We start from the raw sequence: 57551 nt of genomic DNA on the forward strand, positions 1-57551 counted from the left end.
CGGCCTCCCTGATCGAAGAGCGGCTCGCCGCCGGGACGCTGCCGCTGGACGATGTCGCGGCGGCCATCGCACACCTGCGCGACGCCGCCTATCTCCGGCGCGCACACCGACTCCGCGACTATGTCGGCGGCACCGATGACACGGCGATGGAGCGGCGTTTCGACGCCCTCGCCCAGGCCGTGATCAATGTGACGCAGGATGCCCCCAACCTGTCGTTCGATGCCGCCCGCGCGCGTCTGGAACTGACCCGCTACGCCGCCGTCTTTACCGCCCATCCGGTCTTCGCGCTGGCCAACCCGGTGTATGAGCGCCTGGCCGCCCTGGCCAGCCGCGCCGACACGCCGGACTGGCCTGCCTTCGCCACACACCGGCGGGCTGCCCCGCCGACCCTGGAAGAAGAATTCCGACTCGCGTCCGAGGCCATTCTGCGGGCGCGCTCGGCGCTTGACCGCCTCAACACCGCCATCCTTGAAAAGGCCCGCGCCCGCTGGCCCTCGCAATGGGACCAGTTGACCCCACGCCCGATCATCGTGACCAGCTGGGTCGGCTACGACACGGACGGCCGCACGGACATCCACTGGTGGGACACGCTGCGCATGCGGCTGCGCATGAAGCTGATGCATCTGGAGCGCCTTCTGGCCCAGATCGGCGACCGTCACGGGATCGACCACCTGCGCAGCCAGATCGAGAGCGCGATCACCGCGGTCCGCACGCAGATCGACGCCTGCCCCGACCGTGCCGATCCGACGGCTGTCGCCGCCTTCGCCGCGACCCTGATCGACCTGCGCGATCAGGCGATTCCCAGTGTCGACTGTCTGCGCTCGGCCTTCGGCACGGCCATCGAGGCCGCCGAGGATAGCGCGAAGATGGGGCTGCTGGTCGCCCGGGCCGGTTTCGTGGCCCACGGCATGGCCGCCGCGCACACGCATGTCCGCCTGAACGCGACGCAGCTTCACAATGTCGCGCGCCAGCGTCTGGCCATCACCGACAATCCGGCCGACCAGTCGCGCCGGCGCGGGCTGCTGAGCGCCATCAACGCCGCACTGGACGAAGTCGCGCCCGTGCCGGTGGATTTCGGCATGCTGCTGGGCGAGCAGGCGACCGCCGCCCGCCTGATGATGACTGTCGCGCAGATCACCAAGCACGTCGACACCACCACGCCGCTCCGGTTCCTGATCGCCGAGACCGAGAGCGGGTTCACCCTGCTCTGCGCGCTCTGGCTCGCCCGCCTGTTCGGCATCGCTGACCACCAGATCGAGATCTCACCCCTGTTCGAGACGCCCGAGGCGCTGGAGCATGGGGAACGCCTGATCGAGGAAGCCCTCCACTCCCCGCACTGGCGGGCCTATCTGCGGCGCACGGGCAAGCTGTGCCTGCAGTTCGGCTATTCGGATTCCGGCCGCTATGTCGGGCAGCTCGCGGCCACCAACCTGGTCGAACGGCTGCGGCTGAAGACGCGCGACCTCTTGCGCAAGCACGGCATGGCCGCCGTCCAGGTGATCCTGTTCGACACCCACGGCGAGAGCATCGGGCGCGGGGCGCACCCATTCAGCCTCGCCGATCGCCTCGACTATCTCAGCCCCCAGCGCCCGCGCGCCCTGTTCGCACAGTCGGGCATCGCCATCCGCGAGGAAAGCGCGTTTCAGGGCGGCGACGGCTACCTGCTGTTCGGCACCCAGAAACTGGCCGACGCCACCATCGCCACCATCGCCGAACACGTCTTTTCGACCTCGGTCGCCGACACCGACCCCGTGTATGACGAGCCCGATTTTTCCGCCGATTTCTTTGCCACCATCGCCATGGGAATGACCGGGCTGGTCGCCGATCCGGGCTACGCCGCCCTGCTCGGCGCGTTCGGCCCCTCCCTGATCGACAAGTCCGGCTCGCGCCCCTCGGCGCGGCAGAGCGACTTTGGCGGCCCTGTGCGGATCACCCACCCCAGCCAGTTGCGCGCCATCCCCAACAACGCGATCCTGCACCAGCTCGGCTGGTGCGCGAATACGCTGCAAGGGCTGGGCGCTGCGGTCGAACGGCATCCCGACACGTTCGAGAGCTTCCGCAGCAGTAGTGCGCGCTTCCGCCATGCGCTGGATTTCGCCACCCATGCGGTTTCGCACTCCGACCCGGCGGTCCTGCGGGCGATGATCAGTCTGCTCGATCCGAACATGTGGCTCGACCGCGCGTCGGCCGAGGCCTCCCCGGCCCGACGCGACGCTCGCCTGCAGATCATGAACGGTGTCGAACGGATCGGCTTTGCCGCCTCGACCCAGTCGATGTTCCGCCGCGTGCAGGCCGACCATCTCGCCCTGCGCACGGCATGGCCCGATGCCCCCCACATGGCGGAGGACGAGATCATTCTCCATGCCCTGCGTCTGGGCCTGATCGAGCGTATCTGGATGCTCGCAGCCGAAATCCCCTACTTCACGCCGCGCGGTTCACTGACCCGCGACATTCTGATGACAACCATCCTGTGCCTGGACCTGCCGACGGCGCTGGCCGATGTGGATCAGATCTTCCCCGATGCGGCATTCAGCGAACTGGATATCGATTTCCACGAGCCACACGGCCCCCGCCAGAGCGGGCGCGCCTACGCGCGGGAGCATGAGACCCTGTTCCAGCCGATGGCCCGCATGTTCGCCCTGGTGCGCGAGATCAGCACCGGCGTCATGCATGCCGTCGGCGCCTTTGGCTGACCACACGACGTTCTTTTGCCCGGAGTACCCCGTTTGACGCGCTTTTCGCTGTTCTGCACGGCTGCCGTTCTTGCCAGCAGCCTGTCCCTGTCCCTGTCCCCGTCCCGCGCCGACACCCCGGGCGCCGCCTCCGACACCGACCGCAGCAGCACAAGCGGCACCGTCACGGTCGGCGGCGACGCCATTCCCTACGAGGCCGTGGCCGGCACACTGCTGATCCACGCCGGCGACTGGGACGATTCGGCCGACGTCCTGCATGGGCGTACGCCCGGACAGTTCACGCTGCCCAAGAAGCCCGATGACGCGCAGCCCGACGCCGCGGCCAGCATGTTCTACGTCGCCTACTTTAAGAAGGGCGCTCGCCCCGAGAACCGGCCGATCACGTTCGTCTATAACGGCGGTCCCGGCTCCTCGACCGTATGGCTGCACATGGGCGCGTTCGGGCCCCGTCGCGTGCTGACCAACAACGACACGCACACGCCGCCTGCGCCGTATCGTCTGGTCAACAACGCCCAGAGCCTGCTCGACGTGACCGATCTGGTGTTTATCGACGCGCCGGGCACGGGCTTCGGGCGCATCGCCGGCAAGGACGCGCAGAAACAATTCTGGGGCGTGGATGCAGACGGGCATGCCTTCGCGCGGTTCATCACACGGTTCCTCGCGGAGAACGGGCGTTTCAACTCGCCCAAATATTTGTTCGGCGAGAGCTACGGCACGACGCGTTCGGCCGTGCTGGCCAACGACCTGGAAAACGACGAGAACGTGGATCTCAACGGCGTGATCCTGCTGTCGCAGATTCTCAGCTATGACAACAACGCCGACACGCCCCAGTACAACCCCGGCAACGACCAGCCCTACGTGCTGTCGCTGCCGACCTATGCCGCCACGGCCTGGTACCACCACAAGCTGCCCGAACAGCCGCCGGCCCTGCGCCCGTTCCTCGACGAGGTCGAGCACTTCGCCGCCACCGACTATCTGCTTGCGCTTCAGCAAGGTGCCTCGCTGCCGTCGGCGCAGCGCGAGGCCATCGCGCAGAAACTGCACGCCTATACGGGCCTGCCGGTCGCCTACATCCTTCGCGCGGACCTGCGCATCAATGGCGGGGAATTCACCGGCCATCTGGAAGAGGACGGCGCCCTGACGACGGGGCGCCTCGATACCCGGTTCTCCGGCCCGACGCTCGACCCGTTGGCCAAGGAAGCGGAATACGACCCGCAATCCTCCGCCATGAGCTCAGCCTATGTGTCGGTGTTCAACGACTATGTGCGCGCGACGCTGAAATATGGTGTCGGGCAGACCTACCGCGCCGAAACCGACGCGGAGGAACATTGGGATTTCCGCCACCAGCAACCCGGCCAGTCCCGTGCCGAGGACGCGGCCGTCAACGTGATGCCCGATCTCGCCATGGCGATGAAGACCAATCCGACGCTGCATGTGATGCTCAACGCCGGGTATTTCGACCTCGCCACGCCCTATTACGAGGGCCTGTACGAGATGAAACACCTGCCGATCCCGGCCGCGCTGCAATCGAACATCGCGTTCAAACAGTACGAATCCGGCCACATGGTCTACGCCAACGAAGCTGCGCTGGCGCAACTGCATGACAATGTGGCCGCGTTCATTCGCAGCACCAGCAGCGCGCCATCACCCTCGCCTTGACACCCCGCCGCCTCAGCCGGCCGGCTCGACCTCGAAAGTCGAGACATCGAGTGTGAAGCTGCCATCCGACTCGATGGCCAGCGCCTGCGTCACCTCCGCCGGTGCCTGCCGCTGGAGCGAGCGGATCGCCGCGACCCGCTCCTCCGGCGTGCGGGTCCGGGCGACCCAGTTTTCGAACGCCATACGGAGTCGCGCGGCTTTCGGGGGGCGAATCGCAAAGCCGGAACGGGTCAGCGCCCCCGTCCACTCCGCGACGCTGTAATCGCGCACATGCGCGATGTCGCGCAGCAGTTCGAGCGTCTGGAGCCAACTGTCGGCCATCGCGCTGGCCGGGGCCGTCACATCCACGAACACGCCAATCCCGCCGGGCGCGAGCACACGTCGGGCCTCACGCAGACCGGCCTCGAGGTCCGTCCAGTGGTGGGTTGAGAAGCGGCAGAACACGCCATCGAACATGCCGTCGGAAAAAGGCAGACGCTCCGCCGGGGCTTCGCTCGTCGCGATGTTCGTCAGGCCCCGCTGTGCCGCCTCGTGCTCGACGGCGCGCAGCATCGGCGGCGTCACGTCGCAGGCCACGACCTGCGTGACATGGGGCGCAAGCCGGTAACTGACATGGCCACCACCGCAGCCAAGGTCCAAGACCCGGCCAAGCCCGCGCCCGGCGGCCAGCGCCTCGATCCGATCAAGATCGGCGCCCTGCGCATGGACCGCGCTCGTCACATAGTCGGCGGCGCGTTCCCCATACTGACTGGCCATAAAGACGGTACTCACATCTGGTCTCCCCTGCTGATGACGGCACAGGATGACCGGGCGCCAAGCACGGTATAAGACTGAAATTTATACGGGTATAATAACCACCATGACGAAGCGGACACCTGAGCAAAGCCGGGCGATCGGCGACTTCCTGCGGGCCCGGCGTACCGTTCTCTCACCACAGGACATGGGAATATTCGGCACGCTGTCCCGCCGCCGCACGCCCGGCCTGCGCCGCGAAGAGGCCGCAGCGCTCTGCGGCATCAGCACCACCTGGTACACCTGGCTGGAACAGGGACGAGACGTTGCCTGTTCCGCCGCGACTCTGGCCAGGATCGCATCGGTGTTCCGTTTCACACCCGCCGAACGCACGTATCTGTTCGCGCTCGCCGCGCTCAAAGACCCGTTCGCCGCGCGTCCGCGAACCGCCGCGCTGCCGGACAGCGCCCGCGCGCTCCCGCTGCTGGTTCAGGCGCCCTGCTACATCCTTGATGATCTGTGGACAGTGTGCGCGGCCAACGATGCGGCCCGGCACTTGTTCGGGCCATGGCTCGACGGTCGCGACCCGAACCTCTTGCGCTTTGTCTTTCTGGCTCCGGAGGCGCGTGACTTCGTGGAGCACTGGGACAGTACCGCGTGGCGGGTTCTGGCCGAGTTCCGTGCCGACAGCGTCCGCGCCGACGCCCGGCAGGTCGAGGCCCTGGTGGCCGAACTCTGCGCGCACAGTCCGGCGTTCGCCGGCCTGTGGCAAAGGCAGTCCGTCCTGACGCGCGAAGGCGGACCGCGACGGTTTCGCCATCCGACGGACGGCCCGTTGGCGTTCGAACAGACGACGCTGCGTTTTTCAGCGTGGCCCGACTATCGCCTCGTCACGCTGACGCCCATCACCGTCACCGACGGCCGAGCGCCATAAAAAAAGCCGGTCCCCGCGAGGGGGACCGGCCTTTCCGTCGACACCATGTCGCCCGATCAGGCGGACTTGGTCATGATCTCCTCGGCCACGTTACGCGGCACCGGATCGTAGTGATGGAACTGCATCGTGAAGGACGCACGGCCCTTCGTGATCGAACGCAGATGCGAGATGTAGCCGAACATTTCCTTCAGCGGGACCTGTGCACGCACCATCACGGTCGAGCCCGAGGTTTCCTGGTTCTGGATCATGCCGCGACGACGGTTAAGGTCGCCCACCACGTCGCCGACGTGATCGTTCGGGGTCGTGATCTCGACGTCCATGATCGGCTCGAGGATCACCGGGCCGGCGTTCTTCATACCTTCACGGAAGCAGGCCTTGGCAGCGATTTCGAAGGCCAGAGCCGACGAGTCGACGTCATGGTACTTGCCGTCGAGCAGCGTGAACTTGAAGTCCACCGTCGGGAAGCCGGCCAGAACGCCCGTGCTGGACTGCATCCGGATGCCTTTTTCGACCGCCGGGATGTATTCCTTCGGCACCGTGCCGCCGACGACCTTGTTTTCGAACTGAATGCCGTCGTTACGCTCCTGCGGGGCGAACTCGATCTTCACTTCGGCGAACTGACCCGAACCACCCGACTGCTTCTTGTGGGTATAGGTCTCGACATGCGGCTTGCTGATCGTCTCACGATAGGCCACCTGCGGCGCGCCGACGTTCGCCTCGACACCGTATTCACGGCGCAGACGGTCAATGATGATGTCCAGATGCAGTTCGCCCATACCCGAAAGAATGGTCTGGCCGGTTTCCTGATCCGTCTTCAGACGCAGCGAGGGATCCTCGCCCGCCAGCTTCTGCAGCGCCAGCGTCATCTTCTCGATGCCGTCCTTGGTCTTCGGCTCGACCGAGATGTCGATAACCGGAACCGGGAACGTCATGCGCTCCAGAACCACGGGATCGGCGGCATCGGCCAGCGTGTCACCGGTCTGGGTGTCCTTCAGGCCCACGAACGCCGCGATGTCGCCCGCGTGGACTTCCTTGACTTCCTGACGCTTGTCGGCGTGCATCTGGAAGATGCGGCCGATACGCTCCTTGTGGCCCTTCGTGGTGTTCAGGACCGAATCACCCGACTTCAGAACACCACGATAGACGCGCACGAAGGTCAGCGTGCCGTACTTGTCGTTGATGATCTTGAACGCGAGGCCGGCGAACTTGCCGTCCGGGTCGACCGGGATGATCGGCAGCGTGTTCTCGTCGACTTCCTCGTCCTCGGGCGGGGCAATGCGGATGCCCTCGACGTCGTTCGGGGCGGGCAGATAGTCGATGACCGCGTCGAGCAGCGGCTGGACGCCCTTGTTCTTGAAGGCCGTGCCGCACAGGACCGGGCGGAACTCACCCGAGATCGCACCCTTCTTGATGCAGCGCTTGAGCGTGGCGACGTCGACGTCACCCTTCTCGAAATACTCTTCCATCGCGACGGTATCGACGGCCAGCGCCGTGTCGAGAAGGGCTTCGCGCGCCTCGGCGGCCTTGTCCTTCAGATCGGCCGGGATCTCTTCGTAATGGAACTTCGCGCCCAGCTCGCCGCCTTCCCAGATGATCGCGCGCATCTCGACCAGATCGACGACGCCGAGGAAGTTTTCCTCCGTGCCGATCGGGAGCTGCAGCGGAATCGCGACGATGTCGAGCTTCTCCTTCAGCGTGTCGAACGCGCGGTAGAAGTCCGCGCCGGTGCGGTCGAGCTTGTTGATGAAGATGATGCGCGGCACGTTGTAACGGTCGGCCAGACGCCAGTTCGTCTCGGACTGCGGCTGAACGCCGGCCACGCCCTCAATGATGAAGATCGCGCCGTCGAGCACGCGCAGCGAGCGGTTGACTTCGATGTTGAAGTCGATGTGGCCCGGGGTGTCGATGATGTTGATGCGGTGGTTTTCCCACTCGCACGTCACAGCCGCCGAAGTGATCGTGATGCCGCGCTCACGCTCCTGCGCCATGTAGTCGGTCGTGGTGTTGCCGTCGTGCACCTCGCCGATCTTGTGCGAAACACCCGTGTAATACAGGATGCGCTCGGTCGTGGTGGTCTTGCCCGCGTCGATATGCGCGGTAATGCCGATATTGCGGATTTTCGACAGGTCGTCGGACACGGGGAACCTCCAGAAAACAAGTCAGGCGCGAAAGGATCGCTCCATCGCGCCCGCCCGAGCCGGGACCCGCCGCAAACGGCAGGTCGGCCCATTGACGTCAGGCGCTGACATGCGACAGCACCCGGAATTTTGCAACCCCGCAGAGCACCCGGATCAGTGATCCAGGCGCCCCACAGGGTCGATGCCCGCCGAAGCGGGGCCGCCTTACGCCGGAGCGTCGGCCTTCTTTTCCTGCGCCTTCAGGATGCGGCGCTTGATGGTCTGCGCCTCGAGCGGCAGCTTGCGGTTCGGCGTCGACAGCAGGAACGCGTCCAGACCGCCGTTATGCTCAACGGTGCGGATCCCGTTGGTGCTGACGCGCATGCGCACGGACGAACCCAGCGTCTCGGACAGCAGCGAGATTTCCTGCAGGTTGGGCAGGAAACGGCGGCGGGACTTGTTGTTGGCGTGGCTGACGTTGTTTCCGGTCAGCACGCCCTTGCCGGTGATCTGGCAGCGACGCGACATCTTTTCGTTCCTCGGTATCATTAGAGCCGAGGCGCAATGCCCGGCAAACCATCGTCGAGATAAGGGGCGGCTTATGCAGAAGCCGGGCACCGCCGTCAAGTCCGAAGCGCCGATTCCCCGATCCGCGCGCCGGCTTCGCGCCTAACTCGTGCGCGCGGGCACGTCCGCATGCGGGTCGAGCCCCCCCTCGCGCACATTGCGCGCGGCATTATCCAGCAGCCGCAACATCGCGTCGCGGTCCATCGTGCGCGCCAGCAGCCCGAGCGCACCGCCCAGAAGGGCCGAGGCGATGGCGAATGGCGGCATCTCCTCGTTCAGCAGGTGGGCGATCATCCGATCGACCATCTCGCCACACTGGCTCAGTTCGGGGGGCAACTGCCCGTCAGGGGCGTGGGCGTCATGCATGGATCTCGTCTCCTTGTGTCGTGTTCAACGGGCCGCCCTGGGCGCGGTCAGACCGGCTGAACCTCCGCGTCGATACGGTCGCGGGATGTGTCTCCACCCCGATCCGGGTCATTCTCGTGCGACTGGCTGGCCCACATGCGGGCGTACAAACCGCCAGCAGCCAGAAGACGGGCGTGGGGTCCGCGCTCCACGATCCGGCCGTCCGCCATCACGAGGATCTCGTCCGCGTCGATCACGGTCGACAGGCGATGGGCGATCACGATGGTCGTGCGATGACGCGACACAGTCCGCAGCGCGGACTGGATGTCACGCTCGGTCTGGGTATCGAGCGCGCTGGTGGCCTCGTCCAGCAGCAGAACGCGCGGATTCTTCAGGATCGTCCGCGCGATCGCGACGCGCTGCTTTTCGCCGCCGGACAGTTTCAGGCCGCGCTCGCCGACCGTCGTGTCATACCCCTCCGGCAGACTGATGATGAAATCATGGATCTGGGCCAGCCGGGCGGCATTCTCGACCTCCTCCCGGCTGGCGCCGATTCGCCCGTAGGCGATGTTGTAGCCGATGGTGTCGTTGAACAGTACCGTGTCCTGCGGCACGACGCCGATCGCCGCCCTCAGATCGGCTTGGGTGTAGTCCCGCACATCATGACCATCGACCAGCACGCGCCCGGAGGTCACGTCGTAAAACCGGAACAGCAGCCGCGAGAGCGTCGATTTCCCCGCCCCCGTCGCGCCGACCACGGCCACATGGCCCCCGGTCGGCACCGAGAAACTGACCCCGTGCAGGATCTCGCGCGATGGGCGGTAGCCGAAGCGGACGTCCTCGAACCGGACCGAGGCCGCTGGCGCCTGGTCCAGCCGGGCGGCCAGCGGGCGAGGCCGCGCCGGGTCGGTCACCTCGGCGGCTTCGTTCATCAGGGCGAACATGTGTTCCATATCCACGAACGACGTCCGTAACGCGGCATAGACCGAGCCCAGGAAATTGAGCGGCAGGTACAGCTGCATCAAATAGGTGTTGACCAGCACAAAGCGGCCGACCCCGTACCGCCCGGCTTCCACGTCATGGGCGGCCATCAGCATGACAGCCGTCAGGGCGACCGCGATGATCACCGCCTGGCCGATGTTCAGGCCGTTCAACGACAGCTGGGTGCTGACGGCGGCACGTTCGTAGCGCGCCTGTGCCTCGTCATAGCGCCGCTCCTCGTGCCGCTCATTGCCGAAATACTTGACCGTCTCGTAATTCAGCAGCGAATCGAGCGCCTTGTTGCTGGCCTCGGCATTGATGTCGTTCATTCGCCGCCGGATGCGCATGCGCCACGACGTGAACAGCAGCGTGAAGCCGACATAGGCCGCGACCGCCATGACCATCAGCGCGGCATAGGACAGGCCGAACAGATGCCAGATGACGCCGATGACCATCGCCGCCTCCAGCAACGTCGGCACGATGCTGAACACCCCCACGCGCAGCAGCGTCTCGATTCCCTCGGTGCCGCGGTCGATCGCACGCGTGACCGCGCCCGTCTGGCGGTCAAGATGAAAGCGTAGCGAGAGTTGGTGCATGTGGCGGAAACTCTGCATCGCGATCACACGGCTGACGCGAAAGCGCACCGGCGCGAACAGAATGTCACGAAGCTCCCCGAACGCCGCCGACGCGACCCGCAGAGCCCCATAGGCCAGCACCAGCGCCACCGGCGTCAGCACCGGGGCCAGGGTCTGCCATCCCGACAGGGCGTCCACCGCCCGGCTGAAGACATAGGGCACATACAGTGTCGCGACTTTGGCCGCGACCAGCAGGACCACGGCCAGGACCACGCGCGCGCGCAGGGCAACGCTGTCACGCGGCCAGAGATAGGGAAGCAGATCGCCGATCGTGGCCCACACGGAACGAGGTGAAGCCGCCGGTATGCCGGGCTCCGGGACGCCGGCACGATCGGCAAGCTTTTGCGTGGGTCTCATGCGGGGAATGTGACACGCGCGGAGGCGATTGCAACCGCGCGGGCGTGAAAACCGCCCTGCACCGACAGCGCGGGGATTGTCAGCGCCACGACCACGGCCCTATCCCTGACGCCACGCCAAAGGCCGTAAGGACACCCAGACCCATGCCCGATGCGCTCGACGGGTACGCCCGACATATCACGGCCGCGAACACCGCGCGGCTGCCGGGCGACCGCACGCCCTTCCTTGTCGCGGGCCGTACCATCGGGTGGATCGCACCCGGACTGGCTCCCGCGCTGGAACGTCGGGGACTCGGCCGCGCGGGAGAGTCCTTTGCGATCCCGTCCGGCGAGGGCCTGGAAGCACTGGGCGCCGCACTCGCCGACGAGGGGCTCTATCGCACGCATGCCGAGTTGTTCGACGTGATCGCCTCCCCGGGCGCGCCTCCGCTGGGGCGCATCGACCGAGGCGCGTTGCCGCTGTTCGGCCTGCTGGCCCAGGGCGTGCACATGAACGGGCTGGTCGAACGCGCCGACGGTCCGTGGCTGTGGATCGGGCGGCGCGCCATGAACAAGCGTCTGGATCCCGGCAAGCTCGATCATCTGGTGGCGGGCGGCATTCCCGCTGGACTGGACGCGCGCGGCGCCCTGACGAAGGAAGCGGCCGAGGAAGCCAGCATTCCGGCCGATCTGGCGGAAACGGCCACGCCGGTCGGCACCATCACCTACACCATGGACCGGCCCGAAGGACTGCGGCGCGACATCCTGTCCTGCTACGATCTGGTCCTGCCCGAAGATTTTCAGCCCGTTCCCGCCGACGGCGAGGTGGTCGCGTTCGAGCTGATCCCCTTGCCCGAAGCCGCCCGGCTGGTGCGCGACACCGATCAGTTCAAGTTCAACGTGACGCTGGTCCTGATCGATCTGTTTCTGCGGCGCGGCCTGATCGACCCGCGTGGTCCGGCCGGTCAGGCGCTCGCCCGGGGCTTGCGGGGGCCGCTTGCATGATCCGCACGGTCATCAGCGGCCTTCGCCGGGGGACATTCGGGGCCGCCATGGTGCTTGCGCCCGTGCTGGCGGACTGCGCGGCGCCGGACGAGGCCGCGATGACCTGCACGCGCTTCGGCACGCACGAACAGATGACCGCGACCCTGATGTTCGGGCTTTCCCGCCCCGACGGGCGACCCGTCACCGATGACGACTGGGCCGGGTTTCTCGCCCGCTCCGTGACCCCGCGTTTCCCGGACGGGCTGAGCATCCTCGCCGCCCATGGACAATGGCGCGACCGGACGAGCGGACTGGTTACCGGCGAGGAATCCCGGCTGGTGCAGATCGTCACCGAACCCACGCCCGAGGTGGCCGCACGTCTGGCGGCCATCCGCGCCGAGTATCGCGCCCGGTTCGACCAGCAATCGGTCGGGCTGGTCATAACGCCAGGCTGCGCCTCGTTCTGAGGGAGCATGACCCGCGCCCTTCAGGCGTGGGCGACGTTGCCGCTGAGCGCGCCCTGATCGCCGTGGGCCGCACGGTCCTCGAAACGATGCAGCACATCCTCGATCGGACCGTCGGCCACGATCCGCCCTTCCTTGAGCCAGATCGCACGATTGCAGTACTGCCGCAGCGTCGCCAGATCGTGCGAGGCCAGAACGAAGATCCGCGCGGCCGAGAGCATGGTCTCGAGACGCGCCCGCGCCTTGACCGCGAACTCCGCGTCCCCGACCGAGATCATCTCGTCCATCAGGATGATGTCGGGCTGGATCGCCGTCGACACACCGAACGCCAGCCGCAGCACCATGCCGCTGCTGTAGGTGCGCATCGGCAGATCGAGGTAATCGCCCAGCTCGGAAAAGGCCGCGATCTCGGGCACCAGCTTGCGTGCCTCGGCCCGCTTCATGCCGAGGAACACGGCGCGCAGGATGACGTTCTGCCGGCCCGTCATCTCGAAATCCATGCCCATCGACAGGTCCAGCAGCGTCGCCACGGAGCCCGTGATATCCGCCGCGCCGCCGGACGGTTCGTAAACGCCGCTCAGCAGCCGCAGCATGGTCGACTTGCCCGCGCCGTTATGGCCCAGCAACGCCACGCGGTCGCCCGGCCGCAGGCTCAACGTAATATGATCGAGCGCGCGGATGCAGACGTGATCGCCGCTTGCCCCCTCGATCCGGCCGCCGACCCGCTGCATCAGGCTGTTGCGCAACGAACGGCCGCGCGCGTTGTAGATCTTGAATTCGACGGAGGCGTCTCTGAGGTCGATGGAAGCCATGAACGCTCTCCTACAGCCAGTAGACGATGCGGGCGCGGAACCGTGCGAACAACGCCAGCGCCAGTGCGCCCAGCACGACCAACGTGGCGCACGCCAGCCCGACGGTGCGCCAGCCCGGCACGTCGCCCAGCAGCGGTTCGGACACCAGACGCATCATCGCCGCGAACGGATTGAGATGCACCAGCCACGCCGCGGCGCCGTGCAGCGTGCTCGACGGCCACATCACTGGCGTCACGAAAAACACGATCTGCACCAAATTCTGGACGATCTGCGGCAGGTCGCGAAAACGCGTGCACAACACGCCCAGCAGATAGCCGCTGAACAATCCGCCCGCCATGACCACCAGCAGACCCAACGGCGCCAGCAGCACCGTCCAGTGCACGCCATGGCGCATGACCAGAAACACCGCCGGGACGATCAGGATGTTGTGGGCGAAGTTCATCAGATGCCGTACCAGCATCCGCATGACAAACACCGTCTTGGGCAGCGGCTCATGCCGCAGATAGGTCTCGGACTGGGTGAAGACCGTTGACGAGTCGGTGATCAAGCCGGCGATCAGCGCCCACGTGACATAGTTGCACGCGACATACGGCAGGAACTGATGCAGGTCCTGGTGGAACAGGAACCCGTAGACCGTGCCGATGCTGACGACGAAAATCGCCATGCTGAGCGTGATCCAGAACTGCCCGAAACGCGACCGCGCATAGCGCTGGCGGATGTCGCCAATGCCCAATGCCCAGTAGATCCGCCAGCTTGCCAGGCCCTCGACAATATCCTTGCGCGCCCGTGGCCAGTAACGAGTTTTACCCATCGGTCCTTCCACCGGCCGACCCCGGACACGGGGCCACCTTCGCTTGTCCGTCGGCGTGATAGCCCGCCCCGCATACCGCTGCAAACGGCAAGCGGGTTCACGCCGCGCGGATTGGCTGGTTCAATGCCCCCCTCAGGGCACGCCGCCCCTCCTCCTGCTTTCGGATCCAGACCATGACGGTGCCTCCCCGCCCCCGCCGCGACGACCACACGATCGAACAGCTTGGCCGCGTGCGCGCCGATCCCTATCACTGGATGAAGGACGATAACTGGCAGGCCGTGCTGCGCGACCCGTCGCTGCTGCGCCCCGACATCGCCGACCATCTGAAAGCCGAGAACGCCTACACCGACGCCATGCTGATCCCCACCCGCGCGCTGCAGGCGCAGATCGTGGCGGAGATGAAGGGACGGCTGAGCCCCTCGGAGAGCTACCCGGCCCTGCCGCATGGCCCGTGGGCGTACTACGTGCGCTACCCGGAAGGGGCGCAGCACCCGGTCTATGCGCGCCATCCGAAGGACACCCCCGACGCCGAGCAGATTCTGCTCGACGCCGACGCGCTGGCTGCGGCACGCAAGGCGGCCGGACAGACCTATTTCGCCCTGGCCGGCACCGCGCACAGTCCCGACCATCGCCTGTTCGCCTACGCCCTCGATTCACAGGGGTCGGAACTCTATCGTGTCCACATCATCGATCTGGACACCGGATGCGAACAGGCGGAGGTCATCGACAACTGTTCGGGCGATTTCGCGTTCTCGCCCGACAGCCGCCACCTGTTCTGGACATGGCGCGACGATCACGGACGTCCGACACGCATCTATCGCCGGCGCCTCGGAACGCATGACGACGTTCTGGTCTATGCCGAGCCGGATCCGGGATTTTTCATCGGCGTGTCTTCCGCCCGCTCCGGCCGCTGGATCGTCGTGACCAGCAACGACCACGATACCTCTGAAGCCTGGCTCATTCCCGGCGATCAGCCTGAGGCGGAGCCCGTGTGCGTCGCCCCGCGCGAGAAGGGCGTGTTCTACGACCTGACCCACTGGGGCGACCGCTTCGTGATCCGCACAAACGTCGACGGCGCCGTCGATTTCAAGCTGATGGAGATGCCCGACTCGGCACCCTCGCGCGCGCACTGGCGCGACCTCGTGCCGCATCGGCCGGGCCACTACGTGACCGGCGCCATCACCTTTGCCGATCATCTCGCGTGGCTGGAGTGGCACGACGCCAACCTGCGGATCGTCGTGCGCGATCGCGGCGGCGACACGCATGCGATCACGGCGGCAGACCCGGCCTATGCCCTTTCGCTCGACGGCGCGTACGCGTTCGACACCACCGAACTGCGCTACAGCTATCAGTCTCCCACCACGCCACGACAGTGGTTCGCCTACGACATGCGCACCCGGACGCGCACGGTGCTCAAAAGCCAGAGCGTCCCGTCGGGCCATGATCCCGCGCGCTATCGGTGCGAGCGACTGTTCGCGACCGCCCCCGATGGCGCTCTGGTACCAATCACGGTGCTGATGCGCGCCGATGTCGTACCCGACGGGTCGGCGCCGCTGCTGCTGTACGGCTACGGGTCGTATGGCATCGCGATCGAGCCCACATTCTCGACGCGCGATCTCAGCCTCGTGGACCGGGGATGGATCTATGCCGTGGCGCATGTCCGCGGCGGATCCGAAAAGGGGTGGAACTGGTTCCTCGACGGACGCGCCACGCACAAGCGCAACACGTTCACGGACTTCATCGCCTGCGCCGATCACCTGACCGCGCATGGATACGGCCGCGCGGGCCGTATCGTGGCCGATGGACGGTCGGCCGGCGGCATGCTGATGGGCGCCATCACCAACATGCGCCCGGAGCTGTTCGCGGGCATCGTCTCGGTCGTGCCCTTCGTCGACGTGCTCAACACCATGTCGGACACCTCGCTGCCGCTCACGCCGCCCGAATGGCCGGAATGGGGCAACCCGATCGAGGACGAGGCCGCCTACGACTTGATCGCGAGCTATTCGCCCTACGACAACATCGCCGACCACGCCTATCCGGCCGTACTGGCGATCGGCGGCCTGACCGACCCCCGCGTCACCTATTGGGAGCCGGCGAAATGGATCGCGCGTCTGCGTGACCACACACGCTCCGACCGGCCGCTGCTGCTGCGCATCAACATGGACGCCGGCCACAAGGGCGCGCGTGGTCGTTTCGAAGCCTTGGACGAGGCCGCCTTGATCCATGCCTTCGCCATATGGGCCATCGAGGGTGCCGATCAGGCGTCGTCCCCGCCGCCAACCTGAACGACCGGCGACGCCCGCGCACTGGTCAGCGGCGGCGGGCCATGCGATCACAGAACGATGCGCCCGGCACGCGCAGCACCAGGACGGACGGCGCAGGAGAGAAATCGAGCGATGGCCTATCAAGCACCCACGATCACGGCCGAACCGCAGACAACGACCTACAGCCTCGCCTCCCTGGGCGAGCCGCACCGTTCGCAGCGCATCGCCCGCGCGCTGCTGGGCCTGTTTTTCATCGTGCTTGGCCTGTACACGGTGCACGGCTTTATCGTTTCGCTGGTGTGGGGGTGCGTGTTCGCGATCTCCTCCTGGCCGCTCTATGCCCGGATGCAAAGGCGCCTGACCGGTCGCGTCTGGGAAATGCTGCTGCCGTTCCTGTTCACCGCCGCGATCGCCCTGATCTTCCTCGTCCCCCTGACCACCATCGGGCTGGAGGCCGCGCGCGAGGCACAGGGCGTCCTGGGCTGGATGCAGACGGCACGCCATGACGGGGTGCCGCTGCCGTCGTGGGTCGGACGGCTGCCCTACGGCCGGGCACAGGTCACCAACTGGTGGCAGGAGAACATGGCCGATCCGCAGGCTGTGTCCGACCTGCTGCATTCCGTGGACGCGGGCCACAGCGTCGCCATGACCCAGCGCGTCGGCACGCAGCTTGCCCATCGCGGGATGCTGTTCGTGATGTCCATCGTCACGCTTTTCTTCGTCTTCAAGGACGGCAATGCCATCATTCGCCAGTCACTGACGGCCTCGCGGCGCGTGTTTGGCAAGCGTGGCGAATCGATCGCGCAGCAGATCATCGCCTCCATCCACGGCACGCTAGCCGGCCTGGTGCTGGTCGGCATTGCCGAGGGAATCCTGCTCGGCATTGCCTACGTGATCGGCGGCGCGCCCCAGCCCCTGCTGTTCGGCGTCGTCACGGCGATCGCCGCGATGATCCCGTTTCTCGCGATCCCGACCGTCGGGCTGGCCTGCGCGCTGATCCTGGTCAAGGGCGCGACAATCACCGCGATCGTGGTGTTCTGCTTCGGCGTGGTCGTGAACTTCGTCTCCGACCACTTCATCCGCCCCTACCTGATCGGCGGCAGCACGCAGATGCCCTTCCTGTGGGTTCTGCTTGGCATCCTCGGCGGGGTCGAGACATGGGGGCTGCTGGGGCTGTTTCTCGGGCCGGCAGCGTTGTCCGTCGTGCATCTTCTGTGGCGCACCATCGCGCGCGAACGTGCGACGGATCCCGGCCTCGATCTCGACTGATCGGGGCCACACGTTTAAAGATTTTAAGAAGAGAAGACCGCAGGGCGGGAATATCGGGCAGGCGGGATTCGAACCCACGACCCCCAGTCCCCCAGACTGATGCGCTACCAGGCTGCGCTACTGCCCGTCCGACCCTGCGGTGACACGGGGTGTAGCAGCGACCGTGCCACCCCGCAAGCCGCCGCGATCGGGTTTTTGCGCTCTCACCTTAACGGCTCTATAAAACCGGATCCCTAGACGGGCAGGTGCTCGCGCAGAAGCTGCAACTCTTCCATCACCATGCGCAGGCCCTCCCGCAGAGCCCCGTTTTCGCGGGCAAGCCGCTCGACACGGGACTCGAGTTCAGCCGCATGACCGTCCGGTTCAGGCACGACGTGCGCGTCGACGGGCTGCTCGGCCCATGGCTCAGGGGCGCTGACAGGCTCAGCGTCATTGTCCCCGTCATCCATTATCGGCCAGAGTTCCGAGGGCGGAGGGGCGACCTGATCCACCTGGCCTTGGCCACCGTTCTGCGGGTGGTCGGTGCCTTCGGGAAACCAGTCGGCAGGCGACGGAGGGTAGGCCGAAGACGGCGCTGTAAACTCGTCCGTCAGCGTCTGCGCCGGAACGAACGTCGTGTCACCCGGGGCTGCATCTGGACGTGCAACGCGGTCGTCCGCGTGCTCCGGCGCACCCTCCCCTTCACGCAGAACCCGCTGCACGCCCTTGATGGTATATCCCTGCACATACAGCAGATCAGAAATACGGCGCAGAAGCTCGACGTCGTCCGGTCGGTAATACCGCCGTCCCCCGCCGCGTTTAAGCGGGCGAACCTCGGCGAAGCGCGTCTCCCAGAAGCGAAGCACATGCTGCGGCACATGCAGTTCGTCGGCGACTTCGCTGATGGTCCGAAACGCGGTCGGCGCCTTGCGCAACCGCCCCGCACCCGTTTCGTCCGCGCTGTCGGCGGGCTCGAACGCGTCGGAACCGCTGCCCATGGATGATGTCGCGTTCATTCGGCGTCATCCTCGCCGGGGGCTTCGCCGTTGACCTTGCCCTTGAGGATCTGGCTGGGCCGAAACACCAGAACCGAGCGCGGCAGAATCGGCACTTCCACGCCCGTCTTGGGATTGCGCCCGGTGCGGCGGCCTTTCTGGCGAATCGAAAACGTCCCGAACCCGCTCAGCTTGACCGAGTCGCCCGATTCCAGCGCCAGCGAGATGCGTTCCAGGACCGCTTCAAGCAGGTCAGCGGATTCATGCCGGGAGAGCCCGACCTGACTGTAAATACTCTCGGCAAGATTTGCGCGTGTGACCGTACTCATCATTTGAGCGTAGCACGCCCTGATTCGCCGTCAATTCAATGCTGTGACCACCCTGTAAATTTACGCTGACGGTCAAAGACGAACCAGCGCCGACCCCCAGGTCAGACCACCCCCCAGTGCTTCCAGCAGGACCAGCGCCCCCGGCAGGATGCGCCCGTCGCGCACGGCCTCATTGAGGGCCAACGGGATTGAGGCCGCGGACGTGTTGGCGTGACGGTCGACCGTGACCACCACGCGTTCCGCAGGTAGCCCAAGTTTGCGGCCGACTCCGTCGATGATGCGCTGGTTGGCCTGATGCGGCACCAGCCAGTCGATGTCGGCATAGCCCAGACCGTTGGCCTGCAACGCCTCATCGACAGCTTCGGACAGATGGGCCACGGCGTGGCGGAACACGTCCCGGCCGTTCATCCGCAGATGGCCGCTCATCTCCCGACGGCCGACAGCGCCATCGACATACAGTAGGTCACCGGTACGGCCGTCGGAATGCAGATGCGTCGACAAAATCCCCGCCTCCGGCCGCTCGGACGGTTCCGCCGCGCGGATCACCACCGCACCGGCCCCGTCGCCGAACAGAACGCAGGTCGCACGATCCTCCCAGTCGACGATACGGGAGTAGACCTCACTGCCGATCACGAGAACACAGCGCGCCTGTCCGCTGCGAATCAGGGAATCCCCCATAGACAGGGCGTAAATGAAACCGGAGCACGCGGCAGCCAGGTCAAACCCGAACCCCCGTTCCATCCCCAGCGCGGCCTGAACACGCGTCGCGGTCGAGGGGAACGCCTGGTCGGGCGTGCTGGTGGCCACCAGGACGGCATCCACATCCGCAGCCCCTATGCCAGCGTAGGCCAACGCGCGTTCGGCGGCCTGGGTGGCCATGGTCACGGCCGTGTCGTCGGGTCCGGCGATGTGACGCTGGTGAATGCCCGTGCGCGTGCGAATCCAGTCGTCCGATGTGTCGACCCGCGCGGCGAGTTCGGCGTTCGTGACGATACGATCTGGCAGATAACCGCCAAATCCGACAAGCAGCGACCTCGGCGACATCGTCTCACTTTCCGTCTGGGGCCAGCGTGCCGGCCTCTGCGGCCCCGTTACGGAACCTGTTCCACCACGTCGCGCGACGCATCAGGCTCGCCACGCGTTACGGGCGCCGTCAAAGACCCCATACGCGCCAGTCGCGCGCGGATCGTCTCGTTGAAGCCATGCGCCACCATGTCCACCGCCACATCCACCGCCGATGCAAAGCCTTCCGCGTCCGTGCCGCCGTGGGACTTCACGACCACGCCGTTCAGACCCACGAAGACCGCGCCGTTATACCGGCGCGGGTCGAGCCATTCGCGCATGCGCTCCAGACCCGGCCGCACCAGAAGATAGCCGATCTTGGCAATCCAGCTCGACGTGAACACGCGCCGTAAAAGGTCGAACGCCAGTTTCAGCGCGCCCTCGCCCGTCTTCAGCGCCACATTGCCTGTAAAGCCATCGGTCACGACGACGTCGGTCGTACCGGCCGTGATGTCGTGTCCTTCGACGAAGCCATGGAACTGGGCGGCAAGCGGGCTGTCGCGCAGCACATCGGCGGCCTGACGCAGGCGCTCGTCACCCTTCAATTCTTCGGAACCGACATTCAGAAGCCCGATGGTCGGCGCGGGCAGGCCCAGCACGGCCTTGGCGAAGGCCTCGCCCATGACAGCGAATTCAACCAGATTGCGCCAGTCGCACGATACGTTCGCCCCAAGGTCGAGCATGACGATATCGCCACGCGCCGTCGGGCTGATGGCCGCCATCGCGGGGCGGGAAATCCCGGGCATCGTCTTCACGACGATCTTCGCCAGCGCCAGCATCGCGCCGCTGTTGCCAGCGGAGACGACGCCCAGCGCCTCGCCCTCGGCCACCGCGTCCATCGCCAGACGCAACGACGAGTCACGCACACGCAGGGCCGCGGTCGGCTTCATGTCCATCGAAACGACAGAGGCCGCATGACGGACCGTGCACACCCGCGCAGCCTTGGGATGCCGGACCAGCAGGGGCGCCAGCCTTGCTTCGTCCCCCAGAAGGAGGACCCGAAGCCCGGGGTGGCGGTCGGCCGCGATATCGAGGCCGGCCACCACGACGTCCGGCGCCGCGTCGCCGCCCATGCCGTCGACGGCCAGCGTGTACGGCTCCGGTGTCGGGGAGAGAGAAACTGTGTCGGTCATGCCCGTTCTTGTGCTGGCCTTTTCCGGATCATTCAAGACCCGGTATCGCCCGCGAACATGCGCCCCGGACGAAGCCGAAGGCTGCCCCCGGGCACCCGCACAGTGCCTCGAATCAGGCGCGAACGGCGGTCTTCAGGGTCTTGCCTGCCGCCACGACCTCACGGCCGTCATAATGACCGCAATGGCTGCAGACATTGTGGGGACGCTTCAGCTCGCCGCAGTTGCCGCACTCGGCATGGGCGGGCGCCGTCAGCGCGTGGTGGCTGCGACGCATGCCGCGGCGGGAAGGCGAGGTTTTTCTTTTGGGTACAGCCATGGGTCCGAGCCCCTCCGAATTCACAACATAGACAGAACGGCACAACCGCCAGAAGCGGTCACCGCCCTGTCCGTCATTCCATAATGCAGGTCGGGGCCTCTAGCAGACTGAACGCCGGGCCGCAAGACAATTGCAGCCGCGCACCTGATGGCTCCGGTTTCTCCGCAGCGCCTTACTGCAATCTGTCGCGCAGCTTGGCAAGACCGGCGAAGGCCGATGGCGCCTCGTCCGGGACCTCGCTTCCGTCGGCATCGGCCGGTGCCACATCGACCCCATGCTCATGCCGGACGCCGTTCTTGCGCGGATACGGGTCCAGCGCCAGAGCCAGCTGGGCCACGCTTTCCTCACCGAGATCGAGCGCGTCGTCTTCATAGGGCACGTCGTCCATCGACTCCGGGTCCTGCCCGTCATCCGTCGCCCGCCCGGCCGGTACGAAATGAACGGCGAACCGTTCGGCCACCGTTTCGGTGAATTCCTCCAGCGAGACGACGCACACACGCCGCACCTTCGCCGACAGTTGGCCATGCGCCACGAAATCGCGACGTCCGTGGCCGGCGACGACGCGGTACGAACAGCTCAGCGCCCGCACCTCGGGCACACCGAGCCGAGCGGCGATCGCATGCCGCTCCGACTCACGGGCCTCCACGGTCATCTCAAAGGGCCCCTGGCCGATCCGTCCGACCGTCACCAGGCGTGACAGTTCGACAGGCGGGGCCGCTCCGCGTTCTTCGGTGTGCGCCATCGCTCTCATACTCCTCTTCCGGCACGCGTCCCGCCGTCGGGCGTCGTGCGCGAGTGTTCCGTGCCATCCGCAACGTGTCCAGCGGTCCGATGCCGCAACAGCAAGATTGACACCCGGACAGCGATCGGGCACGCGACAAGGCAGTCGTCTCTATGTAAGGGCCGCCCGTCCGGCCCCCATCGCACAGGATACAAGGCCCGACCATGCCGCCTGCCTCCACCCGTCCGTTCCCCCGCTTTCGTACCCTGCTGATCGCGGGCGGTCTCGGACTGTCTTTGGGCGGCTGTTCGATGTTCTCGCCCATTCCGCAGCCCCGTGGCTCACTGGTGGAGGCCGATGACTACAAGACGCTGACTCCCGGCACCAGCAACAAGAACGACGTTCTCGATGCCATGGGATCGCCGACGTCGCACGCCACGTTCGACGACAACACCTGGATCTACATCTCCATGGTGACGACGCCGCGCCCCCTCAGCTTCCCCGGCATCCGCAAGCAGGACGTCGTGGTATTGAAGTTCGATCAGGGGGGCACCCTGACCAGCCTGAAGACCTTCAACAAGCATGACGCGCACTATGTCGGCATGGAGGGCGACACGACCCCCACGCCGGGCACCAAGATCAACATCATGCAGCAGATCCTGGGCAATGTCGGCCGCTACAACCCGATGTCGGGCATGGGCAACAGCGCGTTCGGCGGCAGCACCGGCCCGATGAACGCCAATGCCGGCCCCGGCCATGGGGGCACCGGCAACTCGATTCCCTAAGGGCCCGCCGGACTCGACGCGGTAGGGGGCTGCCCTACAGCGGCAGCCGGATCCACACCCGCAGTCCGCCCAGCGGACTGTCTCCCAGCCCGATCTCGCCGCCGTGCGCGCGGACGATGTCACGTGCGATGGACAGGCCCAGCCCGCTGTTACCGCCCTCCCCGTGGGCGAAGGGGCGAAAGAAGCGCTCGCGCTGCTCCGGCGGAATACCCGGCCCGTCATCGTCGATCGCCATGTGCAGATACTGACCGTCCGGCCACGCCGCAAATGCGACGTGACCAGCGTGGCGGCGCGCGTTTTCCGCCAGATTGAGCAACACGCGGCGCATCGCGTCGGGCCGCATCACGGCCTCCAGCATGGGCGGCACGTCGACACGCGTAACCGCGCTGCCCGCGCGCATGGCGGCGGCTGCGGCATCGTGCAGCAGTTGCGCCACATCCACGACCCTGGCGACCTCCGCCCCCTCCCCCCGCGCAAATGCCAGATAGCCGCCGATCATGCGCTCCATCTCCGCCACGTCGCCCTCCATATCGGCGATATCAGGCTTCAGGGACGACGCCTCGACCGTGCCTTGCGTCGGCAACATCGCCAGCCCGAGACGCAGGCGTGTCAACGGAGTGCGCAGATCATGCGACACACCGGCCAGCATGGTGGTTCGTTGCGTCACAAACCGCAGGATGCGTGCCTGCATCCGATTGAAGGCAACGGCCGCCTTGCGAACCTCCTGCGCGCCTTCGGGTCGGATTTCGCCGGGGTCACGCCCCATGCCGAACGCTTCCGCCGCCCGCGCGAGACGGCGGATCGCACGCACCTGGTTGCGCATCACCAGAGCCGCGATCAGCAGCATCACCGCAGAGCTGCCCGCCTCCCACGCCACGAACAGCCAGATCGGACCGACCAGCAGCCGCTTTCGTGGCGCCTCGACGTCCAGAACCCCGTCGCGCAACTGGATCCGAATATGAACGCTGCGCGCGTCGGTGCTCCAGTCGACGAAAAACGAGCGTCCGAAAGCGCCAGCCAGAGCGCGGGTCAGGTCGTCGTCCATCGGACCCAGCACATGCGTCGTGCCGTGCCGGTGCAACTGCGCACCCGGCTCCCACCCCATAGTCAAGAGCGTGCGTTGGCGCGCCCGTTCCAGGATCCAGTTCTGCTCGACCTCGCTGCTGGCTTGCTGAAGCAAATCGATCGTAAGCCCGACCTCGCCTGTCACGCCGTCCGACAGGCGTCGCGACACCACCGACAGGAAGTTGCCGTAGTACAACTCCAGCGCGATCGACTGCGTGACCAGCAGTGGCACAAGCACAATCAGCAGGGCACGCCCCAGAAAAGAACCGGGCATCAAACGCTTGATCGACCGCCCAACACCGCGCCGCCAGACCGTGGATCGCCCCATGCCCCGTACCACGCCCCGCCTCAGTGGCCGGGCTTGAGCACGTAGCCCTTGCCTCGGACGGTGTGCAGAAACCGGGGCTCACGCGGATCAGGCTCGATGCGTCGCCGCAGACGCGTGACCTGGACATCGACCGCGCGTTCGCCGATCTCGTCCATGTCCAGCAGGCGCGCGATCTCCTCGCGCGACAGGGTCTCGCCCGGCCGCGCCGCCAGTACGCTCAGCAACGCCTGCTCGCCGCCGGTGAGGTGCACGACGCCGGACGCACCACTCAGCAGACCGCGCCCTGTGTCGAACTCCAGACTGCCCAATCGGATCGGACGTTGCGTCGTTGTCGGATTCACCGGCACCGCCCGCCGCAAATGGGCCTTGAGCCGAAGCAGCAACTCTCGCGGCTCGAACGGCTTGGCAAGATAGTCGTCCGCGCCGGCCTCCAGTCCCACGATGCGGTCCTCCGGCTCGCCGCGTGCCGTCAGCATCAGCACGGGCAACGCCAGACCGGAGTCGCGCAGCCCCTTGATCAGGGAAAGACCGTTCTCGCCGGGCATCATCACGTCGACGACCATCGCATCGGGGTGAAGGAAGGTCAGGATCTGGCGGGCTTCGGCCGCGTCCCCCGCAACGGTGATGCGAAAGCCCTGCTCGACCAGATAGCGCTGCAGGAGGCGGCGAAGGCGCGCGTCATCATCGATCACAAGAACATGCGCGCCCGCACCCGCCGTTGTGCTGTCAGCCTCGCTCATGGTTGTCCCTTCGGTGCGTTCACAACAGTCATCCCCGCGTCGTGCGACCCGGGGACGGCCGCGCGCCGGCATCCGTGCCCTTCGTCGGCGCGGCCGGCTCCAGAAGCGCGCCCAGCACGCGACGGAACCCTTCGACCGAGGCCGCGCCCGCCGTCCGATACGCCTCCACCAGACGCTCGCGCTGGGCGTCGAACAGCGCCTGCTCCGCCTCGATCCCAGACGGCGACAGGGACAGAACCTTATGCCGACGGTCCTGTCGCCCGCGCGCCATCACCACCAGCCCACGCGCCTCCAGATCGTCGAGAACCCGTCCCAGGCTCTGCTTGGTGATCCCCAGCGCCTGCAGCAGAGCGCCCACCGTCAGCCCCGGCCGGCTGCCCACCACATGCAGGACGCGCTGATGCGCGCGTCCGATGCCATAAGCCTCACGCACCGGTTCGGCACAGGCGTTGAGTTCCTGCCACGCGGACAACAGGACCTGTTGCGCCTGCCGGATATAGTCCTCCCTCAGGAAAAGATGTCCGGCGCCGGCGGCCTCGTGGGCCTTGCGCGGGGCGGGGGATGGAAAGCCACCGACCCGCGCGGTCATGTGAAACGCGCCTTCAGCCGTCCCACCGCGCGTATCGCGGCAAGGCGACGGTCGAGAAAGGCGGCGACCGCCTGCGGATCGTCGCCACGTGCCTGCCAGAACAGCCACAGGGGCGCCAGGATCGCCGCAAGGGTCAGGCGTCGCGTGGTGAACGCCAGTCCGTCACCCGACGGGTCGGTGACCGTCCAGACAGCGTCCGCCATGCGAAGCGTCGCGCGCGCATAGGCGCGAGCGGCACAGGGCATCTGAAGCGTCGCCACTACGCGGCGGCCCATATCCCCGTCGCGCTGCGCCGTCGCCACCCGCGCCAGAACCAAGGCACGCACGCGCAGGCCGATCCGCGTCTCGGCCGCGATCCGCGCCGTCACCGCGGCGCGCGGATCAAACGTGTCCCGGTCGCGGAGGTCCATCGCATATTCCGCCATCTCGGCCGCGCCACCGGCGAACAGAAGATCCGCGTCCACTCCTGCCGTCTGCCGCAGCCGTTCAATGGTCCAGGCGCCGTGCCCATGCGCGAGCATCGCCCGGATCGCCGCGTCCCGCTCTCCACTACGGGCCACGGGTGGCGGCAAGACGAGGGCGGAGAGTCGATCCGTGCGTGCGCGTCTCATTCTGTGGGCATCCCGTAGCGTGCGATCTCGTCCTGAAACCCCAGACGCCGCAGATCCCGCATGCGTGACGGATACAGGACACCGTCGAGGTGGTCGTTCTCATGTTGAAGGACATTGGCGAGAAAGCCCGTCGCCGTCCCCCGCACGGGATGCCCGAGGCCATCCAGACCCGCATAGCGCACACGCGCAAAACGCGGCACGACGCCCCGCAGGTGCGGAATCGACAGACAGCCTTCGACGCACATCACCTCGTCCAGGCCGTCCGGTTCCAGCACCGGATTGATCAGCACGCTCGGCTCGATCGGCGGATCATCCGGGCCGGTGCTGCGCGACGGCGGCACGGAATAGACAAAAATGCGCTGAGAAACATGGACTTGCGGACCCGCGAGCCCTGCCCCGCCAGCATCGAGCATCGTCTCGATCATGTCGTCGATCAGCGCCCGCACCGCCGGAGCACAGGGGTCAGCAATCGGCGCGGCGACCCGCAGCAGAACCGGATGGCCCATGCGGGCGATCTTGAGTATGGACATCATGTCTCCCGCACACCGGACGAGATGGTCGCCCGGCACTCAAAAATCATTCTATCAGCGGCGAGGCACTGCGGGAATGATTTGAATTCCTGCCGGATCGCATGCTATAGCGACGCCCCACACCCGAATCGCGGGCGGGACGATGGTCTCGATGCCAGTGATTCACGCCCCTATTCAAGGTCGCGCGAGGATGCGCGTGCCACACAGGAGATGACGGCCCAGTGCAGGTTCTCGTTCGTGACAACAATGTCGATCAGGCCCTCAAGGCCCTCAAGAAGAAAATGCAGCGCGAAGGCGTCTTCCGCGAGATGAAGCTTCGCCGTCATTACGAGAAGCCGTCCGAGCGCAAGGCCCGCGAAGCGGCCGAGGCCGTTCGCCGCGCGCGCAAGATGGAGCGCAAGCGCATCGAGCGCGAAGGTTTCTGATCGCGCCAGACGCGGTATCTGGGCTTCCAGATCAAAAAGGGCTGCCGGACATCACCCGGCGGCCCTTTTTTGCGTCCAGGGCGGACGCGTGGGGTCAAGTTGTGTGTCCCGGATGCCGGCGGGCTCGTGGTTGGCCCATGCGCCTCACTGGCCGGCCATGCGTCGAGGCCTCCTCGCGGTCTTTGGCCAGGTTTGGAACCGCGTTAGTGCTGGTCCATCAACTGCCGGCTCAGATACACGCCCTCCAGCGCCCGTTCATGGGCAACCTCGGCGGCATTCGCCGTGCCGGAATGGCCACCTTCCGTGTCCTCGTAGTAAAAGAACGGTTTCCCAAGAGCTTCGAGGCGCGCGGCAAACAGACGGGCATGGACAGGCCCCACGCGATCGTCCCGCGTGGAGGTAAAGATGAACGGCACCGGATAGGCGGTGCCTACCGACAGGTGCTGAAGCGGCGACAACGCCTCCAGAACGCGCTTTTCAGCCGGCACGGACATGGAGCCATATTCATCCGCCCATGACGCCCCTGCGGCCATCGTCTCGTAGTGGAGCATGTCCAGCAGCGGCACACCGATGATCACAGCGCCCCACAAGGCGGGATGTTGGGTGAATTCGACACCCATCAGCAGGCCGCCGTTGGAACGCCCGCGAATCCCGAGAAAACGCGGCTGCGTGATACGCCGTGCGAACAGATCGCGCGCCACCGCGACGAAGTCGTCATAGACTTTTTGTCGACCCGCCTTGCGCCCGGCCTCGTGCCACGACGGCCCGAACTCCCCGCCGCCGCGAATATTCGCCACGACGTAGGCGCCACCATGTGCCAGCCAGACGCGCCCTATCTCGGGCGCGTAAGTGGGGGTGTAGGATGCCTGGAACCCGCCATAGGCCGTCATCAACGTCGGCGTCGTGCCCGACAAGGTCCAGTCGCGTCGATGGACGACGAAGTAGGGGATGGCCGTCCCGTCGGACGATTTTGCCCAGTTCTGGTCTACGACCAGAGTCGTCGCGTCAAACAGCGCGGGCTCCGAGCGCACGAGCTGCGACACACCCGTCTTGCCGTTCACCGTCCAGAGTTGCGGCGGGAGGATATATCCCTCGACGTGGAGAAAGATCTGATCGGTCGCGGGCGATGCATCCGCCAGACTGACGGTCGCCATGTCCGGCAGCTCCAGTGTCTGACTCGCCCACGGACCATTCGGCGCGTCTGACGGACGAAACAAAAGCGCACGGCCGCGCACCGTATCGAACAGGGTCACCACAACCGCGCCACGCGACACCCCGACCTCGTTCAGAGCCTGCCGGGGCGACGGCGCGAACAGAAGTTGTGGGGCATGGTCGGGCTTGACCGGATCGACGCTCAGAAGGCTGCCGGCGGCGAATATCGCGCCCGTGTCGGCACGAAACGGCTCGTTGATGCTCAGGATCAACCGCCCGCGCAGAAGCCCCCACAGGTCCAGACGATGAGGCAGCGCAAGTTCGTGCACCCCGTCCGCATCAACCCGCGCGTAACGATCGTCGAAAAAGCTGACACCACGGCGAATCAGCACCATGTGATGGCCGTCCCCATCCGTCAGCGCCACGGGCCCGACCGACACATCGGTCGGGGCACCACGCATGACTTCCTGGGCCTGATCGATCGGCTGCCCACGGGCCCAGCGGCGAACGATGAAGGGATAACCCGACGAGGTCAGGCTTCCGCCCCCCCAGTCCCGCGCCACGAGCAAGGTGTCACGATCCACCCATGCCACGCTTTGTTTTGAGCGCGGCAGAGCGAAGCCGTGCGTCACGAACATGGCCGCCCGCGTATCGAACTCACGCTCGCTCGTGGCGTCCTCGCCGGAGTCGGACAGGGACACCATGCAGAATCGCCCCTGTGGCGACAGGCACTCCGCTCCCTTGAAGACCCAGTTACGATGCTCCTGCCGCGCAAGGGCGTCGATGTCGAGACGGGTCGTCCAGGCCGGCCGTGACTGAAGGAAGGATGCCGGACTGGTGGCGCGCCAGATGCCGTGCGGGTGCTGGTCGTCCTGCCAGAAATTCCAGATGCGTCCGTCCATGAACTGCGGAAGCGCCAGTCGGTCGTGTGACTGGGTGACTGCCAGGACGTCGTCGTAAAACGGCTGGTATCGCGCGTCGGCCTGTAACGCGGCAAACGTGGCGTCATTCCGGGCACGGACCCATGCCAGAGCCTCGCCGCCGTCAACCTGCGACAAGGCCGCCGTCGATGGTACGGGTGTCGTCTGTGCCGACGCCGAAACGGCCCACAGCCCCAGCGCGACGACCGCCCGCCGAACCCCACGCATCGCGCACATCGCAAACACTCCTGCCTTGCTGATCAGCGACCTATGCGATCAGGCGCGGCAAAGCGCAAACCCTCAGCCGATCGACAGGGTGGCCATGGCCTGCTCCACCTCCTGAAAGGTCGGCATGATTGCTCCGGGAATCTCCTTGCGGCCGATCTCGACACTGACGGGCGGCGGATTACCCTGCAGATGCGCCACGATGACCGAACGAATGAGCCCGAAATAGCTGGCTTCCTCCTCGATCACCGATCGCAGGCGTGACGCTATGGGTGCAACGATGCCGTACGCGAGAAGCACGCCGAGAAACGTGCCCACCAGAGCACCGGCGATCATCTCGCCCAGGACGATCGGGGGTTTGCTGATGGAGGCCATGGTCTTGATCACCCCGAGCACGGCCGCGACAATGCCCAGCGCAGGCAGAGCATCCGAAATGCTCTGCAGGGCGTGGGGAAAATGCATTTCCTCACGCGTGTTTTTCTTGAGCTCCCGGCTCATGATCTCGTCGAGCTGGTACGGATCGGTCAGGTTCATGCCGATCATGCGCAGGTAGTCGCAGATCATGTTCCGCGCCCGAACATTGTCACGCACCTTTGGAAAAGCGGCGAACGCGGCACTTTCGGTCGGATTCTCGATATGCGCCTCCAAGGCCATGACACCCTTGGCATGCGCCAGCCTGACGAAGAAGAACAGCAGGCTCAACATGTCGAGATAGTCGGCACGCCCGTACGCAGGCCCTTTCAGGGCCTTGGCGAACCCTTTGGCCGCGTGCTTCAGATCGTCCATGGAGCTCGCCATCACGAATGTGCCGATCGCAGCTCCCAGAATGGTCAGAAGCTCAAACGGCATCGAAGCGACGAGCGGGCCGATGGCGCCGCCGGACGCGACGAACGAACCGAATACGCACAACAGCACGAAGACCAGACCGCCCATAATCAGCACGTCGTGTTCTCTTTCCTTGGGTTGTTACCGTGTGGACACGGGATCAGGTCGGTCATTCCGACGGCTCGGGGAACTGGCGGCGCACGGTCAGGACGATGCGCCGGTTCCCCGGATCGCCCGGCGCCTCGGGCCGGGCGAGTTCCCGGTCGGCGCGCCCGCTTACCGAGTCGATCCGCGCCTCCGCAAGACCGTCTTCCTGAAGAAGGTCGCGCGCCGACGCCGCACGCAATGTGGACAAGGTCCAGTTCGACTGCTGTCCCGCGCGATAGGGCGTGGCATCGGTGTATCCGGTGACGGCGATCGGCCCTTCGAGACGGGCCAGATAGGGCGCGATGCTTTTCAGCAGGGCGCGTCCATGCGCATTGGGTCGCGTTGATCCGAGGTCGAACATCGACTGTGCCTGCGCGTCGGCGATGTCGATCTCCAGCCCCTGCGCGGTGACCCGTATCGACACGGTACCGGCCTGCTGGCGCACAGCGGGATCCTGCGCCACCGCATCGCGGATCTGCTCAGCCGCCGCGCGCAGCGTTCCCTCTTCGGCCCGCGCGGCATCGGCACGGGCGGAAGGATCGCTCCATTGCGGGCCATCCGTGCCGCCGATCGGCACGATGCGCGGCACGGCCGGCGGGACGTCGACGCGCGGACCCAGACTGCGCGCTTCCGAACCCACGTGCAGGGCGTGACGTCCCATCGTGCTGGCATCGCTGCCCTCACCCGAGACCCTGTCGCCGGCACCGCTGACCGTGTCGTTGCCGTCCAGCCCTCCGGTCGGCATGACGGTGCGATCCGGGCGCTGGTCGGCCTTGCGCTCGGCGGCGGTGAACTTCGAATCCACCAGCCGCGTGCCGTCGATCAGGGGCGAAATGCGCGTGGAGACCACACCGCCGGCCGGAGGCTGATTGTCGTGCGCCTCGGCCAGGGGGTTGAAGAAATTGGCAATTCCGCGCCGCTGCTGCTCCGTCGTCGCGTTGATCAGCCACATGACGAGAAAAAACGCCATCATCGCCGTCACGAAGTCGGCGTACGCGATCTTCCAGCTGCCGCCATGATGTTCGGACGGGGCCGCCTCTTCGCGCCGAATGATGATCGGTCGTTTCTCGTTCTCACCCGGACGGCGTGCCATCTGACCCCCTGTTCAAGGACCAGTGTGACGCCCGCACGTTAAAGCGAGTTTAACGGGCGGCAGGTATTTCCGACATTAACGGACCACGCGCCGGATCGGCTTCGATACGCACATGATACAGGCGATACCGATCGATCTGCTTGCCGGCCTGCACACGCGCGATCTCACCGGCGTCCTCGCCCGGGCCCACCCCCTGCGGCAACGCGTCGCGCCGGCGTTCACTGCGCACCAGCAACGCCTGCGTCGCCGCCGGATGCGGCAGCGCGAACGTCCTCCAGCGCGGATCGGGACCTGCGACGACCCCTGAGACGCCATACAGGGCGAGCTCGGACGCCAGACCATATTCGTCGGCAAGAACCACCTCGTCCGGCCGCCGCGCCGCCTCGACCGACCGTGCGAGCGCCGGCCAGCCGCCGGTCTGGCGCAGCACGACATCGTGATGGGGCGACAACGGCAGGATCGACCAGAGACCCTGCCCATAGACCGCGCCGGCCATGGCAACGCCGCACACCGACGCCGGGCGCCATAGACGCCTCGCCCAGCCGACCGATCCGGCTGCCGCATAACCGGCCGGCAACGCGAGAAACGGGTAGATCAGCACCGGCCAGTTGGCCTGAACCCTGTCCCCCAAAGCATGAAATACGAACACGGCCGTCGGGACACCGATCATAGCCGCGAGCAACGCCGCCCCGCCATCGCGCCGCGCCATACGCCAGAGCTGAATGCCGCCCAGCACAAACAGGACAAAGACCAGCGGCGTCGCCAGACCAATCTGGCCGCCGATCAGTTCACCCAGAAACTGCACGGCCCGTTCAGGCTTGAACACACCCACGCGACCGCCCTGACGCAGAAAGCTGACCCAGTCGTTCCGGGCATTCCACAGCACGACCGGCACGCAGACAATCGCGCCCGCCAGACCACCCAGCCACACCCATGGGGTGACAAGCCACCGACGCCCCCGTGCGCAGGCCAGAAGCCACACGCCCACACCCGCCACCGGCAGCACCGCCGTATATTTAGACTCGAACGCCGCGCCGAACGCGCCACCGGCCAGAAGCCACCACGCCCCACGGCCCGTCGCCAGAAGCCGCCCCAGAGCAAACAGCGCAAGGCACAGGAAAAACAGCAATGGCGAATCCGGTGTCATCACGACACCGCCGACCCCCAGCGCCAGCGTGGCGTTCAACAGCGCGGCCGCGCGCACGGGACCCTGCCCCCCCGTGGTCGTGGGCATGATGTCCCGCGCGGCCCCGACGACAAGAAGACTGCCGGCCGCCACCGCTAGTGGACCCAACAGACGGATGCCGAGCGCGGTATCGCCCGCCAGCCAACGTCCGGCGGCAATCCACAGCGCCACCATCGGCGGATGGTCGGGATAGCCCCCCGCCAGCGCATGCGACCAGACGCGATAATAAGCCTCATCGGGCGTGACGGGCATCCGCCACGCCACCAGCAGCCGGACCAGCGTCAGCGCCCCAAGCCACCCCAGCGCGCTGCGCGCTGTCACCGCGCGCGCCAGACGAGGGTCGAGGACACCGCATAGTTCCACACGACCCCGATCACCGCGCCGATCGCGGCCGCATGGCCCCATTCGTGACGCGCCACGTGAAACTGGCTGCCGATCCCCACATTGGCGAACGCGCCGACCAGACACACCACGACAAACAGCGCCAGGCCCGACCACAACCGTGCGCCGCGCAACCGTCGATCGGCGTAGGTGACGCGATTGTTCATCCAGAAGTTGGTCATGATGGCGCAGATCGTGCCGCCCCAGGCGGCCGTAACAAACCCGGCCCCCAGAGCACGCAGCCCCTCCAGCACGGCCAGATTGACCAGCACGCCGACCGCGCCGACGAAGGCAAAGCCCATGAAGCGGGTCGGCAGCCACCCGTTGGCCAACTTGTCGAGCACCATCGTGGCAAACTGGATCAGCACCAGCGTGTCGAGCTTGCTCTCGCCCGCGAGTCGCGGCTTGAACCCACAGGCTACCTCGGTCACGCGGGGGCGCTGTGGTGCGGACATGACCAGATCGAGCAGGATCTTGAAGCCGGTGGCGGAAAGACGGGGCGCGGTCTGGACGAACAGGTCGCGCCGTGCGGCAAAGAAACCGCTCATCGGGTCGGTCAGCCGTACCGGCAGGACCGCCTGCGCCAGCCTGATTCCCCCATCGGACAACGCATGACGCCATGCGTTGGCCAGACCAGCGTTGTCGCCCCCCTCGACATGACGGCTGCCCACGGCAATGTCGCTGGCTCCGGAGGCGACCGCGTCGATCAGATCGGGCAGGCGCGCCTCGTCATGTTGCAGATCGCCATCCATCACCGCCACGACCGGAGCGCAGGACGACAGCACGCCCTCGATCACGGCCGACGACAGGCCGCGCCGCCCGATCCGGCGCACGCACCGCACATGCGCATCAGACCGCGCGATCGCCGCGACCGCCTCGGCCGTTCCGTCCGGTGAGTTGTCGTCGACGAAGATAACTTCCCAGCGTCGCCCGGCCAGCACGCGACGCAGCGCCTGCACCATCGGTACGACGTTGGCCTGTTCGTTGTAACAGGGCACGATGACACTGACGTCCGGCGCGCACGCACCGGGGGGCGGGGCACGACCGTCATCTTGCGCCGACATGGTCATATCCTTGGGAATGGGCATCATGCGGCAGACAGCATGTCGCGGCGGACCGGGCAAGTTTCAGGGCGTAACCGGCACACCTGCCAGATCCCGGCTCGTGCGGATTGTCTGCAGGGTCTGCACGCGACTGACATGCGGGCTTTCAGTCAACCGGCGGGTCAACTGATTTTCATGCACCGCGTCGCGCGCGACAAGGCGCACGAGAAAATCGCCGCCACCCCTGATCATGTGGCATTCGCGGACCTCGGGCCATTCCGCCACCCAGTTCTCGAACGCGGTCAGGACGGACTCCTTCTGGCTGTCCAGCCCGATCAGGGCAAAGAGCGAGATCGACCACCCCAGTTGCTGGGGATCGGTGTCGGCGTGATAACCGCGGATAATCCCCAGTTCCTCGAGCCGGCGCACACGGCGCAGACACGGCGGCGCGGAGATGCCGGCCCGTCTGGCCAATTCCACATTCGTGATCCGGCCATCGGCCTGAAGCTCCGCGACAATACGCCGATCAACGGAATCCAGATCCATCACGCCGCGCCTGTCATCGTTGCTACCCACGAACCGCAGCCTATAGGCCAAGGCCGCTTCCCGCGCAAAGACCATTCATAGAGTGAAAGACACACCTACACATCCTGTGCTTGCCCGTTTGTTTCAGCGGGCCCATATCAGGCGCAAAGCACAGTCCAGAAAACTGCGTATCAGCGGCCGGGGTTCATGCCAAACACCATCTCCACAGACCTTCTTGTCATCGGTGCGGGTCCCGCGGGCTACACGGCCGCGATTTACGCCGCCCGGGCCTCGCTCTCGCCAGTGCTGGTCGCGGGCCTCCAGCCCGGCGGTCAGCTGATGATCACGACCGACGTCGAAAACTATCCGGGCTTCGCCACGGCCGTTCAAGGCCCCTGGCTTATGGAACAGATGGCCGAGCAGGCGGCGCATGTGGGGACACGCATCGTCCACGACATCATCGTGGACTGCGATTTCGCCCCAGCCGACGGTGACGTCTTCCGGTGCGTGGGCGACTCGGGCGACATCTATCTCGCCCGGTCGGTGGTCATCGCCACCGGCGCACAGGCAAAGTGGCTTGGCCTGGAGTCCGAACAGCAGTTGCAGGGGGCCGGGGTGTCGGCCTGCGCCACCTGCGACGGGTTCTTCTATCGTGGCAAGCAGGTCTGCGTCGTGGGGGGCGGCAATACGGCCGTGGAGGAAGCGCTCTATCTCACGCACCATGCCGATCATGTGACCCTGATCCATCGGCGCGACACTCTGCGCGCCGAAAAAATCCTGCAGGAGCGCCTGTTCGAGCACCCGAAAGTGTCGGTGCGCTGGAACAGCGAAGTCGCCGACATCATCGGCGAAGGCACGCCACGCGTCGTGACCGGCGTGCATCTGCGCGACACGCACACGGGCGAGATGTCGACGCTGGCGACGGACGGCGTGTTCGTGGCCATCGGCCACAGTCCCAACACGGCACTGTTCCGCGATCACGTCCGCCTGGACGACGAAGGCTATATCGTCACCGCGCCGGGCTCTACCCGCACCTCGGTGCCGGGAGTGTTCGCCGCCGGAGACGTCCAGGACAAGATCTTTCGCCAAGCCATCACCGCCGCCGGTACAGGCTGCATGGCGGCACTCGAAGCGGAACGTTTTCTCGCACATTTGTGAGGCCGGACCGGGCGATCACAACGCCGGTGGCTTCCGGCGGGACTCGGGGCCGAATACTTGCACCTGCGCCGCATAACGTGGTGTGATCGAAACATATTTTCTGACGGAGTGGTCGGGTGGACTGGGATAAACTCAGGATTTTTCATGCGGTCGCCGAGGCCGGCTCCTTCACGCACGCAGGGGATGTCCTGAACCTCAGCCAGTCGGCTGTGTCACGACAGATATCGGCCCTTGAAGAAGCGCTCCAGGTCCCGCTTTTTCATCGACACGCCAGGGGCCTGATCCTGACCGAACAAGGCGAGACGCTTAACCAGACCGTCCGCGATGTATTCTCCAAACTCGCCATGACGCAGGCGTTGCTGACCGAGAGCAAGGAAAAGGCCGCGGGCCGCTTGCGCGTTACGACGACCAGCGGTTTCGGTTCGTGCTGGCTGACGCCGCGTCTGCACCGTTTTCTGGAGAAGCACCCCGACATCTCCATCAGCCTGATCCTCGAAGACAACGACCTCGACCTCGGCATGCGTGAGGCGGACGTCGCCGTGCGGATGCACCCGCCCCGTCAGCCCGACCTGATCCAGCGCCATCTTGCTGATTTTTCGATGCCGATCTACGCGTCACCCGATTATCTGCGCCGCCACGGCACGCCGACTACGGTCGAGGACCTCGCCAGCCACCAGATGATCACCTTTGGTGGCTACCATCCGCCGGTACCGCACATCAATTGGCTGTGGGACGCCGTCACCACCGCATCGGGCGGCGGACCGAAGCCGCCCCGCCTGGAAGTCAACAGTCTGGCATCCATGGCCAATGCCATCGCGTCGGGTGTGGGGATCGGGTCGGTCCCGCTCTACGCGTGCGCCCAGTACCCCGATCTGGTGCGTCTGTTCGACGACCTGCCGTTACCGACCGTCGATGCCTATTTCGTGTATCCGGAAGAACTCAAGACGTCCAAGCGTGTGTCGGTGTTCCGTGACTTCCTTCTGGCGGAAATTCACGCCAGCAAGCGGTAATGCTCGTGGCCTGACACGCCCCTCAGGTGTGGTGTTGTCGCGGGCGGCTGAGGGTACAGGCCGGGTGTTCGCCCGCGAAATACATCGCTAGGCCGACCGGTGCCAGATACCGTGCCCGGTCGATAATTCTGGGCGCGCGCTCCGTCAGGTAAATCGTCGAATCCTTACCGTAGCAGCCAGCGACCAGTGTCGCATGCGGGGGCGATGCAGCCCGCGAATCACCGGCCAGTGCGTGGTCGGCGCCCATCACGGCAACGCATGCTGCCAGAAGCACATATCCCCTGTTCATCACCGCGTCTCCCCGAGCACCCTTGCGCGCACCCCGCACGATAGCCCGTGTGCGGCACACAAACAAGAACATTAAGAGAACACTAACGTTTCCGGCGGCAGACCGCCGTATGTCATGTTTATCAGGCCTTGTTTTTTACAAGGTTGACGCGCTCACGAAGTTCCTTGCCTGCCTTGAAGAACGGAACACGTTTTTCATCGACCGGCACGGCATCGCCGGTGCGGGGATTGCGGCCGACGCGGGCATCCCGCTGCTTGACCGTAAAGGCGCCGAAGCCGCGAAGCTCCACCCGGTCGCCGCGAGACAACGCTTCGACGATCTCGTCGAAGATCGTCTGGACGATCAGTTCCACATCCCGACTGAGAAGATGAGGGTTGGCAGCCGCGAGTTCGGCAATCAGTTCCGACTTGGTCATCCCTCCTCCTGTGCGTCAGTCGCCGAGCTGCAGGAGAGCAACAGGCCCTCCTCGGGCCAAATCCTGACCCAAAAAACCTTTTGAGACAATGGCCTGCGCCAGGCCGCCGAAATCACCCGAGGCCATGTGGGCGACCAGCCAGTTGCGCTTCTTTTGTCCAATGTCACGCACCGGCAAGGCAAGCGAAATATGGTAACGGTCACGGAGCCAGTTTCGTGCGTCGTCTTCCGTGCCGATCTGATCGACCAGACCCAACGTGACGGCCTTCGCCCCGGTATAGGGCCGACCGTCTGCAAGCGCCCGCACCGCGTCGGGCGACATATGCCGTCCGGCCGCGACCATGGCGACGAATTGTTCGTAAAGCTCACCCACCAGGCTCTGCAACATGGCCCGTCCCGCAGGGGACAGGGGCTGAACGCCAGACGGCTGGCCCTTCAGATCGCCCGACACCAGTTGGTCGACCGACACGCCGACCTTGCCCAGCAGACCGGAAAAATCGGGCGCCTGCATCAGAACGCCGATCGACCCGGTCAACGTCGCGCGCTGCGCGAAAATGCGCTGGGCCGGCACCGAGATCATGTAACCGGCTGATGCCGCCAAGCCGTCCATGGTGACCACCACAGGCTTGCGGCGAGCGGCGCGCTCAACTGCGTCGTGCAGATTTTCGCCCCCGGTGACGGAGCCACCCGGCGTATCAACGTCCAGAATAATGGCTTTTACGGAGGCGTCGTCCCCGGCATCTCGCAATGCGTCGGTCAGTCGACTAACGTCCGATCCTATCACACCCGTGACGCGCAAGCGCGCCAGATGATCGCGCTTCAGACCACCGTGGTCGGAGACGTGAAGACGTACGCCCCCGGCCACGGCGACGAGAAGTGTAAAGGCACCGATGGCCCCAAGACGCCACCGCAACAGCGCCCGGCGCTGTTGCAGCCGGGCCAGCGCCTCATCGCCAGATGTCGCGACCACCCTGGATCTCCGTCAATGGTCTGTTCGCTCGTGCGGAATCGCCCGGCTCAGGCGGCGCCGCCCTTGCGACGACCACGCGTCGGCTTGGCGCTTTCCCCACTCTCGCTGATGTCGGCGACAGAGGCATCGGCCTCGATGCTGACCTTGCGGCCCAGACCGATCTCGCGTGCCAGCGTCGAACGGCGCTCGGCATAGTTCGGCGCGACCATGGGATAGTCGGACGGCAGGCCCCACCGCTCGCGGTACTGTTCCGGCGTCATACCATAGGCGCTCTGCAGATGACGCTTGAGCATCTTGAGTTTCTTACCGTCCTCAAGGCAGACGATATAATCCGGAAAAACCGAACGCTTGATCGGCACGGCGGGCTGCAGCTTCTCGGGCTCCGGCTCGACATGGCCCGCACCATCCAACGCGCGATAGACCTGTCGAATAAGCTCGGGCAGCGATTCGGACGTGATCGTATTGTTCGCCACGTGGGCCGAGACGATCTGCGCGGTCAGATCAAGCAACGACGAACGGGTCTCTGTGTCAGGCATGGTATGGAATCCGATTAAATTCATGTATGCGGCAGAAGCACGGTTATCCGTCACTCAGCGTTTGTATTCTACAATAGTTCATTAAAAAATCAACAAGCGCTGGTAGAGATATAAATATCCGTTCATAAACGCATCACTCTGTTGCCTACGAAAGACGCGATATGTCCGATACTTCCCTTCTCCTTCCCGCGATTGTGATATTCGGCAGCATCAATATCGATATCGTGGCCCGGCTTGAAGCACTGCCCAAACCCGGTGAAACGCTGCACGCGCCCGCCGCCCAGATCGGACTGGGCGGCAAGGGCGCCAATCAGGCCGCCGCGGCGGCTCGGCTGAGTGGTTCGGCACGTCTTGTCGGCCAGGTCGGCAACGATGCTTTTGCCGACACGGCCCGTACGGCTCTGGCGCGTTTCGGTGTGGACGCGTCGGCCCTGCGCACGGACCGCGATCATCAGACCGGACTCGCCCTGATCGCGGTGGACGCGCGGGGCGAAAACACAATCACGGTGATCGGCGGTGCGAACCTGTCGATCGCGCCGACGGACCTACCCGAGTTTGAGAAGGTTCTTTTTCCGGCAAAGGTTCTTCTTCTTCAGCTGGAAATTCCCCTGGCCGTGGTGCGCACCGCCGCACAGGCGGCCCACACCCGAGGCGTGCCGGTCATTCTCGATCCCGCACCCGTCCCGCACGAGCCGTTGGACCCCGCGCTGTATGCTTTGGCGACCGTGATGACCCCCAATGAGACGGAAACCGAACGACTGGTCGGCATCCGGCCCCATGATGCGCAGACGGCCGCCGACGCGGCAGCGGTCTTTCATCAGCGCGGCCTCGCCCGCGTTCTGATCAAACTCGGCGCACGGGGCGTGTTCTGGTCCGCAGACGGCGAGAGCGGCTTCATACCCCCGTTCCGCGTCACCGCGATCGACAGCGTAGCCGCGGGGGACTGCTTCAACGGCGGTCTGGCCACCGCCATGGCGGAGGGCAGACCGTTTGCCGACTGCGTGCGGTTCGCCGCCGCGTGCGGCGCACTTGCCACTACCCGCCACGGTGCGGCCGACGCCGCGCCGACACGGGACGAGGTCGATGAGCTTTTACGCTCACAACCTTGACCAGGTCAGGAGTGTTCCGATGATCGATGTGCATTACTGGCCGACGCCCAATGGTCACAAAATCACGCTCATGCTGGAGGAGACGCGACTCGCCTATCGGCTTCATGCCGTCAATATCGGCAAGGGAGACCAGTTCCTGCCGGATTTCCTTGCCATTTCGCCCAATAATCGCATCCCCGCGATTGTCGATCACGCGCCAGACGACGGGGGGGCACCGCTCTCCGTTTTCGAATCCGGCGCGATCCTGTCGTATCTTTCGCGCAAGACAGGGCGCTTCGGCGGTGACACGCCACGCCAGCGCATCGCGGTCGAGGAATGGCTGTTCTGGCAGGTCGGGGGGCTCGGCCCCATGGCGGGACAGAATCATCATTTCTCAAGCTACGCGCCGGAAAAAATACCTTACGCCATCGACCGTTATGTCAAGGAAACCACGCGCCTCTATGGCGTGATGGACCGACGGCTGAGCGCCACGGCGTTTCTGGCGGGCGATGCGGTATCGATTGCCGATTTTGCCGCCTATCCCTGGATCCTTCCCGAAGGACAGGGTCAGGACATGACCCTGTTTCCGTCACTAGCCCGCTGGCATGCCGCAATCGCTGCCCGACCCGCCACACGGCGCGCCTACGCCCTGACGCAAAGCGTGCGGAGCGGCGACGTCTTGTTCGCCACCGCCGACGATCGCAACGCCCTGTTCGCACAGGCCGGCCTTCGCGATGACGGGGCTGATGCAACAGACTTCGTAATTCGGGGCGCCCGGGTCGAGGATGCGGCGATGCTGCCCGACGTGGAGCGCTCGGCCGCCAACGCCTTCCGCGGCGTGGTCGATCCGGCCATCGGCGACCTGTCGTGGATTGCCGACGACACCGTCATGTCAGCCGACGACCATCGCCTCGCGATCATCGGTGGCCAGACATGGGTCGCCGTCGACGAACACGACAGGCCGCACGCCTTTCTCAGTGCCTCGCTTCACGATACATACCTTCATATTCATGAGATTTCCGTGGCCACCCGATTTCAGCGTCGGGGCGTCGGCCGCGCGCTGCTGACACGGGCCGCCACCGCTGCCGCGGAACAGGGTCTGAAGGCCCTGACTCTCACGACGTTCCGAACCGTGCCGTTCAACGCGCCCTATTACGCGCGCCTCGGCTTTGTGGAGATACCGCGCCCGGAATGCCCCCCGTGGCTGGACGAGATCCTGAACGAGGAGGTCGCGCGCGGTCTGCCGTCCACCTCCCGCTGCGCGATGATCCTGCGCCTGTAAACAAGACGCTCCGGTAACGCCCACTCTTCATCCGCGACCGGCGAACCACCGCGCGAACCAGTTCGCCGTGCGCGTTGCGACATCCGCCCGCGCGCCGGGGTCGGCCAGCCCATGCCCGAGACCGGGATAGACAACATAGCTGTACGGCACGCCCAGAACGCGCAGGGCCTGAACATACTCCTGGCTTTGTGGCATCGGGCACTCGATATCGCGCTCGCCGACATACACGAAAGCGGGCGTATGCATCGTCTTCATATGCAGGACGGGCGACGCCGCGAGGTAGGGCTCCGGGTTATCGTAGATCGAGGCGCCGAAGAACGGAATGTCAGACGTCACGATCCCCTGCTCGCCCTCGATCGACAGCCAGTCCGACACGCCACCCCCCGCCGCCACGGCCGCAAAGCGATCCGTCTGCGTCGGTGCCCACATCGCCATGTAGCCGCCATACGAATACCCGATCAGCCCGAGCCGACGCTCATCGACCGGAAAGGTCCCCGCAACAGCGTCAATCCCGGCAAGAATGTCGCGCAGGGGGCCACCGCCATAGTCATGCACGACCGCGCTGGCGAAGGCTTCTCCCTGACCGAAACTGCCACGGGGATTGGGCAGCAGCAGGTCATATCCACGCGCCAGCAGCGCCGTCTCCGTCGGCCCGACGCCAAAACGCGGCACCCACGCGGCACTGGGGCCGCCATGAACATCAATGATCAACGGGTGCTGTGCGGCCGTCATGCCGGGCGCGCGCAGATACCACCCCTGCACGGACACACCATCGCTTTTCCACGTCAGGGACAACGCCTTCACGCCGCCAGCCAGGCCACGATTGAGTTGCGTCACGTCGTGAAAGGCTGTCAGGCGCCCGTCTTCCACCAAAGCGGCCGCGAGTTCGGGCGCCCGATCGAAGTCCTCGCGCACCGTCACCGCCGCGCCACCGGCACAGGCGATCGCGTGGCTGCGCTGACCCAGCCCCACGCTGCCGCCGCCATGCCACATCACGCGGGGCCGTTCACCGTCGAGCGCAAGCAGTGCGAACTCCGTCTCATGCTGGACGGTGGCCGACAGTCCGGCACCACACTGCCACCCTACGGCCGTCGCGGTCATCGCGCGCGCTTCCTTGACCATCCGGTTCACGGGCGCGGCGTTCGCGTCCAGCGCCAGCGTGTAGACGTCGCCGCCGGTCGATCCGAAATCGCTCATCAATCCACCGATAAACGCCGCCGTGCGACCATCGGGAGAGACCCGGGGCTGGGCAAGTTGCATGGTCTGCGGCGGATGGAACAGGGTCGTCGTCACACCGTCGGGCGCGATGCGGTCCAGTGTCGCCACCCAGTAATTGGCATCGCCATCCCCGGCGGCCGAGACGGCGATATAACCGCCGCCCGGCAGGGGATCGTAGTCGTAGACATAGCGCCCGGCGTCGGAGACGAAATGCACCGCGCCGCCATCGATCCGGGCAATGCGCTGTTCGTCCGGCTGGACGTTCATGTCCCCTGCCCGCACGGCCGATGCCTGCGTTGCCCCCGGGCGCTTAGCCGGATGAAGGGTCGCCAGGACCGACAGGTTGCCCGTCGCATCAAAGACGGGGCGATCGATGACGCCATCAAAATGCAGGATCAGCGCCGGGTGAACGCCTTGCGCCGTCATCCCGAAGAGCGACGAACTGCCATCCGCGTCGGTCGTGACGACGACCAGGGAGTGGCCGCCCGGCGCGAACGCAGCGGCCGTCGGAACGCAACCCGCGACGGAGCACGGGAGGGTGACCGTCCTGGCGCGCCCATCGCCCGTGCCACGCAGCATCAGCACCGTGCCACCCGCAGCGCCTTGCTCCAGACTGGCCACCTGTGTTCCGTCGGGCGACAGCACGACATCGGCAAAGCGTGTCGGACCATGCGGCGCGGCAACCGCACCATGCCCGCAGGACAGAATGCCCAGCAGGACGGTCAGAGCGCGAAGAGGAAGGCGAGTCATAAGGCAGCGTTTTCCCGACCGGACACAGGGCCGCGTACCCTAGCCCCGCCGGGGAGGCGCGGAAACTACCCGGACGGTCACGCACTCTTGAACAATCAGTAAATGGCAGTCATGCGTGCGTTGCGCGGAGCTTTCGCCCTGCCGTTCGGCTACCCTTCGCGTCCTTACTGGTCCAAAGCGCGCGCATGACTGCCTCGTCCACCCCTCAGTCGTCCCGGTCCCGACGAGCGACCGCCGTACAGTCCGCCGTGTCCGCCTGGATGGCGCGGCCATCTGGTCTGGCGTGGCTGTACGCGCCGTCGCCGGCGTCGCTGCTGTTCGCGGTCAGGACGACGGCGGCGGCGATCATCTCGTTGCTGATCGCCATGTGGATGGAACTCGACAGCCCGCAATGGTCGGCCATGACCGTTTGGATCGTGGCCCAGAACTCGCGCGGGGAAAGTCTGTCCAAATCGCGCTGGCGTGTCGTCGGTACCGCCGTGGGCGTGGTCATGGCCGTGCTGTTCACAGCTCTGTTTCCCCAGCAGCCCTTCCTGTTTCTGCCTGCCATCGCCTTATGGCTCGGCCTGTGCTGCACGGTCGCGACGATGGTGCGCAATTTCCGCGCCTATGCCGCCGTCCTCGCCGGATATAGCTGCGCGATCGTCGGACTTGCGGCGGCGTCGAACCCGAACGACATCTTTACCGTCGCCGTGTCGCGCTCGACCTACATCATGCTGGGCATCGTGGTCGAAGGATCCCTGGCCGCCCTGTTTGCCATCAATGGCGAGACACAGGCCCGCATCGCCCTCCGCGCCAAGCTGACATCGGCCATGGACAGCGCAACCGATGCGGTTGCGCACGTTCTCGACGGTGGCGAACACGCCTTTCAGCGCTCGCGCGCGCTGTTCGGCACAATCCTGACGATCAACGACCAGATCGAATTCACCGAAGTCGAAATGGGCCACCACGGCAGCGAGGGCGACCACGCCCGGGCGGCACTGGCGGCCGTGTCCGTCCTGCTGTCGCGCGCGCTCGGCATGGCCACGCGCATGGCCGCGCTACCGGACGAGCAGAGCGATTTCCGCGCCACGGCCGGGATGGCACGCGACCTGATGCGCGACATCCCCCCCCTGCTGGCACACGACGAAGGCGCGGCGAACGCCATGGTCCGCGTGCGTGCCCTGCAGGACCAGTGCAGAGCCCGGATCACCGCCGCCCTGGGCGAGGAACTGCCGCCGCAGGGGGGCGTGAGCGAAGAGCACATGACGATGTTGCTCGACCGCCGCGTTCTTCATCAGGCCCTGTGGGAGTTGCTGGACGACCTGTATTTCGCACTGCGCGAGTTCCACGCCAGCACACGCCCCGACGTGCGCGACCATTTCCATTTCCGCCTGCCGGCACCGCGCGATTACACCGAGGCCCTGCATAACGGCATCCGCGCCACCGCCAGCATCACGGTGGCGTCGCTCATCTGGGAAGTCACCGCATGGTCAAGCGGCCTTGGCTTCATCACCATCATCTCGCTCACGGTCGGTCTGTTCGCGACCCGCGAGAACCCGGTGATCGCCACCAGCAACTTCTTCCGCGGAACGGTGGCGGCCGCAATCGTCGCCGGAATCATGTCGCTCTGGGTCGTGCCGGCCGTCAATGATCCGACGACTCTGGCCGCCGTTCTGGCCGTGCCGATGATCGTGGGCGGACTGGCCGCGCGCAACGCGTCCACCGCCCTGGCCGCCGCAGCCTACAACATCTTCACCATCAATATGATCTCGCCGCTCAACGGTGGGCGGGAGACGGAGATCGCCTATTTCAACAGCGCCGTGGCCACGGTTCTGGGCGCGGGCTGCGCGGTCCTGATCTTCCGCATGGTACTTCCGTTCAACACCGACTCCGTGCGCTGGCGGATGCGCGGGCGTATTCTGGGCGATCTGCGGCGTCTGGCCGCCAGCCCGGCGTTACCCGATACGCGCCGCTGGGTGGGTTACAGCGCCGACCGCATGGCGCGCGTCGTCCGGCACGCCGGCCCGGCGCCGGCCCCCGTGATCGAGGCTTATCTCCAGGGCACGCTGGCGGCGATGACCATCGGGCTGAACGTCATTCGCCTGCGCCATCTGCACGCGCGCCAGCAACTGCCGCCCTCCGCCCGGCGACCGGTGGAGGTGGTCCTGCGGCGGATGACCCAGTTTACCGGTCGCTATGGTCGCACGGCCGCCATGGCCCATGCCGCCACGCGGATACTGCGGCAGCTTGAAATCCGCGAAAGCGACATCGAAAAACGTCTGGAGATGACGCGCGCCATCGCGTATCTGCTGGTCATCTCGAACGAACTCGACCAGAACGCCGACTTCCTGAACGCACAACGTCCATATCGACGGGTCGACGGTGCCTGACCCCGGCGGCGGAAACGTGTGCGAACGGTGCGGCAAACGCGCGCCCCGAAGGACCGACCACCGTGCCCATTCCACCCCTCGCCCTTCGTGGCGACGTCGTCACCTTTTCCGGCAATCCGTTCGAGCAGCCGCCCGAATCGTGCCTTGTTCATGTCCGTGACGCGCTGGTCGTCGCCCGTGACGGCGTTCTGACCCATGTCGCGCCCTATGACGCGCGCGACGTCCCTGCCGACGCCACGGTGCACATCGCGCCTGGACTGATTGGCGCCGGGTTCATCGACGCGCATGTGCATTACCCCCAGCTCGGGGTCACCGGTTCCTATGGCGAGCAACTGCTGACATGGCTGGAGCGCTATGTGTTCCCGGCCGAGGCGGCCTTCGCCGACCGCGCGCACGCCGATCATGTCGCCGACGCTTTCCTGAGCCAACTGATCGCCGCCGGAACCACGACCGCCTGCGTCTATTGCACGGTCCACCCGGAGTCGGTCGACGCGTTCTTCACCCATGCCGAGGCGCTGGGCGCGCTGATGATCGCCGGAAAGGTTCTGATGGACCGCAACGCGCCCGACGCGCTGCGCGACACCGCGCAAGGCGGGTATGACGAGTCCAAGGCGCTCATCAGTCGCTGGCACGGTCGCGGACGACTTCGCTATGCCGTCACCCCGCGTTTCGCCCCCACCAGCACCCAGGCGCAGCTCGATATGGCGGGGGCGCTCCTGCGCGAACATGACGGTCTCTACATGCAGACGCACATCGCCGAAAACACGGCGGAAATCGACTGGGTGCGCAGCCTGTTTCCCGATCGGCGCGACTACCTCGACGTGTATGGCCATGCTGGTCTGATCGGCCCGCGCTCGGTACTGGGGCACGGCATCTATCTCGGCACCGACGAACTCGACCGATGCCATGAGGCACAGTGCGGCGTCGCCCACTGTCCCAGTTCGAATCTGTTTCTCGGCAGTGGTACTTTCGATCTGTTCGGCGCCATGCGCCGCCCCCGGCCGGTGCGGTGTGGACTGGGCTCGGATGTGGGTGCCGGCACATCGCTTTCGGCCCTGCGAACGCTGGGCGATGGCTACAAGGTCGCGCAGGCGCTGGGGCAACGGCTGCACGCCGTTCAGGGGTTTTGGCTGGCAACGGCCGGCAACGCGCGGGCGCTTCACCTCGACCATCGTATCGGCACGGTCGCCGTCGGTATGGATGCCGATCTGTGCGTTCTCGATCCGGGCGCAACGCCGCTGCTGGCATTACGAACCGGGGGCGCGCGCGACCTGACCGATGTCCTGTTCGCGCTGATGTCTCTGGGTGACGAACGCTGTGTCCGCGAGACCTATATCGCCGGCCGGCGCGTCCATGAGCACCGGCCGGCGAACTGAAGTCTTCCCGTCAGAAGCGCTGCGAAATCCCGGTCAGGATCGTGCGGCGCAGGCCATATTGCGGTGCGCCGACGCCAATGCCCGTGCCGCTCCGCAACTCGTAGCGCGCATCGAACAGGTTGGTGACGTCGAGGCGAACCTGCGTACGCTTGAGGAACGACATATGGAACAGATCCTCGAAGCTCTGCACGAGCGACAGGTTGAACGTCACATACTGCGGCACCGAAGCCCCGTTCGGGATGTCGGAATCCTCGCGCAGACCACTGCCATAGACCATCGTGGCCGACAGCATCAGCGGATGACCCGTTTTGTACCAGAACCGGTAGCTTCCGCCGGCCGATGCCGTCCATCGCTGATCGTGGTCAAGATGGATCCATCGATGACGGGCATAAGCCAGATCGTCGGGATCGAAATTCCATTGTGCCGTCGTGATGTCCTTGCCGATCGCGCGTGACCACGCGACGTTACCATAAACGCTGAACGGACCACGGTCGTAGTTCGTGGCAAATTCATACCCATGCACCTGGCCGCGACGGTAATTGAACGCCGACAGCACGATCGGGGATCCGAATTGCCCCTCGTCGATCATGTTCTTCGCGATCTTCAGATAGGCGTCGAACGATGCATGCCAACCCGGCAGAATCTCCTGCGCGAAGCCGGCGTCAAAGTAATGATCGCGCTCGGCCTTGACGGTCGAGTCCTGAAGCGTTCCGGGCGCGGCTGAGGTGTTCGCATATTTGCTCAGCTGCGTTCCGCCCACGATCTCGAACGGCGGCGGCGTGAAGTAGCGTGAATATCCCGCGTGAAGCACGCCACCGTGCCATGGCTGATACACGATGTTGATGCGGGGGCTGATCTGCTTCGAATGGGTGTACTCGTCCACGCCATCAAATCTCAGGCCGTAATTGATCGTCAGGTTATGCAACGGGTGCCATTCGTCCTGGGCGTACAGACCATAGATCCAGCCTGTCCGTCCGTTCCCGTCATGAATGTTGAGTGTATCGCCGTTGAACACGGCCGCTCCGGTCTCGTCTTCGCCCGTCTGCGCATAGACGACGGAATCGGTCTTCGAAATATTCCGCTCCACATAAGCCTGATAACCGAACCGCACCGTATGGTCAGGAGCGGCCCGCCACGTGACGTCCGTCTGCGAGCCCGACGAAAAGACCGAGCGCTGGGCCCGCTGGGAAATACCGTTATAGACCAGATCACCCAGGGCGTCGGGCGAATAGCCCAGCGACGAATAACGCACGATCGCCGACGCCTGAAGGCTGATGTTCGAGCCGATATCTTTTTGCAGGGACAGGATTCCGAAATCGGTGATCTGCTTCTGACGCTCATTCAGACTCGCGCTGTCGACGGAACCATAATTCGTCTGTTCCAGCGAACTGCCGAGATAGCTCGGATTGGCAAACTGTCTCTGCTGACCGGGATTGTTCGGAAGCTGATACTCGGCATTGGACACACCCGCCGTCAGGCTGATCCGGGTGTTGGAATCGGCCGTGTACCGCAGATGACCCAGGAAATGATACTGGTTGCTCAGATCATGCAGAGCATTGAAACTCGACGTCGGGTTCTCGATGCCGACGCGATCATGGACGAAATCGCCGGTGGCGAAGAAATCCCATTTCCCGGCATGGCCACCATATTGAAGCGAGGGGAAGAAGTAATCCCGCGCACCACCGTAGATCGAGACCTCGCCGCCGCGATCGGCACTGCCGTTCTTGGTCGAGATATCGATAACGCCGGCCTGAAGAAATCCGTATTCGCTGGGCAACGCCCCCGTGGTCAGGGACATGGAATGGGCAAAGCGCGTCATCAGCGCCTGTCCGAACACGCTCATCCCCTCGGGCAGTCCGACGCCGTCGAGCCGGAACTGCACTTCATTATGATCGCCGCGAACGTGGATCTGGCCGTAACTGTCCTGCGCCACGCCCGGGGCCTGCAGCAGAACGCCGTTCAGAGGCGCATTGTCGCCCCCCGGGATCGTCTCCAGATCCTGGCGCGAAAAACGATAGGTCGTGGCACCGGTGGACGGCTGCAACGCCGCGCGACGCTGATCGAGATGCGCGTTGACGACGATATGCTCCTCGTTCGTGTCCAGCGTGTCCGTCACCGTCTGCTGGGACGCCCCCCCCGTAAACGACGAACGCGAAACGGCGCTCGACCGCTTGGCCGGGGCGAGCGGCTTCGCATGAACGCCGGCCGGTTGGGGCGTCGACTGGCTGCTGTCGGGCGCCGTCGTCCGCGCGCGTGAGGGAACCATCGTCGCAGCCGAACACAGCGCGGTTGCCGCCAGCCAGAGAGCGAGAGAGCGCGGTTTTGAAATGGGAGTCATGACCTGCCTGATGAGACACTCGATACCGCGCCCGGTATATATGGTATATTATAACATATCAAACCGGCAGCGAGAGATGCGCGACAGTGAGGGTAGAACCTGTTGCACGAGTGTCACATGAGGACGCGGACTCCGGGCGCCGACGTCCGCCTCAGGGCGCGGGCACGAGGACATGCTTGCCGGCGCTCTCCAGCACCATGTCGGCCTGGGGCGTGTGGATCCGTCCGCACAGGACATTGCGGTAGTGGCGCTCCAGCGGGTTGTCCTGGCTCAGGCCCGGATTGCCGGTGACTTCGATCGCCTTGGCGACCGCGGCGATGGCATTCTCGGTCATGATCCGCTTGATCTGACCATCGTCCTCCGCCCTTTGCCCGGCCTCGGCCTGCGTCAACCCCCGTTCCATGAGGGCGGTGTTGACCAAAAGAAGACCATCGATCTCACCCAGCACGCTGTGAAAACGCGGCAGCGTCGCCAGCGACCGGCCCAGGGCCGACGGCACCCGGCTGTGCAGGAAGTCCACCAGCCAGTCTCGCGCCGAACGCGCGATCGCATCGTACAGGCCCGCAACGATTATGGCATGCCAGCGCGCGACACTCGCCGTCTCTGGGCTGCCCGCGCCCACCGGCTGCAACGACGTCAGATATCGGTCGGGGATGTCCACATCGTCGAACACGAATGTATGGCTTCCGGTGGCGCGCATCCCCAGATGATGCCAGCTTTTCTCGATCCGGACGCCCGGCAGGTCGAGCGGCACGACAATCTGGCCAACGCGTGGTTCGGGCTCGTCCGTCACACCCCAGACCAGACCCCACGTCAGCGCGCTTGAGCCCGTGGAGAAAATTTTCTGCCCGCTCAGCAGCCATCGGCCACCCGCGCGCCGCACGCGCGTGGCGGGGACACCGCCGCGCGCCGGGGTGCCCAGGTCCGGCTCGACCCGCAGCGCGTTGACCAGAGCGCCGTCACGAACAACAGAGCCGAGCACTTCATCACGCAGGTCATCCGGCCATGTCGACGAGCACGCGATGCCGGCCGTCTGGAGATATTGCATGGCCAGAATAAGCGCCGATGACGGATCCGCCCGGGCGACGCGCGCGACGAGGTCGACGGTCCGGCGCAACCCGATCCCACCACCGCCCTTCTCGCGCGGCACGGCCAGCGCGAGAAACCCCGCCTGACGAAGGTCGTCCAACGTCTCGAGGGCGATCTCGCCGGACCGGTCATGCACGGCCGCGCGTTCGGCAAAGCGCGGCAGCAGGGCGGCCAGACGTTCATCCTGCCGGGTCTGGGCATCGACCCCGTGTGATCCGTCCATCTGCCGCACTCCTCCGTCGCCTGCACCGGCTGGTCGTCGCTGCCGTTCATCTTAGGAAGCGTGGCACAAGACCTGTCAAACCAAAGCGGCAAAAGGCTGGATTGAGCACGCGTGCAGGCTCGCGATCGACCCTGTCGGCCGGCGGGGGGGGGGCACGGGTGATCATGTGCCCCCGGGAAGAGGTCCCCGGCGTCAGGCGGACGCCAGCACCGCCCGTCGCTTCGGGACCACCATGCGGAACAAAGGCCCGGTCAGGGTCGTGGAGGCCACGGCCAAAACCATCAGGGAGGCGAACGCGAACTCCGAAATCATGCCACGGCTGTGCAGGATGGTCGCCGCGACGATTTCCATAAGCCCCTTGCACTGCAACAAAGACCCCACGCCCAGCGCGTCGCGCCAGCGCATGCCGCCGACGGGCGGCACCGCGACAACGGCACCGATCTTCGTGGACACGGACATCACGACCAGCATGACGGACGCGAGCACCGACGGCCACGTCAGCGCCCTGCCGTCGATATTCAGTCCACTATGGCCGAAGAACAGGGGCGCCAGCCAGATCAGGGCAAACGTGCCGACCTGCTCGACCGGCAGCCTGCGGACCCACGCCGGCGGCATCACCGCACCGGCGAAATACGCCCCGATCAGTTCATGCAGGCCAAGCTGCATGCTGGCCCACGCACCACCCGCCAGCCAGATAGGCAACGCCGCCCAGATGGCGAGCACCGGCGGATTGCGGACATGCCGCGTCGCCCAACGACCCGCTAACGCCAGAACGACAAGTATCACCACGGCAGCGAACTGGTGGATCGTCCAGCCATGCAAGGCCGCCGTGCCCTTGGCCATGATCTCCAGCCCCGCGAGCCCGATCCAAAGGGCGGCATCGTCCACGACGGCGATTTTAAGCGCCGTCTGTCCCAAGGGCCGATCATGCGGGCCGAGTTCGCGCACCAGTCCGATCAGGACCGGCAGCGCACTGACCGCCAGACACAGTCCGATCGACATGGCCTGAATCCACAGACCCGTTCCCGGGGCCTGCCACCCGGGCAGCGACAGGAAGAACCGATGAATAAGCGTCGTCCCAATGACGAACGGGATCAGCAATGCGAACAACGCACTGCCAAGCAAACGGCCAAGTCCCGCGTTCGTCGATGCCTCGCCCGCGTCCGCACCGGGGTGCTGCCACATCTCCAGCCCGGCGGTGAAGGCCAGAACCAGAACGGCAACCCAGCCGATATACGTGCCATACAGCGACGGAATTCCCGCCCATCCCAGGGGCCAACGGGTGACCGCGAGCGTGATCCCGACCAGAATAGGCAGGACGACGATCGGCATGGTCCGTTGCGTCAGGCGCCACATCAGCCATGGCAACAGAACAAACACCAGCGCATCCAAGACTAAGGCCATAATATCCGCCATGACCTCTCCGTTGTTCACATCAAAAGAAAGGTAATAGTAGAGAAATTATTCGCGCGGAAAACACTTTTCTCTAAATGCCGACTTTATACCATCACGCCACTGCCTTGCCGGCTGCCAGACGAATGGCGCGTGCCATGGCTTCCACCCCGTTTCCGCGATTGGTCGACAGCGCCTGCACCAGTCCCAGGTCATGCAGGAAGCGTGGTTCGGTTGCCATGATCTCGTCCGGCGTGCGCCCCGAATAGACACGCAGCAACATCGCGACCAACCCCGACACGATGGCCGCGTCGGACGCACCGGCGAAATACAGGCACCCGTCGCGCTCGAGGCTCTCGAGCCAGACCTGGCTCTGACAGCCCGGCACGCGGTGGGCGTCGTCGTACCAGCCAGCGGGCATCGGTGGCAACTTCCGGCCCAATTCGATGATATATTGGTAACGCTCCATCCAGTCGTCGAACAGTGCGAGTTCCTCTCCGATCTCCGCGATCGCGGCGGCGGCGGTTTCGTCTTGGGGGGTAACGAACGGATCGGACATGGTGCTGACCTTGCGCTGGAGCGATCTCCGGGGAACGAAATCGGTGCGCGCGGTGTCCGCGCGCTCCGGCCCGTCCTCAGAGGATGAAGCGGCTCAGATCGCCTTTCTGGGCAAGCGGCGCAACCTTCTCCCGCACGTCGGCCGCCGCGACCCGCACGGCCTGACCCGCACGGTCAGAGGCCGAGAACGAGACATCCTCCAGCAACCGCTCCAGAACCGTGGCCAGCCGCCGCGCGCCGATATTCTCCACGCGCTCGTTGATCTCGGCCGCAAGGTCGGCCAAGGCCCCCACCGCATCGTCGTCGAACGCCAGATCCACGCCCTCGGTCTCCAGCAGCGCGGAGTACTGCTTCAGCAGCGAATGCTCCGGCTCGGTCAGAATCCGCCGCAGGTCGTCGCGCGACAGCGGATCGAGCTCCACGCGGATCGGCAGGCGGCCCTGCAACTCCGGCAGAAGGTCGGCCGGCTTGGCCAGATGGAACGCGCCCGAGGCGATGAACAGGATATGATCCGTCTTGACCGGTCCATGCTTGGTCGAGACCGTCGTACCCTCGATCAACGGCAGAAGATCGCGCTGCACGCCTTCGCGGGAGACGTCACCGCCGCGCACCCCTCCGTCGGACGAACGCGCGCAGACCTTGTCGATCTCGTCGAGGAACACGATGCCGTGGTCCTGCGCGTGCTGCACGGCCTCGCGCGTCAAAGCATCCGAATCCAGCAGGCGGTCGGCCTCCTCCCGCACCAGCGCCTCGCGCGCCGCGGCGACGGTCAGGCGGCGGCGCTGCGGCGTCCGGTTCATCAGCCCCTTCATCATGTCGCCGAAATTGATGACGTTCCCCGGCTGCAAGCCGGGCATCTCGCCCACAGGCGCGGCCTGCGGGTCCGTGATGGCGAGTTCGACCTCCCTGGTCTCCAGTTCCCCGTTGCGCAGCATCTGGCGGAACTTGCTCTTGGTGTCGGCGGACGCGGATTCGCCCACCAGTGCATCGACCAGCCGCGCTTCGGCCGCCTGCTCGGCGCCGGCCTGCACGTCGCGCCGCCGGATGTCGCGCAACATGGTGATCGAGACTTCAACCAGATCGCGCACGATGCTCTCGACATCGCGGCCGACATACCCCACCTCGGTGAATTTCGTCGCCTCGACCTTCAGAAACGGACTTTGCGCCAGCTTGGCCAGACGGCGGGCGATCTCGGTCTTGCCGCAGCCGGTCGGCCCGATCATCAGGATGTTCTTGGGCACGACCTCGTCGCGCAGACCCTCAGGCAACTGCGCACGCCGCCAGCGATTGCGCATCGCAATGGCGACGGCACGCTTGGCATCGTTCTGCCCGATGATGAACCGGTCGAGTTCCGAGACGATCTCGCGCGGGGAATAGTTCGGACTGTCCATAAGGCTCACGCTCCCTCGCCCGGGCTGTCGGAGCCCAGCGTTTCGAGAATGACGGAGTAATTCGTATAGACGCAGATATCGCCGGCGATCTTCATTGCCCGGCGTGCGATCTCCGCGGCATCAAGACCTTCGACCGTCATCAACGCCCGTGCCGCCGACAGGGCGTAGTTTCCACCCGAACCGATCGCGACGATGCCGTCTTCGGGTTCCAGCACGTCCCCGTTGCCGGTCAGGGTGAACGAGCGCTCCGCGTCGGCGACGGCCATCATCGCCTCCAGACGGCGCAGGTAGCGATCGGTCCGCCAGTCCTTGGCCAGTTCCACGCAAGCGCGCTCCAGCTGATTGGGATAGCGCTCCAGCTTGGCCTCAAGACGCTCCAGCAACGTGAAGGCATCGGCCGTGGCACCGGCGAACCCCGCGAGGATCGTGCCGTGCGGGCCGATCCGGCGGACCTTGCGGGCATTGCCCTTGATCACCGTCTGGCCCAGCGTCACTTGGCCGTCGCCCGCCATGGCGACCGAGCGGCCACGACGCACAGAGAGAATGGTCGTGCCGTGCCAGCCGACCGGATCATGGGGGGAAGACGTCATATTGTGCATAGAGCGATAAGATAGGCGACGGAAGCCGCAAGACAAGAGACCCCGCCGGCCACCCGGCCCCGCGCTCAACCCCCCGCGACCTCACGCAGGGCGGCGGCCAGCGCCTGTGGCGTGAACGGCTTGGCCAGCACCCGCGCCCCGTCCGGCAGCGTGTCCATGTCGGCGAAACCGGTAACGAAGATGATCTTTTGCGACGGGCGCTCCTCAAGGATGCGGCGCGCACATTCCACGCCGCCCATCACCGGCATCAGAAGATCCATCACCACCAGATCGAACGGCTCGCCCTTACGGATCAGTGACAGTGCCTCCTCGCCGTCCTCGGCTTCGACGACCGTATGCCCGGCCTGCATCAGGAACCCGGCCGTCACCGCACGCACCAGCGCCTCGTCATCGACGACCAGCACATGCAGCGGCCCGGTCGGCGCACCGGTCGCCGTTACAGCGGACGACACCGGTTCGGTGACGGGGTCGCAGGCCGCCTCGGCGGGCAACCAAAGCTCCATGCGCGTACCGCGCCCCGGCGCCGAGTCCACCCGCACATCGCCGCCGCAATGCCGCACAAAACCATAGACCATCGACAGGCCAAGGCCGGTCCCGCGCCCGATATCCTTGGTGGTGAAAAACGGTTCGAAAATCCGGGCGGCGGTCTCGGTCGACATGCCCAGTCCTTCGTCCACCACGGCGATGACGACATAGGCGCCAGCGGGCAGCGTGGCCACCGTCGCCGCCCCGCCGCCGCCCGCGACCCCCTTGAGCGCGGCGTCGGGCTCGACCTGTTCGGCCCTTGCCTCGATCCGGATCGTGCCGCCGCCCGGCATCGCGTCCCGGGCATTGATGCACAAGTTGAGCAGCGCCATTTCGAGCTGCCCGGAATCGGTTCGCACCTGTGGCAGACGCCCGGCGCCCGGCACGCCCGCAAGGTCCAGCACGCATGCCCCCCCGCCGCCCGGCGTCTGGTCGAGGTCGGGGCGCGAGACGGTGCTCTGGGCCAGAAGATCGCGCATGCCGCTGATCAGGGCGCAGGCATCGACACTGTGGATCTGCAGATCGCGGGGGCGGCTGAAGTTCAGTAGCCGCCGCGTCAGCACCGCTCCGCGCTGGGCGGCCGTGGTCGCGTTGTCCAGCAGACGCGCCACCGCCGGGTCGGGCGCGACCATATCGCCCACCAGTTCCAGAGAGCCGATCACGGCGGTCAGCAGGTTGTTAAAATCATGGGCAATGCCCCCGGACAGGGTGCCGAGCGCCTGCATCTTCTCGGCCTGGCGCAGCCGCTGCTCCATCTCCACGCGCGCCGTGACGTCCCGGTCGATCGTGACCGACCAGACCCCCTCGTTTTCATGCCCATCCAGATCGCGGCCACGCCCGGCCAGCTGGACGCGCGTCACCTCGCGCCAGCGCCCGGCACCCGGCTCGTCCGGGGGGACCAGAAACGTCTCCTCGTCGCGTCCGTTGGCGGCCAGACGCTGCTCCGCCGCCTCGACCCGCGCACGCTGTCCGGGGGCGCACAGATCGACCTCCCGGTGGCCGACACAGTCCACGGGGTCCGCGGCGAACGTGGCGGCGGCGAGGTCATTGACACGCACGAACCGACCCGACCAGTCCTTGAACGACAAGCCGGAGCGCAGATTGGCCATCAGCGCGCCCAGCAGCATCCGCTCGGTCCGCAACTCGCCTTCAAGCCGGAACCGCTCGGCGGCCTGCCGTACCATGGCCAGCATAGCATCCGGCTCCCACGGCTTGTGGGAATAGAACGAAATCCGCCCCTGATTCAGCGCCGCCGCGACGGCGCCGATATCGGCATATCCGGTTAGCAGGATCGCCTGCGCGTCACTGAGCGCGCGGGCACGCGTCAGAAACACATCGCCCGGGATGCCGGGCATGCGCTGGTCGGAAATGATGACCGCGATGCCCGGGTTTCTGTGCAGGATCTCGAGCGCGCGGGCCGGCGCCGTCGTGGAGAGGACCTCGAACGAATCCTCAAGGAGGTCGGTCAGCGCGACCAGAATTTCCGACTCATCGTCGACGATCAGAACAAGCGGGCGCGCGGTCATGGCGTCTCCTGCGACGAATAGGGCGCGGCGGTGTCGGGAGCCTCCAGCGCGCGATAGGGGACGGTCAGGGTAAAGCGCGCGCCGCCCAGCCCCGACTCATCGATGGCGATCGCGCCGTGATGGGCCTGCATGACACCATAGGCGATCGCCAGACCAAGGCCGGTCCCGGCACCCACGGGCTTGGTGGTGAAAAACGGCTCGAAAATCCGCTCGCGCGTTTCGGGAGGAATGCCCGGCCCGGAATCCTCGACCTCGATGATGTAGGACGGTTCGGTCGAATCGGAAGAGGGGTACAGGCGCGTTGCGATCCGGATGCGGCCTGTCACCATGCGATGGTCGCCGCGTCCTTCGCTGTCGCCCTCGCGCACGATCGCGTCGATCGCATTGCTCAGCAGGTTCATCACGACCTGATTCAACAGGGCCGGCTGACAGTACAGCACGGCCGGCGCCCGCAGGTCGGTCTCGATCACGATCCCCGGGCCGATCTTGTGTGTCAGCAGCGCCAGAGCGACGTCGACCGCCTCGGGCACATCGACCTCCTGAAAAGCCCCCTCATCCAGTCGCGAGAACTTTCGCAGGCTCAGCACCAGATTTTGAATCCGCTTCAGACCCAGCGCCATGGAGCCGACACGCGCGCGGCACTTGGCCAGCAGCGCCTCGCGCGTGCCGGCGTCGGGGGGGGCGGCCTCGTTCATCAACCGATCCAGCGCGCGCTCGACCGTGTCCTTGTGCGCGATCGT

52 protein-coding genes and 1 tRNA gene (1 of these 53 running past the window's edge) are annotated in these 57551 nt (G+C 65.8%); 15 read left to right on the forward strand and 38 right to left on the reverse strand.

Annotated elements, in window-relative coordinates; genetic code table 11:
- Together HUK82_RS01380 and HUK82_RS01385 are read left to right on the forward strand one after the other, a co-directional pair.
- Positions 1–2693 (forward strand): phosphoenolpyruvate carboxylase (locus tag HUK82_RS01380; protein WP_176612240.1); only part of this gene is annotated, 2693 nt, incomplete at its 5' end.
- An 87-nt stretch (positions 2694–2780) separates the two neighbouring features.
- Positions 2781–4352, forward strand: coding sequence for a S10 family peptidase (locus tag HUK82_RS01385; protein ID WP_246495206.1), 1572 nt, complete (start codon positions 2781–2783; stop codon positions 4350–4352).
- Between the two features lie 12 nt (positions 4353–4364).
- Here the strand turns inward: HUK82_RS01385 and HUK82_RS01390 are convergent, their stop codons facing one another.
- Complete coding sequence (locus tag HUK82_RS01390; protein ID WP_176612282.1) at positions 4365–5108, reverse strand: class I SAM-dependent methyltransferase; 744 nt, start codon at positions 5106–5108, stop codon at positions 4365–4367.
- A gap of 103 nt (positions 5109–5211) precedes the next feature.
- On the opposite strand from HUK82_RS01390, the gene HUK82_RS01395 reads away from it, so the two are divergent.
- A complete protein-coding gene (locus HUK82_RS01395; protein ID WP_246495151.1) occupies positions 5212–6018 on the forward strand; it encodes a helix-turn-helix transcriptional regulator in 807 nt (268 codons plus the stop codon).
- 56 nt (positions 6019–6074) lie between these two features.
- Here HUK82_RS01395 and fusA read toward each other — a convergent pair whose 3' ends face one another.
- From fusA to HUK82_RS01415, 4 genes are all read right to left on the reverse strand, one after another.
- Entirely contained in the window at positions 6075–8156 is a 2082-nt protein-coding gene (gene fusA / locus HUK82_RS01400) for an elongation factor G (protein WP_176612242.1), read from the reverse strand.
- Positions 8157–8360: 204 nt separating this feature from the next.
- A complete protein-coding gene (gene rpmB, locus HUK82_RS01405) occupies positions 8361–8663 on the reverse strand; it encodes a 50S ribosomal protein L28 (RefSeq protein WP_176612243.1) in 303 nt (100 codons plus the stop codon).
- A 141-nt stretch (positions 8664–8804) separates the two neighbouring features.
- Entirely contained in the window at positions 8805–9068 is a 264-nt protein-coding gene (locus HUK82_RS01410; protein ID WP_176612244.1) for a hypothetical protein, read from the reverse strand.
- 47 nt (positions 9069–9115) lie between these two features.
- Positions 9116–11020 carry an ABCB family ABC transporter ATP-binding protein/permease gene (locus HUK82_RS01415; protein ID WP_176612245.1) on the reverse strand — a complete coding sequence of 635 codons (1905 nt, stop codon included), beginning with the start codon at positions 11018–11020 and terminating at the stop codon, positions 9116–9118.
- Positions 11021–11163: 143 nt separating this feature from the next.
- Here HUK82_RS01415 and HUK82_RS01420 point away from each other — a divergent pair, with 143 nt between their 5' ends.
- Entirely contained in the window at positions 11164–12003 is an 840-nt protein-coding gene (locus HUK82_RS01420; protein ID WP_176612246.1) for an NUDIX hydrolase, read from the forward strand.
- Entirely contained in the window at positions 12000–12449 is a 450-nt protein-coding gene (locus HUK82_RS01425) for a DUF3574 domain-containing protein (RefSeq protein ID WP_246495149.1), read from the forward strand. The genes HUK82_RS01420 and HUK82_RS01425 overlap by 4 nt, the downstream gene beginning before the upstream one ends.
- 20 nt (positions 12450–12469) lie before the next feature.
- Here the strand turns inward: HUK82_RS01425 and HUK82_RS01430 are convergent, their stop codons facing one another.
- Both HUK82_RS01430 and HUK82_RS01435 read right to left on the reverse strand, forming a co-directional pair.
- Positions 12470–13258: an ABC transporter ATP-binding protein gene (locus HUK82_RS01430; protein ID WP_176612247.1), complete on the reverse strand. Its 789-nt coding sequence runs from the start codon at positions 13256–13258 to the stop codon at positions 12470–12472.
- A gap of 10 nt (positions 13259–13268) precedes the next feature.
- A complete protein-coding gene (locus HUK82_RS01435) occupies positions 13269–14069 on the reverse strand; it encodes an ABC transporter permease (protein WP_176612248.1) in 801 nt (266 codons plus the stop codon).
- 173 nt (positions 14070–14242) lie between these two features.
- Here HUK82_RS01435 and HUK82_RS01440 point away from each other — a divergent pair, with 173 nt between their 5' ends.
- Complete coding sequence (locus HUK82_RS01440; RefSeq protein WP_176612249.1) at positions 14243–16354, forward strand: S9 family peptidase; 2112 nt, start codon at positions 14243–14245, stop codon at positions 16352–16354.
- 111 nt (positions 16355–16465) lie between these two features.
- Positions 16466–17602, forward strand: coding sequence for an AI-2E family transporter (locus tag HUK82_RS01445; RefSeq protein WP_176612250.1), 1137 nt, complete (start codon positions 16466–16468; stop codon positions 17600–17602).
- Positions 17603–17655: 53 nt separating this feature from the next.
- Here HUK82_RS01445 and HUK82_RS01450 read toward each other — a convergent pair.
- From HUK82_RS01450 to HUK82_RS01480, 7 genes are all read right to left on the reverse strand, one after another.
- A tRNA-Pro gene (locus tag HUK82_RS01450) sits at positions 17656–17729 on the reverse strand.
- Positions 17730–17835: 106 nt separating this feature from the next.
- Positions 17836–18579, reverse strand: coding sequence for a MerR family transcriptional regulator (locus tag HUK82_RS17285; protein ID WP_408851058.1), 744 nt, complete (start codon positions 18577–18579; stop codon positions 17836–17838).
- A gap of 14 nt (positions 18580–18593) precedes the next feature.
- The gene (locus HUK82_RS01460; RefSeq protein ID WP_176612284.1) at positions 18594–18905 is read right to left on the reverse strand and encodes an integration host factor subunit alpha; all 312 of its coding nucleotides are present in this window, start codon (positions 18903–18905) and stop codon (positions 18594–18596) included.
- Positions 18906–18977: 72 nt separating this feature from the next.
- Positions 18978–19949 carry a beta-ketoacyl-ACP synthase III gene (locus tag HUK82_RS01465; protein ID WP_176612251.1) on the reverse strand — a complete coding sequence of 324 codons (972 nt, stop codon included), beginning with the start codon at positions 19947–19949 and terminating at the stop codon, positions 18978–18980.
- 47 nt (positions 19950–19996) lie between these two features.
- On the reverse strand, positions 19997–21100 hold the full coding sequence (gene plsX, locus HUK82_RS01470) for a phosphate acyltransferase PlsX (protein ID WP_176612252.1): 1104 nt from the start codon (positions 21098–21100) through the stop codon (positions 19997–19999).
- A 112-nt stretch (positions 21101–21212) separates the two neighbouring features.
- A complete protein-coding gene (rpmF, locus tag HUK82_RS01475; protein ID WP_176612253.1) occupies positions 21213–21416 on the reverse strand; it encodes a 50S ribosomal protein L32 in 204 nt (67 codons plus the stop codon).
- A 172-nt stretch (positions 21417–21588) separates the two neighbouring features.
- Positions 21589–22158 carry a YceD family protein gene (locus tag HUK82_RS01480; RefSeq protein ID WP_176612254.1) on the reverse strand — a complete coding sequence of 190 codons (570 nt, stop codon included), beginning with the start codon at positions 22156–22158 and terminating at the stop codon, positions 21589–21591.
- Positions 22159–22361: 203 nt separating this feature from the next.
- On the opposite strand from HUK82_RS01480, the gene HUK82_RS01485 reads away from it, so the two are divergent.
- Positions 22362–22922 (forward strand): outer membrane protein assembly factor BamE, encoded by a 561-nt coding sequence (locus HUK82_RS01485; RefSeq protein ID WP_176612255.1) that lies wholly within the window; start codon positions 22362–22364, stop codon positions 22920–22922.
- Positions 22923–22956: 34 nt separating this feature from the next.
- On the opposite strand, the gene HUK82_RS01490 is transcribed toward HUK82_RS01485, so the two are convergent.
- The 5 genes from HUK82_RS01490 to def all read right to left on the reverse strand — a co-directional run bounded on the left by HUK82_RS01490 (position 22957) and on the right by def (position 26785).
- Positions 22957–24261 (reverse strand): ATP-binding protein, encoded by a 1305-nt coding sequence (locus tag HUK82_RS01490; RefSeq protein WP_373318293.1) that lies wholly within the window; start codon positions 24259–24261, stop codon positions 22957–22959.
- Between the two features lie 74 nt (positions 24262–24335).
- Positions 24336–25055, reverse strand: coding sequence for a response regulator (locus tag HUK82_RS01495; RefSeq protein ID WP_176612256.1), 720 nt, complete (start codon positions 25053–25055; stop codon positions 24336–24338).
- A gap of 28 nt (positions 25056–25083) precedes the next feature.
- Positions 25084–25644: a MarR family winged helix-turn-helix transcriptional regulator gene (locus HUK82_RS01500; protein ID WP_176612257.1), complete on the reverse strand. Its 561-nt coding sequence runs from the start codon at positions 25642–25644 to the stop codon at positions 25084–25086.
- Positions 25641–26255 (reverse strand): ubiquinone biosynthesis protein COQ9, encoded by a 615-nt coding sequence (locus tag HUK82_RS01505; protein ID WP_176612258.1) that lies wholly within the window; start codon positions 26253–26255, stop codon positions 25641–25643. Before HUK82_RS01505 ends, HUK82_RS01500 begins: the two co-directional genes overlap by 4 nt.
- Positions 26252–26785: a peptide deformylase gene (def, locus tag HUK82_RS01510; protein WP_176612286.1), complete on the reverse strand. Its 534-nt coding sequence runs from the start codon at positions 26783–26785 to the stop codon at positions 26252–26254. The genes HUK82_RS01505 and def overlap by 4 nt, the downstream gene beginning before the upstream one ends.
- A 221-nt stretch (positions 26786–27006) precedes the next feature.
- Here def and rpsU point away from each other — a divergent pair, with 221 nt between their 5' ends.
- Entirely contained in the window at positions 27007–27210 is a 204-nt protein-coding gene (rpsU, locus tag HUK82_RS01515; RefSeq protein WP_176612259.1) for a 30S ribosomal protein S21, read from the forward strand.
- A 203-nt stretch (positions 27211–27413) separates the two neighbouring features.
- On the opposite strand, the gene HUK82_RS01520 is transcribed toward rpsU, so the two are convergent.
- The 6 genes from HUK82_RS01520 to HUK82_RS01545 all read right to left on the reverse strand — a co-directional run bounded on the left by HUK82_RS01520 (position 27414) and on the right by HUK82_RS01545 (position 34728).
- Complete coding sequence (locus tag HUK82_RS01520; protein ID WP_246495144.1) at positions 27414–29519, reverse strand: prolyl oligopeptidase family serine peptidase; 2106 nt, start codon at positions 29517–29519, stop codon at positions 27414–27416.
- Positions 29520–29582: 63 nt separating this feature from the next.
- Positions 29583–30449 (reverse strand): flagellar motor stator protein MotA, encoded by an 867-nt coding sequence (motA, locus tag HUK82_RS01525; protein ID WP_176612260.1) that lies wholly within the window; start codon positions 30447–30449, stop codon positions 29583–29585.
- Positions 30450–30501: 52 nt separating this feature from the next.
- Positions 30502–31572: a flagellar motor protein MotB gene (locus HUK82_RS01530; RefSeq protein WP_176612261.1), complete on the reverse strand. Its 1071-nt coding sequence runs from the start codon at positions 31570–31572 to the stop codon at positions 30502–30504.
- Between the two features lie 49 nt (positions 31573–31621).
- Positions 31622–33079 (reverse strand): glycosyltransferase family 39 protein, encoded by a 1458-nt coding sequence (locus tag HUK82_RS01535; RefSeq protein ID WP_264802261.1) that lies wholly within the window; start codon positions 33077–33079, stop codon positions 31622–31624.
- Positions 33076–34209: a glycosyltransferase gene (locus HUK82_RS01540; RefSeq protein ID WP_373318297.1), complete on the reverse strand. Its 1134-nt coding sequence runs from the start codon at positions 34207–34209 to the stop codon at positions 33076–33078. Before HUK82_RS01540 ends, HUK82_RS01535 begins: the two co-directional genes overlap by 4 nt.
- Positions 34210–34266: 57 nt before the next feature.
- Entirely contained in the window at positions 34267–34728 is a 462-nt protein-coding gene (locus HUK82_RS01545; RefSeq protein WP_176612288.1) for an Lrp/AsnC family transcriptional regulator, read from the reverse strand.
- 186 nt (positions 34729–34914) lie between these two features.
- On the opposite strand from HUK82_RS01545, the gene trxB reads away from it, so the two are divergent.
- Both trxB and HUK82_RS01555 read left to right on the forward strand, forming a co-directional pair.
- A complete protein-coding gene (trxB, locus tag HUK82_RS01550; RefSeq protein WP_176612264.1) occupies positions 34915–35865 on the forward strand; it encodes a thioredoxin-disulfide reductase in 951 nt (316 codons plus the stop codon).
- 116 nt (positions 35866–35981) lie between these two features.
- Positions 35982–36875, forward strand: a complete 894-nt coding sequence (locus tag HUK82_RS01555) for a LysR family transcriptional regulator (RefSeq protein WP_176612265.1) — start codon at positions 35982–35984, stop codon at positions 36873–36875.
- Positions 36876–36897: 22 nt separating this feature from the next.
- On the opposite strand, the gene HUK82_RS01560 is transcribed toward HUK82_RS01555, so the two are convergent.
- The 4 genes from HUK82_RS01560 to HUK82_RS01575 all read right to left on the reverse strand — a co-directional run bounded on the left by HUK82_RS01560 (position 36898) and on the right by HUK82_RS01575 (position 39084).
- Positions 36898–37164: a hypothetical protein gene (locus HUK82_RS01560; protein WP_176612266.1), complete on the reverse strand. Its 267-nt coding sequence runs from the start codon at positions 37162–37164 to the stop codon at positions 36898–36900.
- Between the two features lie 121 nt (positions 37165–37285).
- Positions 37286–37579, reverse strand: a complete 294-nt coding sequence (locus HUK82_RS01565) for an integration host factor subunit beta (protein WP_176612267.1) — start codon at positions 37577–37579, stop codon at positions 37286–37288.
- Positions 37580–37594: 15 nt separating this feature from the next.
- Positions 37595–38548 carry a signal peptide peptidase SppA gene (gene sppA, locus HUK82_RS01570; RefSeq protein ID WP_176612268.1) on the reverse strand — a complete coding sequence of 318 codons (954 nt, stop codon included), beginning with the start codon at positions 38546–38548 and terminating at the stop codon, positions 37595–37597.
- Between the two features lie 47 nt (positions 38549–38595).
- Positions 38596–39084, reverse strand: a complete 489-nt coding sequence (locus HUK82_RS01575) for a MucR family transcriptional regulator (RefSeq protein WP_176612269.1) — start codon at positions 39082–39084, stop codon at positions 38596–38598.
- Positions 39085–39245: 161 nt separating this feature from the next.
- On the opposite strand from HUK82_RS01575, the gene rbsK reads away from it, so the two are divergent.
- Positions 39246–40193 (forward strand): ribokinase, encoded by a 948-nt coding sequence (rbsK, locus tag HUK82_RS01580; protein WP_176612270.1) that lies wholly within the window; start codon positions 39246–39248, stop codon positions 40191–40193.
- Positions 40168–41454 carry a GNAT family N-acetyltransferase gene (locus HUK82_RS17720; RefSeq protein ID WP_218061488.1) on the forward strand — a complete coding sequence of 429 codons (1287 nt, stop codon included), beginning with the start codon at positions 40168–40170 and terminating at the stop codon, positions 41452–41454. The genes rbsK and HUK82_RS17720 overlap by 26 nt, the downstream gene beginning before the upstream one ends.
- Before the next feature lie 27 nt (positions 41455–41481).
- Here the strand turns inward: HUK82_RS17720 and HUK82_RS01590 are convergent, their stop codons facing one another.
- The gene (locus tag HUK82_RS01590) at positions 41482–43422 is read right to left on the reverse strand and encodes a S9 family peptidase (RefSeq protein ID WP_176612272.1); all 1941 of its coding nucleotides are present in this window, start codon (positions 43420–43422) and stop codon (positions 41482–41484) included.
- 260 nt (positions 43423–43682) lie between these two features.
- Between HUK82_RS01590 and HUK82_RS01595 the strand changes: the two genes are divergently transcribed.
- Positions 43683–45794, forward strand: a complete 2112-nt coding sequence (locus tag HUK82_RS01595; RefSeq protein ID WP_176612273.1) for an FUSC family protein — start codon at positions 43683–43685, stop codon at positions 45792–45794.
- Positions 45795–45856: 62 nt separating this feature from the next.
- The gene (gene guaD, locus HUK82_RS01600) at positions 45857–47170 is read left to right on the forward strand and encodes a guanine deaminase (RefSeq protein ID WP_176612274.1); all 1314 of its coding nucleotides are present in this window, start codon (positions 45857–45859) and stop codon (positions 47168–47170) included.
- A 10-nt stretch (positions 47171–47180) separates the two neighbouring features.
- Here guaD and HUK82_RS01605 read toward each other — a convergent pair whose 3' ends face one another.
- The 8 genes from HUK82_RS01605 to HUK82_RS01640 all read right to left on the reverse strand — a co-directional run.
- Complete coding sequence (locus tag HUK82_RS01605) at positions 47181–49508, reverse strand: TonB-dependent receptor (RefSeq protein ID WP_246495143.1); 2328 nt, start codon at positions 49506–49508, stop codon at positions 47181–47183.
- Between the two features lie 151 nt (positions 49509–49659).
- Complete coding sequence (locus HUK82_RS01610; RefSeq protein WP_176612275.1) at positions 49660–50820, reverse strand: acyl-CoA dehydrogenase family protein; 1161 nt, start codon at positions 50818–50820, stop codon at positions 49660–49662.
- Between the two features lie 192 nt (positions 50821–51012).
- Positions 51013–52236 (reverse strand): cation:proton antiporter, encoded by a 1224-nt coding sequence (locus HUK82_RS01615; protein ID WP_176612276.1) that lies wholly within the window; start codon positions 52234–52236, stop codon positions 51013–51015.
- Positions 52237–52327: 91 nt separating this feature from the next.
- Positions 52328–52771 carry a SufE family protein gene (locus HUK82_RS01620; protein WP_176612277.1) on the reverse strand — a complete coding sequence of 148 codons (444 nt, stop codon included), beginning with the start codon at positions 52769–52771 and terminating at the stop codon, positions 52328–52330.
- 76 nt (positions 52772–52847) lie between these two features.
- Positions 52848–54161, reverse strand: coding sequence for an ATP-dependent protease ATPase subunit HslU (gene hslU, locus HUK82_RS01625; RefSeq protein WP_176612278.1), 1314 nt, complete (start codon positions 54159–54161; stop codon positions 52848–52850).
- A gap of 5 nt (positions 54162–54166) precedes the next feature.
- Positions 54167–54760: an ATP-dependent protease subunit HslV gene (gene hslV, locus HUK82_RS01630; RefSeq protein WP_176612279.1), complete on the reverse strand. Its 594-nt coding sequence runs from the start codon at positions 54758–54760 to the stop codon at positions 54167–54169.
- A gap of 65 nt (positions 54761–54825) precedes the next feature.
- Positions 54826–56811, reverse strand: a complete 1986-nt coding sequence (locus HUK82_RS01635) for a response regulator (RefSeq protein ID WP_176612280.1) — start codon at positions 56809–56811, stop codon at positions 54826–54828.
- On the reverse strand, positions 56808–57551 hold the 3' portion of the coding sequence (locus HUK82_RS01640; RefSeq protein WP_373318296.1) for a response regulator. Its footprint extends 1107 nt past the window's final position; 744 of the gene's 1851 nt are visible here — the last part of the coding sequence; the start codon falls outside the window, past its right edge — the gene reads right to left on this strand; its stop codon occupies positions 56808–56810. Before HUK82_RS01640 ends, HUK82_RS01635 begins: the two co-directional genes overlap by 4 nt.

The sequence above is a fragment of the Ameyamaea chiangmaiensis genome (genome assembly GCF_013376175.1).
GTDB lineage: Bacteria > Pseudomonadota > Alphaproteobacteria > Acetobacterales > Acetobacteraceae > Ameyamaea > Ameyamaea chiangmaiensis.

What these genes read in the sequence shown, in the direction of transcription:
- HUK82_RS01500 (WP_176612257.1), bottom strand. Translation starts at nt 25,644, where the DNA reads ATGACCGCGCGGGTCGGTGGCTTTCCATCCCCCGCCCCGCGCAAGGCC.
- HUK82_RS01560 (WP_176612266.1), bottom strand. Translation starts at nt 37,164, where the DNA reads ATGAACAGGGGATATGTGCTTCTGGCAGCATGCGTTGCCGTGATGGGC.
- def (WP_176612286.1), bottom strand. Translation starts at nt 26,785, where the DNA reads ATGTCCATACTCAAGATCGCCCGCATGGGCCATCCGGTTCTGCTGCGG.
- HUK82_RS01445 (WP_176612250.1), top strand. Translation starts at nt 16,466, where the DNA reads ATGGCCTATCAAGCACCCACGATCACGGCCGAACCGCAGACAACGACC.
- HUK82_RS01390 (WP_176612282.1), bottom strand. Translation starts at nt 5,108, where the DNA reads ATGGCCAGTCAGTATGGGGAACGCGCCGCCGACTATGTGACGAGCGCG.
- HUK82_RS01575 (WP_176612269.1), bottom strand. Translation starts at nt 39,084, where the DNA reads ATGCCTGACACAGAGACCCGTTCGTCGTTGCTTGATCTGACCGCGCAG.
- HUK82_RS01495 (WP_176612256.1), bottom strand. Translation starts at nt 25,055, where the DNA reads ATGAGCGAGGCTGACAGCACAACGGCGGGTGCGGGCGCGCATGTTCTT.
- HUK82_RS01430 (WP_176612247.1), bottom strand. Translation starts at nt 13,258, where the DNA reads ATGGCTTCCATCGACCTCAGAGACGCCTCCGTCGAATTCAAGATCTAC.
- HUK82_RS17285 (WP_408851058.1), bottom strand. Translation starts at nt 18,579, where the DNA reads ATGGGCAGCGGTTCCGACGCGTTCGAGCCCGCCGACAGCGCGGACGAA.
- HUK82_RS01465 (WP_176612251.1), bottom strand. Translation starts at nt 19,949, where the DNA reads ATGTCGCCGAGGTCGCTGCTTGTCGGATTTGGCGGTTATCTGCCAGAT.
- HUK82_RS01530 (WP_176612261.1), bottom strand. Translation starts at nt 31,572, where the DNA reads ATGGCACGCCGTCCGGGTGAGAACGAGAAACGACCGATCATCATTCGG.
- HUK82_RS01505 (WP_176612258.1), bottom strand. Translation starts at nt 26,255, where the DNA reads ATGAGACGCGCACGCACGGATCGACTCTCCGCCCTCGTCTTGCCGCCA.
- HUK82_RS01635 (WP_176612280.1), bottom strand. Translation starts at nt 56,811, where the DNA reads ATGACCGCGCGCCCGCTTGTTCTGATCGTCGACGATGAGTCGGAAATT.
- HUK82_RS01620 (WP_176612277.1), bottom strand. Translation starts at nt 52,771, where the DNA reads ATGTCCGATCCGTTCGTTACCCCCCAAGACGAAACCGCCGCCGCCGCG.
- HUK82_RS01435 (WP_176612248.1), bottom strand. Translation starts at nt 14,069, where the DNA reads ATGGGTAAAACTCGTTACTGGCCACGGGCGCGCAAGGATATTGTCGAG.
- HUK82_RS01395 (WP_246495151.1), top strand. Translation starts at nt 5,212, where the DNA reads ATGACGAAGCGGACACCTGAGCAAAGCCGGGCGATCGGCGACTTCCTG.
- hslV (WP_176612279.1), bottom strand. Translation starts at nt 54,760, where the DNA reads ATGCACAATATGACGTCTTCCCCCCATGATCCGGTCGGCTGGCACGGC.
- HUK82_RS01605 (WP_246495143.1), bottom strand. Translation starts at nt 49,508, where the DNA reads ATGACTCCCATTTCAAAACCGCGCTCTCTCGCTCTCTGGCTGGCGGCA.
- rpmB (WP_176612243.1), bottom strand. Translation starts at nt 8,663, where the DNA reads ATGTCGCGTCGCTGCCAGATCACCGGCAAGGGCGTGCTGACCGGAAAC.
- HUK82_RS01540 (WP_373318297.1), bottom strand. Translation starts at nt 34,209, where the DNA reads ATGACCATGTCGGCGCAAGATGACGGTCGTGCCCCGCCCCCCGGTGCG.
- hslU (WP_176612278.1), bottom strand. Translation starts at nt 54,161, where the DNA reads ATGGACAGTCCGAACTATTCCCCGCGCGAGATCGTCTCGGAACTCGAC.
- HUK82_RS01490 (WP_373318293.1), bottom strand. Translation starts at nt 24,261, where the DNA reads ATGCCCGGTTCTTTTCTGGGGCGTGCCCTGCTGATTGTGCTTGTGCCA.
- HUK82_RS01420 (WP_176612246.1), top strand. Translation starts at nt 11,164, where the DNA reads ATGCCCGATGCGCTCGACGGGTACGCCCGACATATCACGGCCGCGAAC.
- rbsK (WP_176612270.1), top strand. Translation starts at nt 39,246, where the DNA reads ATGTCCGATACTTCCCTTCTCCTTCCCGCGATTGTGATATTCGGCAGC.
- rpmF (WP_176612253.1), bottom strand. Translation starts at nt 21,416, where the DNA reads ATGGCTGTACCCAAAAGAAAAACCTCGCCTTCCCGCCGCGGCATGCGT.
- HUK82_RS01610 (WP_176612275.1), bottom strand. Translation starts at nt 50,820, where the DNA reads ATGGACGGATCACACGGGGTCGATGCCCAGACCCGGCAGGATGAACGT.
- HUK82_RS17720 (WP_218061488.1), top strand. Translation starts at nt 40,168, where the DNA reads ATGAGCTTTTACGCTCACAACCTTGACCAGGTCAGGAGTGTTCCGATG.
- HUK82_RS01460 (WP_176612284.1), bottom strand. Translation starts at nt 18,905, where the DNA reads ATGAGTACGGTCACACGCGCAAATCTTGCCGAGAGTATTTACAGTCAG.
- HUK82_RS01595 (WP_176612273.1), top strand. Translation starts at nt 43,683, where the DNA reads ATGGCGCGGCCATCTGGTCTGGCGTGGCTGTACGCGCCGTCGCCGGCG.
- HUK82_RS01415 (WP_176612245.1), bottom strand. Translation starts at nt 11,020, where the DNA reads ATGAGACCCACGCAAAAGCTTGCCGATCGTGCCGGCGTCCCGGAGCCC.
- HUK82_RS01545 (WP_176612288.1), bottom strand. Translation starts at nt 34,728, where the DNA reads ATGGATCTGGATTCCGTTGATCGGCGTATTGTCGCGGAGCTTCAGGCC.
- HUK82_RS01520 (WP_246495144.1), bottom strand. Translation starts at nt 29,519, where the DNA reads ATGTGCGCGATGCGTGGGGTTCGGCGGGCGGTCGTCGCGCTGGGGCTG.
- HUK82_RS01440 (WP_176612249.1), top strand. Translation starts at nt 14,243, where the DNA reads ATGACGGTGCCTCCCCGCCCCCGCCGCGACGACCACACGATCGAACAG.
- HUK82_RS01410 (WP_176612244.1), bottom strand. Translation starts at nt 9,068, where the DNA reads ATGCATGACGCCCACGCCCCTGACGGGCAGTTGCCCCCCGAACTGAGC.
- HUK82_RS01565 (WP_176612267.1), bottom strand. Translation starts at nt 37,579, where the DNA reads ATGACCAAGTCGGAACTGATTGCCGAACTCGCGGCTGCCAACCCTCAT.
- HUK82_RS01590 (WP_176612272.1), bottom strand. Translation starts at nt 43,422, where the DNA reads ATGACTCGCCTTCCTCTTCGCGCTCTGACCGTCCTGCTGGGCATTCTG.
- HUK82_RS01480 (WP_176612254.1), bottom strand. Translation starts at nt 22,158, where the DNA reads ATGGCGCACACCGAAGAACGCGGAGCGGCCCCGCCTGTCGAACTGTCA.
- HUK82_RS01425 (WP_246495149.1), top strand. Translation starts at nt 12,000, where the DNA reads ATGATCCGCACGGTCATCAGCGGCCTTCGCCGGGGGACATTCGGGGCC.
- HUK82_RS01615 (WP_176612276.1), bottom strand. Translation starts at nt 52,236, where the DNA reads ATGGCGGATATTATGGCCTTAGTCTTGGATGCGCTGGTGTTTGTTCTG.
- trxB (WP_176612264.1), top strand. Translation starts at nt 34,915, where the DNA reads ATGCCAAACACCATCTCCACAGACCTTCTTGTCATCGGTGCGGGTCCC.
- plsX (WP_176612252.1), bottom strand. Translation starts at nt 21,100, where the DNA reads ATGACCGACACAGTTTCTCTCTCCCCGACACCGGAGCCGTACACGCTG.
- HUK82_RS01485 (WP_176612255.1), top strand. Translation starts at nt 22,362, where the DNA reads ATGCCGCCTGCCTCCACCCGTCCGTTCCCCCGCTTTCGTACCCTGCTG.